54 protein-coding genes are annotated in these 50,553 nt (G+C 37.4%); 34 read left to right on the top strand and 20 right to left on the bottom strand.

The window, feature by feature from the left end; all coding sequences use genetic code 11:
* Window positions 1-199 (top strand): IS1 family transposase (locus tag ACIPUA_RS12365; RefSeq protein ID WP_449059717.1); only part of this gene is annotated, 199 nt, incomplete at its 5' end.
* Between the two features lie 6 nt (window positions 200-205).
* Here the strand turns inward: ACIPUA_RS12365 and ACIPUA_RS12370 are convergent.
* Window positions 206-1,108 carry a M66 family metalloprotease gene (locus ACIPUA_RS12370; RefSeq protein WP_449059719.1) on the bottom strand — a complete coding sequence of 301 codons (903 nt, stop codon included), beginning with the start codon at window positions 1,106-1,108 and terminating at the stop codon, window positions 206-208.
* Between the two features lie 988 nt (window positions 1,109-2,096).
* Here ACIPUA_RS12370 and ACIPUA_RS12375 point away from each other — a divergent pair.
* The 12 genes from ACIPUA_RS12375 to ACIPUA_RS12430 all read left to right on the top strand — a co-directional run bounded on the left by ACIPUA_RS12375 (window position 2,097) and on the right by ACIPUA_RS12430 (window position 13,744).
* Window positions 2,097-2,285 carry a DUF4762 family protein gene (locus tag ACIPUA_RS12375; protein WP_042843756.1) on the top strand — a complete coding sequence of 63 codons (189 nt, stop codon included), beginning with the start codon at window positions 2,097-2,099 and terminating at the stop codon, window positions 2,283-2,285.
* An 83-nt stretch (window positions 2,286-2,368) separates the two neighbouring features.
* Window positions 2,369-3,049, top strand: a complete 681-nt coding sequence (locus ACIPUA_RS12380; protein ID WP_042844330.1) for a DsbA family protein — start codon at window positions 2,369-2,371, stop codon at window positions 3,047-3,049.
* A gap of 2 nt (window positions 3,050-3,051) precedes the next feature.
* Window positions 3,052-4,008, top strand: coding sequence for an ABC transporter (locus ACIPUA_RS12385; RefSeq protein WP_042843755.1), 957 nt, complete (start codon window positions 3,052-3,054; stop codon window positions 4,006-4,008).
* 6 nt (window positions 4,009-4,014) lie between these two features.
* A complete protein-coding gene (locus tag ACIPUA_RS12390) occupies window positions 4,015-6,195 on the top strand; it encodes a peptidase domain-containing ABC transporter (protein ID WP_449059720.1) in 2,181 nt (726 codons plus the stop codon).
* On the top strand, window positions 6,192-7,364 hold the full coding sequence (locus ACIPUA_RS12395) for an efflux RND transporter periplasmic adaptor subunit (protein WP_042843754.1): 1,173 nt from the start codon (window positions 6,192-6,194) through the stop codon (window positions 7,362-7,364). Before ACIPUA_RS12390 ends, ACIPUA_RS12395 begins: the two co-directional genes overlap by 4 nt.
* The gene (locus ACIPUA_RS12400) at window positions 7,364-9,307 is read left to right on the top strand and encodes an ATP-binding cassette domain-containing protein (protein WP_449059721.1); all 1,944 of its coding nucleotides are present in this window, start codon (window positions 7,364-7,366) and stop codon (window positions 9,305-9,307) included. The genes ACIPUA_RS12395 and ACIPUA_RS12400 overlap by 1 nt, the downstream gene beginning before the upstream one ends.
* Window positions 9,304-10,140 carry a TolC family protein gene (locus ACIPUA_RS12405; protein ID WP_449059722.1) on the top strand — a complete coding sequence of 279 codons (837 nt, stop codon included), beginning with the start codon at window positions 9,304-9,306 and terminating at the stop codon, window positions 10,138-10,140. The genes ACIPUA_RS12400 and ACIPUA_RS12405 overlap by 4 nt, the downstream gene beginning before the upstream one ends.
* Before the next feature lie 53 nt (window positions 10,141-10,193).
* Window positions 10,194-10,688, top strand: coding sequence for a TolC family protein (locus ACIPUA_RS12410; protein WP_336298286.1), 495 nt, complete (start codon window positions 10,194-10,196; stop codon window positions 10,686-10,688).
* Window positions 10,689-10,708: 20 nt separating this feature from the next.
* Window positions 10,709-11,947, top strand: coding sequence for a beta-ketoacyl-[acyl-carrier-protein] synthase family protein (locus ACIPUA_RS12415; RefSeq protein WP_449059723.1), 1,239 nt, complete (start codon window positions 10,709-10,711; stop codon window positions 11,945-11,947).
* A 1-nt stretch (window position 11,948) separates the two neighbouring features.
* Complete coding sequence (locus ACIPUA_RS12420) at window positions 11,949-12,764, top strand: protein dehydratase (RefSeq protein WP_449059724.1); 816 nt, start codon at window positions 11,949-11,951, stop codon at window positions 12,762-12,764.
* The gene (locus ACIPUA_RS12425) at window positions 12,757-13,005 is read left to right on the top strand and encodes an acyl carrier protein (RefSeq protein WP_042843749.1); all 249 of its coding nucleotides are present in this window, start codon (window positions 12,757-12,759) and stop codon (window positions 13,003-13,005) included. The genes ACIPUA_RS12420 and ACIPUA_RS12425 overlap by 8 nt, the downstream gene beginning before the upstream one ends.
* A 1-nt stretch (window position 13,006) precedes the next feature.
* A complete protein-coding gene (locus tag ACIPUA_RS12430; protein WP_042843747.1) occupies window positions 13,007-13,744 on the top strand; it encodes an SDR family oxidoreductase in 738 nt (245 codons plus the stop codon).
* A 166-nt stretch (window positions 13,745-13,910) separates the two neighbouring features.
* Here the strand turns inward: ACIPUA_RS12430 and ACIPUA_RS12435 are convergent, their stop codons facing one another.
* Window positions 13,911-14,639 carry a GntR family transcriptional regulator gene (locus ACIPUA_RS12435; protein ID WP_052219276.1) on the bottom strand — a complete coding sequence of 243 codons (729 nt, stop codon included), beginning with the start codon at window positions 14,637-14,639 and terminating at the stop codon, window positions 13,911-13,913.
* Window positions 14,640-14,879: 240 nt separating this feature from the next.
* On the opposite strand from ACIPUA_RS12435, the gene ACIPUA_RS12440 reads away from it, so the two are divergent.
* From ACIPUA_RS12440 to ACIPUA_RS12450, 3 genes are all read left to right on the top strand, one after another.
* Window positions 14,880-16,040 (top strand): mandelate racemase/muconate lactonizing enzyme family protein, encoded by a 1,161-nt coding sequence (locus ACIPUA_RS12440; RefSeq protein ID WP_042843745.1) that lies wholly within the window; start codon window positions 14,880-14,882, stop codon window positions 16,038-16,040.
* Window positions 16,041-16,109: 69 nt separating this feature from the next.
* The gene (locus tag ACIPUA_RS12445) at window positions 16,110-17,408 is read left to right on the top strand and encodes an MFS transporter (protein WP_042843744.1); all 1,299 of its coding nucleotides are present in this window, start codon (window positions 16,110-16,112) and stop codon (window positions 17,406-17,408) included.
* A gap of 35 nt (window positions 17,409-17,443) precedes the next feature.
* Window positions 17,444-17,767, top strand: coding sequence for a cupin domain-containing protein (locus tag ACIPUA_RS12450; protein ID WP_042843743.1), 324 nt, complete (start codon window positions 17,444-17,446; stop codon window positions 17,765-17,767).
* A 570-nt stretch (window positions 17,768-18,337) separates the two neighbouring features.
* Here the strand turns inward: ACIPUA_RS12450 and ACIPUA_RS12455 are convergent.
* Window positions 18,338-18,949 carry an FMN-dependent NADH-azoreductase gene (locus ACIPUA_RS12455; RefSeq protein ID WP_449059725.1) on the bottom strand — a complete coding sequence of 204 codons (612 nt, stop codon included), beginning with the start codon at window positions 18,947-18,949 and terminating at the stop codon, window positions 18,338-18,340.
* A gap of 13 nt (window positions 18,950-18,962) precedes the next feature.
* Window positions 18,963-19,574, bottom strand: a complete 612-nt coding sequence (locus ACIPUA_RS12460; RefSeq protein WP_449059726.1) for a GrpB family protein — start codon at window positions 19,572-19,574, stop codon at window positions 18,963-18,965.
* Window positions 19,575-19,685: 111 nt separating this feature from the next.
* Here ACIPUA_RS12460 and ACIPUA_RS12465 point away from each other — a divergent pair, with 111 nt between their 5' ends.
* A complete protein-coding gene (locus ACIPUA_RS12465) occupies window positions 19,686-20,549 on the top strand; it encodes a LysR family transcriptional regulator (protein ID WP_042843741.1) in 864 nt (287 codons plus the stop codon).
* Window positions 20,550-20,623: 74 nt separating this feature from the next.
* Here the strand turns inward: ACIPUA_RS12465 and ACIPUA_RS12470 are convergent, their stop codons facing one another.
* Together ACIPUA_RS12470 and ACIPUA_RS12475 are read right to left on the bottom strand one after the other, a co-directional pair.
* Entirely contained in the window at window positions 20,624-21,502 is an 879-nt protein-coding gene (locus ACIPUA_RS12470; protein WP_129465933.1) for a DMT family transporter, read from the bottom strand.
* Window positions 21,503-21,788: 286 nt separating this feature from the next.
* Complete coding sequence (locus ACIPUA_RS12475) at window positions 21,789-22,328, bottom strand: TetR/AcrR family transcriptional regulator (protein ID WP_071548109.1); 540 nt, start codon at window positions 22,326-22,328, stop codon at window positions 21,789-21,791.
* Between the two features lie 81 nt (window positions 22,329-22,409).
* Here ACIPUA_RS12475 and ACIPUA_RS12480 point away from each other — a divergent pair, with 81 nt between their 5' ends.
* Both ACIPUA_RS12480 and ACIPUA_RS12485 read left to right on the top strand, forming a co-directional pair.
* Window positions 22,410-23,012, top strand: coding sequence for a DJ-1/PfpI family protein (locus tag ACIPUA_RS12480; protein ID WP_042843738.1), 603 nt, complete (start codon window positions 22,410-22,412; stop codon window positions 23,010-23,012).
* 86 nt (window positions 23,013-23,098) lie between these two features.
* On the top strand, window positions 23,099-23,506 hold the full coding sequence (locus ACIPUA_RS12485; RefSeq protein WP_105881029.1) for a DUF1801 domain-containing protein: 408 nt from the start codon (window positions 23,099-23,101) through the stop codon (window positions 23,504-23,506).
* Window positions 23,507-23,537: 31 nt separating this feature from the next.
* Here the strand turns inward: ACIPUA_RS12485 and ACIPUA_RS12490 are convergent, their stop codons facing one another.
* The 7 genes from ACIPUA_RS12490 to ACIPUA_RS12520 form a co-directional block, all read right to left on the bottom strand.
* Window positions 23,538-23,816, bottom strand: coding sequence for a VF530 family protein (locus ACIPUA_RS12490; RefSeq protein ID WP_042843736.1), 279 nt, complete (start codon window positions 23,814-23,816; stop codon window positions 23,538-23,540).
* 244 nt (window positions 23,817-24,060) lie between these two features.
* Window positions 24,061-24,405, bottom strand: a complete 345-nt coding sequence (locus ACIPUA_RS12495; RefSeq protein ID WP_048607213.1) for an ASCH domain-containing protein — start codon at window positions 24,403-24,405, stop codon at window positions 24,061-24,063.
* A 44-nt stretch (window positions 24,406-24,449) separates the two neighbouring features.
* A complete protein-coding gene (locus ACIPUA_RS12500) occupies window positions 24,450-25,046 on the bottom strand; it encodes a glutathione S-transferase family protein (protein ID WP_048607215.1) in 597 nt (198 codons plus the stop codon).
* Window positions 25,047-25,203: 157 nt separating this feature from the next.
* Window positions 25,204-25,851: a glutathione S-transferase family protein gene (locus tag ACIPUA_RS12505; RefSeq protein WP_042843723.1), complete on the bottom strand. Its 648-nt coding sequence runs from the start codon at window positions 25,849-25,851 to the stop codon at window positions 25,204-25,206.
* 113 nt (window positions 25,852-25,964) lie between these two features.
* Entirely contained in the window at window positions 25,965-26,315 is a 351-nt protein-coding gene (locus ACIPUA_RS12510; protein ID WP_042843722.1) for a hypothetical protein, read from the bottom strand.
* Window positions 26,316-26,368: 53 nt separating this feature from the next.
* Entirely contained in the window at window positions 26,369-27,301 is a 933-nt protein-coding gene (locus ACIPUA_RS12515; RefSeq protein WP_048607217.1) for a ChuX/HutX family heme-like substrate-binding protein, read from the bottom strand.
* Between the two features lie 20 nt (window positions 27,302-27,321).
* Complete coding sequence (locus ACIPUA_RS12520) at window positions 27,322-28,119, bottom strand: hypothetical protein (RefSeq protein ID WP_449059727.1); 798 nt, start codon at window positions 28,117-28,119, stop codon at window positions 27,322-27,324.
* Window positions 28,120-28,373: 254 nt separating this feature from the next.
* Here ACIPUA_RS12520 and ACIPUA_RS12525 point away from each other — a divergent pair, with 254 nt between their 5' ends.
* From ACIPUA_RS12525 to ACIPUA_RS12540, 4 genes are all read left to right on the top strand, one after another.
* Entirely contained in the window at window positions 28,374-30,002 is a 1,629-nt protein-coding gene (locus ACIPUA_RS12525) for a DUF4139 domain-containing protein (protein ID WP_449059728.1), read from the top strand.
* 74 nt (window positions 30,003-30,076) lie between these two features.
* Window positions 30,077-30,826, top strand: coding sequence for a bifunctional NADP-dependent 3-hydroxy acid dehydrogenase/3-hydroxypropionate dehydrogenase YdfG (gene ydfG, locus ACIPUA_RS12530; protein ID WP_042843718.1), 750 nt, complete (start codon window positions 30,077-30,079; stop codon window positions 30,824-30,826).
* Window positions 30,827-30,911: 85 nt separating this feature from the next.
* Window positions 30,912-31,280, top strand: a complete 369-nt coding sequence (locus tag ACIPUA_RS12535) for a DUF1283 family protein (RefSeq protein WP_042843717.1) — start codon at window positions 30,912-30,914, stop codon at window positions 31,278-31,280.
* Window positions 31,281-31,323: 43 nt separating this feature from the next.
* Window positions 31,324-31,557, top strand: coding sequence for a DUF1161 domain-containing protein (locus tag ACIPUA_RS12540; RefSeq protein ID WP_042843716.1), 234 nt, complete (start codon window positions 31,324-31,326; stop codon window positions 31,555-31,557).
* 64 nt (window positions 31,558-31,621) lie between these two features.
* Here ACIPUA_RS12540 and bioD read toward each other — a convergent pair whose 3' ends face one another.
* The 3 genes from bioD to ACIPUA_RS12555 form a co-directional block, all read right to left on the bottom strand.
* A complete protein-coding gene (gene bioD, locus ACIPUA_RS12545) occupies window positions 31,622-32,296 on the bottom strand; it encodes a dethiobiotin synthase (RefSeq protein ID WP_048607224.1) in 675 nt (224 codons plus the stop codon).
* Between the two features lie 142 nt (window positions 32,297-32,438).
* Window positions 32,439-33,650, bottom strand: coding sequence for an ROK family protein (locus tag ACIPUA_RS12550; protein WP_181468495.1), 1,212 nt, complete (start codon window positions 33,648-33,650; stop codon window positions 32,439-32,441).
* Between the two features lie 97 nt (window positions 33,651-33,747).
* Complete coding sequence (locus ACIPUA_RS12555; RefSeq protein ID WP_042843713.1) at window positions 33,748-34,653, bottom strand: LysR family transcriptional regulator; 906 nt, start codon at window positions 34,651-34,653, stop codon at window positions 33,748-33,750.
* A 115-nt stretch (window positions 34,654-34,768) separates the two neighbouring features.
* Here ACIPUA_RS12555 and ACIPUA_RS12560 point away from each other — a divergent pair, with 115 nt between their 5' ends.
* On the top strand, window positions 34,769-36,037 hold the full coding sequence (locus ACIPUA_RS12560; RefSeq protein WP_042843712.1) for an MFS transporter: 1,269 nt from the start codon (window positions 34,769-34,771) through the stop codon (window positions 36,035-36,037).
* An 86-nt stretch (window positions 36,038-36,123) separates the two neighbouring features.
* Window positions 36,124-36,690, top strand: coding sequence for a lytic polysaccharide monooxygenase (locus ACIPUA_RS12565; protein ID WP_071548114.1), 567 nt, complete (start codon window positions 36,124-36,126; stop codon window positions 36,688-36,690).
* A gap of 68 nt (window positions 36,691-36,758) precedes the next feature.
* Here ACIPUA_RS12565 and ACIPUA_RS12570 read toward each other — a convergent pair whose 3' ends face one another.
* Window positions 36,759-37,547, bottom strand: coding sequence for a hypothetical protein (locus ACIPUA_RS12570; protein ID WP_449059729.1), 789 nt, complete (start codon window positions 37,545-37,547; stop codon window positions 36,759-36,761).
* Between the two features lie 117 nt (window positions 37,548-37,664).
* On the opposite strand from ACIPUA_RS12570, the gene ACIPUA_RS12575 reads away from it, so the two are divergent.
* Both ACIPUA_RS12575 and tus read left to right on the top strand, forming a co-directional pair.
* A complete protein-coding gene (locus ACIPUA_RS12575; protein ID WP_048607231.1) occupies window positions 37,665-37,886 on the top strand; it encodes a hypothetical protein in 222 nt (73 codons plus the stop codon).
* A 2-nt stretch (window positions 37,887-37,888) separates the two neighbouring features.
* Window positions 37,889-38,806, top strand: coding sequence for a DNA replication terminus site-binding protein (gene tus / locus ACIPUA_RS12580; RefSeq protein ID WP_071548117.1), 918 nt, complete (start codon window positions 37,889-37,891; stop codon window positions 38,804-38,806).
* A gap of 69 nt (window positions 38,807-38,875) precedes the next feature.
* On the opposite strand, the gene fumC is transcribed toward tus, so the two are convergent.
* Window positions 38,876-40,273, bottom strand: coding sequence for a class II fumarate hydratase (gene fumC, locus ACIPUA_RS12585; RefSeq protein ID WP_449059730.1), 1,398 nt, complete (start codon window positions 40,271-40,273; stop codon window positions 38,876-38,878).
* A 179-nt stretch (window positions 40,274-40,452) separates the two neighbouring features.
* Here fumC and manA point away from each other — a divergent pair, with 179 nt between their 5' ends.
* From manA to add, 3 genes are all read left to right on the top strand, one after another.
* A complete protein-coding gene (gene manA / locus ACIPUA_RS12590) occupies window positions 40,453-41,628 on the top strand; it encodes a mannose-6-phosphate isomerase (RefSeq protein ID WP_042843705.1) in 1,176 nt (391 codons plus the stop codon).
* 106 nt (window positions 41,629-41,734) lie between these two features.
* Entirely contained in the window at window positions 41,735-43,381 is a 1,647-nt protein-coding gene (locus ACIPUA_RS12595) for a YdgA family protein (protein ID WP_449059731.1), read from the top strand.
* A gap of 190 nt (window positions 43,382-43,571) precedes the next feature.
* Window positions 43,572-44,573, top strand: coding sequence for an adenosine deaminase (gene add / locus ACIPUA_RS12600; protein WP_131680024.1), 1,002 nt, complete (start codon window positions 43,572-43,574; stop codon window positions 44,571-44,573).
* A 205-nt stretch (window positions 44,574-44,778) separates the two neighbouring features.
* On the opposite strand, the gene ACIPUA_RS12605 is transcribed toward add, so the two are convergent.
* Together ACIPUA_RS12605 and ACIPUA_RS12610 are read right to left on the bottom strand one after the other, a co-directional pair.
* A complete protein-coding gene (locus ACIPUA_RS12605) occupies window positions 44,779-45,756 on the bottom strand; it encodes a bile acid:sodium symporter family protein (RefSeq protein WP_042843702.1) in 978 nt (325 codons plus the stop codon).
* Between the two features lie 57 nt (window positions 45,757-45,813).
* Window positions 45,814-46,857 carry an oxidoreductase gene (locus ACIPUA_RS12610; RefSeq protein WP_449059732.1) on the bottom strand — a complete coding sequence of 348 codons (1,044 nt, stop codon included), beginning with the start codon at window positions 46,855-46,857 and terminating at the stop codon, window positions 45,814-45,816.
* 139 nt (window positions 46,858-46,996) lie between these two features.
* Here ACIPUA_RS12610 and ACIPUA_RS12615 point away from each other — a divergent pair, with 139 nt between their 5' ends.
* The 4 genes from ACIPUA_RS12615 to rsxC all read left to right on the top strand — a co-directional run.
* Window positions 46,997-47,437 carry a DUF2569 domain-containing protein gene (locus tag ACIPUA_RS12615; RefSeq protein WP_042843700.1) on the top strand — a complete coding sequence of 147 codons (441 nt, stop codon included), beginning with the start codon at window positions 46,997-46,999 and terminating at the stop codon, window positions 47,435-47,437.
* An 84-nt stretch (window positions 47,438-47,521) separates the two neighbouring features.
* Window positions 47,522-48,103, top strand: a complete 582-nt coding sequence (gene rsxA / locus ACIPUA_RS12620) for an electron transport complex subunit RsxA (protein WP_042843698.1) — start codon at window positions 47,522-47,524, stop codon at window positions 48,101-48,103.
* The gene (rsxB, locus tag ACIPUA_RS12625; protein WP_071548120.1) at window positions 48,103-48,717 is read left to right on the top strand and encodes an electron transport complex subunit RsxB; all 615 of its coding nucleotides are present in this window, start codon (window positions 48,103-48,105) and stop codon (window positions 48,715-48,717) included. Before rsxA ends, rsxB begins: the two co-directional genes overlap by 1 nt.
* Window positions 48,710-50,553, top strand: a 1,844-nt coding sequence (gene rsxC, locus ACIPUA_RS12630) for an electron transport complex subunit RsxC (RefSeq protein ID WP_449059733.1), incomplete at its 3' end; no start/stop codon positions are given. The genes rsxB and rsxC, both read left to right, overlap by 8 nt.

The raw sequence follows: 50,553 nt of genomic DNA on the forward strand, positions 1-50,553 counted from the left end.
GTTCAGTGCTTATGAGATATTACCTAAACAAAAACACGTAGCAAGTAAGTTTTATACCCAACGAATAGAAAGAGAGAATTTGAATTTAAGAAATCGCTTAAAGCGTCTTAACCGTAAGACGTTAGGTTATTCGAAGTCGCCTGAAATGCATGATAAAATCATCGGCACATTCATAGAGCGGGAGTATTACCTATTGTGATGATCTCTATATTGAATACACGACCCCAATAGCAATAGTATGGAGAAGTAACTCATTAGGTGCACCAATATCTATATATTCAATATCTCCTTTTTTATCTTGATGTGTAAATTGTAAGGTAATATTAGGCTTAATAAATTGGCTTGGCACTATAATTGACCAACAATTACCAATATAGTCTATTTTTGATAGGAATTGGTCACAGTTATTTTCTGTATTTATTTCGAACCAAGTGCCATCTACATTAACGAGTGTAAGTTCGTCACCTGTAGCTAACTCAACATTTCTACCATTGAAAAATACTGAAAATCGATAAGTTGATTTACATTGAAATATGATTTTTTTTCGCGAATATTTTTCATCTGACTCAACTTTGAATGATGAATTGTAGTGACCATCGCTGGTGATTATTTTAACCGTATCATGATTAAGAATAATATCATTAAAATAATCGGGGTCATCTAACTGATGCAATTGTTTATCATTACTAACAATGATAGTAACTTCATTAGGGTGGGGTTGGGGAGGACTAATATTGGCATAGATTGGTTCACAAGTTGACGTTAGCTCATTTGGATTTTTCATCTTAGCTTCAAATATAATACGTTTTTGTTTATCAAAAACAAATAACTTGACGTCATCATTATGCGCTATGAATTCTCTAGGTTGGAATAGAAACATAGTTTTTCGATTAGATATTATTCTTGGTTGAATATCATCAGGAATATGCTTTCCCGCTGGGATTATACAATTCTGTACATAATGAACTGAACCTGCCAATGTACCGCTTGTATCACTTTTATATTTGTTATTATTAAAATGAGAGTTATTTCCTTTAGAAACAATAAGTTTATTGAAGTAACCTAATGATTTATTATTTTGTAATATTATAGTTTTGTCATGTGCCATTTTAGTTTTCTCATTTATAAAGCATGATTTTATTTCATGCGAGGTTGTTTGGGGTGTTTTAATAATAGATATATAACCAAAATTGAATCTATATTATTATGATTTTTTGTGTATATGTATATGATATATTTAAGTATATAATTAATTTTTTTAGTTAATAAATAAAATTCAAGTGACATTGTTTTAAATGAAGATGTGGTAAATTAATTATTGTTATGTTTATTCTGTTAAGCTATATTTATTAGGTAAGTAAAGTTTAACTTTCATTTTCATGATTCGCTAATTAGGAGGCAGTTTATTGCCTCCATTTTTTTACTATTTCAACATTAGCCTTTATGGCTCCCTCATATTAATTTTCAGTGTATTATTATTTATACACATTAGAAAATAATGAACCCAATTACCTTTATAATTAATGTTGTTAATGCAAGTTAATATTATTAAGGTTATGTTTATCAATATGACAACTTGGTGAAAAGTATCTGATAGTATATAAGTGAAATTTTAACTGGTGTTTTTATTAACCCTTAGAATACTCCTTTTTAAATTATTACTCTTATGAGGAGTAATAGATTGTATTGACCTAAATATTTAAATTTTTAGATGTGTTAAATCAGTAAAATAATATTTCTAATTGTTAATATTTATATGTATCACTCATGAAATTAGTGAAAAATAAAAATAAATACAATTATCTGATTTTACTCCAATGCTGTCATCATTCCAATATTTAACCTGTGATAAATGATGGGGTGGAGTTAAGTAATAACCAAAAAACTGGTTAATCCCTAATAAGGATAATTATAACATGAATATAGGCAGGGTTTAGGATTGAATAGCTACCCATTAAATTGAACTTATATTATTGTTATGCATATAATCCAAACCGCCTTATTGGCTACTTAGTCAAAGTTATTAAGGCGAAATATTTAAATTGATTTTATCTAATAGCTAATAGTTAATAGCTAAAAATAAATAAGGAAATTATATGAAATTGTTAAATACAGTAGATGCATCAAAAGTTATTGGTGGAACAGCGCCAGTGTGTGAAACATCATTTGATACTGTAAAAGTAGGTGCTGGCCTGACAACCTGCCAACAGATCACAAAATGTACTGATAAGCACGGTGAAGTAAGTTATAAAGCACAACCTGCAACAGGTAAATGCCCTTTATAATCTAGTTGTTATGTAATAATTATAAAGCATGCTGAGGAGGGATTCTTTGCATGCTTTGCTTTCAATCCAATGGTAAAACTGTAATGAATAATAGAAAAATATCTAAATTAACGATTATCATATATACCTTGTTTGTCATTATGATTTCTGTGCTTACAACAGTCATGTTTTATCATGTTTTTATTTTTGAGACCTTTAAAGATAATAGTCAAAGTCAGCAAACATTTTTTGAAATTTCAGCCGAAAAAGTATTGTCGAGCCCAATAAAAGAAAATAACAGTATTATTGAGGTTATGTCATATGGATGTTATTACTGCGGTATAAATAATGATGCCATCATGAAGTTTGCAGAAGAACTGCCTGATGATGATAATTTCAAAGCAATACACTTAGCAAGTAAGTATACTCCACTAGCGGCCTATGCACCTATTTTTGCGACTTTAGAAGAAATGAATATTGAGCCTAGTTTACGCTCAGCCATTTTTAATTCTGTTTTAAATGATAATGTTGATTTTAAAAATCAAGTCGAACTATTGGCATGGTTGAAAAAGCATAATGTTGATACTGAAAAGTACCTTGAAATTAGCAATACCCCAGCTGTAGCTGAAAAACTTGATTATATGGAGAGCATTGCTGAATTCTACAATATTACGGCAACACCCGCTTTCATTATCAATAAGCGCTATGTTGTTTATCAAGACCGTGATTTTCCTGAATTTACTAAGTATATGGCAGAACTTTTAGAAAAGAGTAAGCAGGAGTAATTGTGGGCCGCTTTATTATTGTATGGCTAATTTTTGGTATTAGAAGTGTCGTTGACGCAGCACTTGTAGGTATTGTGAAATTAAATACCTGTGCGGTGACTCTATTTAGGTGGTTACTGCGTTATATATCTACACCACTATTATTAATAGTTAGTTATACATTATGCCGCCTTGGGGTTATCGGTAGGAATTATCGTAATAGAACTAAGGTCGCTACTCAAAATTACCAGTGTTTAATGGATAAACCAGGGCGTATTGATACCGCATGGATCGCGGTACGTCGGTATATTTTAGAAGAGGGCGCAACTTGGGGGCAAAACAGACAAATCATGTCACAAATAGAAGCGTGTACACACAAACTTAATCAAATTGTTGAGCCTCTGCATGAACAACAAGTCCCCGTTATTCTAGCGCCATTGCATATGGTTTCTGATGTATTAGCTACTATCGTAGGGGCAGGAACATCACCTAAAAATGCGACGGTTATTGTGTCTTCAAGTGCTGAGCAAACTAAATTTGATGATACCGCCCGTATTCTTGGGGGAATTAATTTATCTTATTGCTCAATACATCAAGAGGATAAGTCATTAGCAAAAAATTTAATGACATTAATGACTGAAACGGCATCAGGACAGAAAAATATGATTATTTTCCCTGATATTACCCCAGATTATACGATTCATACGGGGGAAGGGATAAATAATAAATTAGCTTGCCGTTTATTTAATCGTCCAGCGAAATTACATAGTGGTGTTGTTCGGTTATCCAAAGTGATTTCAGCGCAAGTCGTTTTCTATAACTTATATTGCAAAAATGGAATACAAATCAATATTTATCCTCCTGTGCACGCAACAGATATTGCTAAGCAATTGCCAATCATTATTGAAAAAACGATTCGAGATTACCCTAATGATTGGCTTTTGTGGCATAGCCATTCACTTTATTTTATTAATCATTGACCTCTTATGAACAAGATTATCCCTAATACTGTTTATCAAGAAGAAACGAATGAATGTGGTTTAGCATGTATTTCTATGTTAGCCCATACGCAAGGTGTTACTGTTTCACTTGATACTCTGCGTGAACGCTATCCTGCGACAGATCATGGCACTTCTTTGTTAGAACTTTCGACAATACTTAAAGACTTCGGTATTGCAACTGCTCCCGTTCTTTTTGAACATGATGAGCTAAAAAGTATTCCGCTTCCCGCAATTTTGCATTATGGCGCTAACCATTTTGTTATTTTAGCTTATCGGAAAGGGAATAATGTCTGTGTGATCAATCCAGCGATTGGTCAGCAATGGTTACCGTATTCAGCGTTAAAGCTAGAAATTAGTGGTTATGCACTTATTTTAGACCCAAATAACCAAAGCCAATCAGATGAGGCAAATACGGTAGGCCGCAAAGAGCAACAAACAATTCAAAAACGCCCTTTGGGGATAATGAGTTTAAAAGAAACTAGTGCTATTTCGGGAATTTATTGGTTAATGCTACTGACTTTTTTAGTTGGTTTAACATTATTTATTATGCCAATAATGGTAAGTAATGCTGTTAATAAAGCATTTTCTGATATTGAAAATGCGGATTTCCCCTATGGGTTATTTATTGTTGCTTTTGTACTTGCCTCTTTACTGGCTCTTGGTGTTAGAGCGATAACTGAACGGTTTATTAAGCACTTTGTATTAGTCAATAGTGGAGTGGGTTTCTCTAAATTACTGAGTAATTCATTACGCTTTTTTGAAAAGCGTGCACCAGGCGATGTTTTTAGTCGTTTTATGGCTTGGCAATCGGCAATGGCACAGAAAATAGAGCTTGATAACCAATTACGTACAGATTGGGTTATTGGCATTATTGCGCTGGCAATTATGTTTTGGATAGCGCCTGTGTTAGCTGCAATTTCATCTGTTGGTGTAACTGTGATGGGGTTAATCAGTGTTTGGGCTATTATTCGTGACCGCTGGTATACCCAACAATTGCAATTAAAAACAGCTTCATTGAATGATTTTTTCATGGAAACCCTTCAAGGGATACTGACTATAAAAGCAGGGGGATTGGAAGAGCAACGTAAAATACAATTTGCATGGTTAAGTCAGGATTTATTCACTTGTATTCAAAAAAGAAATGTTTATGAGCAAGTTAAAGGGACTCTTTACCAATTGACCGGTAGCCTAGAAATGGTGGTATTTATGTTAGTCATACTCCCAATGGTCGCCAGTAAAATGATATCCCTTGGTGATTTTTTTGCTTATAGCTTTATTCGCCAAATTTTTACTTCCTATATTACCCGAATTTTTTATTCGATTATTCATAAATCTCAATTACATATTATTGATACACGTGCGAATAGCTTATTTCCAGAGCGAATTGAACCTGCGGTAGCGAATTTCCACGCTAAGTCGCACCTTGGTGGCGCTCCGCATTTAACATTTGAACATATTGATTTTAGTTATGATCCGGCCAAGCAAATTTTAAAAAATGTTTCTTTGGATTTACCTACAGGCGCTCAAATAGCTATCGTCGGGGAGTCTGGCGCCGGGAAAAGTACACTATTGCGTGTGATTGCAGGGTTAATTCCATATCAACATGGCCTTTGTCATTCTGATGGGGATACGATTGTGTATCAACAATTGGCGCAGTTAGTGTGTTTACAAAGCCAAGAAGACATTTTATTTAATACCTCAGTTTGGGAAAACATCACACTGTTTGCACCGAATATTCAGGAAAAAGAACAAAAATTCATTAATAAACTGTTAAAAAGCCTAGTATTAGATTCAGTGGTTAATAACCTCCCTGGGGGAATAAATGCCCTTATTCGCGAGAGCCATAGCGCTTTATCTTTAGGCCAACGGCAGCGTTTATTATTAGCTCGCTCTATGTATAGCACTAGGCCGATATTATTACTTGATGAGCCAACCGCTAATCTAGATGAAGAAACCGCCGCTAAAGTTATTCAAACTATTCAAAAGCATTGCCATGAAATGGGCAAGACGTTAGTTGTCGTGACACATAGTGATAAGATAACTTCAAGGTTTGATGTGGTTTATCAAATCATTGATGGTGAGCTAACAAAGACTATTGATAACAACCGTGGTCAGCAGGAAGCTCAGTTGAACAATCCACTTTCATTCGCTGAGTCAGTGCCATGAAACAGTGGGCTCAGCGATTTAAATTACGGGGTTCCAACCTACTGATCGTGCTCGGTATTACCGCTGCACTATTTGCTATCGTGTATTTCGCTACAACACGCACTGAGTCGAATATTGCTCAAGAAATGACGGTGATAACAGCCGACCGTGGTGATATCGAAAAAATCATTATGGTAACCGGGACGTTAAAGCCTTCTGTACAGGTGAATGTAGGTGCTCAGGTTAATGGGCAGATAAAGTATTTGTATGCTAAACAGGGAGATAAAGTCTTCAAAGGACAAATACTTGCTGAGATTGACCCCGCCATTCAAAAATCTGATTTACGTAATGCAATAGCCAAGTTATCGAGTGTTAGAGCCCAAAAAGCGTCTTCAGAAGCTATATTAGTTCAATATCGAAAAGCCTTTGAACGACAAAAAAAATTACGTAAAGACGGTTCTGGCATCGACAGTGATTATGAACAAGCACAAGCACAATATGAAGCGCAGCAGTATCAAGTCAAAATGAATGAAGCATTAATTGTTCAATCAGAAATGGAAGTTGAAACAGCAAATGCAAATTTAAGTTACACACAAATTTTAGCGCCAATTGCTGGGGAAGTATTAGGGATTGTCGCAAATGAAGGGCAAACGATAGTATCTTCCCAAACGGCTCCAACGATTTTGGTATTAGCTAATCTGGATAAAATGCAAATTCAAACGCGTATTTCAGAAGCGGATATTCAATCCGTACATTCAGGTCAACCGTTATATTTTTATGTGCTTGCAGACCCAGATAAACGTTATGAGGGAACGATGGGGTATGTTCAACCAGTGCCTCAAGAAGCTTTAGAAGAACGGAATATGGCAAGCTCAAATAACCAACAGAATAATGCCGTATATTACTCAGGGACCTTTGAAGTTGATAATAAAAATCGCGAATTAAAAACGTCTATGACAGCACAAGTATTTATTCGTGTTGCTCAGGTTAAAGGGGTTGTGCGTATACCGGTTAATGCTTTAGGTCGTTCAATTGCCGCCAATGAATATGAAATCACGGTACTTAATGGTAATCAACCCGAGACTAAAACGGTTGTTGTTGGGATCACCGATCGCCATTTTGTTCAAATTATTCAGGGTCTTGAAGAGGGTGAGCAGGTTATTGTTTCAAATAATATAGGAGTAAGCTAATGGCTCCTATGATCACTGTAAAAAATATTTATCGTGAGTTTCTTGCCGGCACTCAGAGAATTCAGGTACTGAAGGATATATCGTTTTCTATTAACCAAGGCGAAATGTTAGCGATTGTTGGTGCGTCAGGTTCCGGAAAGTCCACACTAATGAATATTCTCGGCTGTTTGGATAAACCAACACGCGGGGAAATTTATATTAATGGTATTGCAGTGCACTCGGCGGATAGCGAAAAGCTCGCTGAACTGCGTAGTCAATATTTAGGCTTTATATTTCAGCGCTATCATTTGATGCCGTATTTAACGGCTGAAGAGAATATTGCTATTCCTGCATTATATACTGCGATGCCAGAACAAGAACGCCAATCACGCATACAGTTATTAGCCCAGCAACTGGGAATAGAAACGCGGTTAGCGCATAAACCGTTTCAATTGTCGGGGGGGCAACAACAACGCGTAAGTGTTTGTCGAGCACTGGTCAATGGCGCAAAAGTCATTTTGGCGGATGAACCCACAGGGGCTTTAGATAGTACTAGTGGTAAAGCGTTGATGAGTGTACTTCATCAGCTTCATCAAGCGGGACATACCGTTATTATTGTCACACACGACCGAAATATAGCCCAACAGACTCAGCGGATCATCGAAATTAGCGATGGGGAAATTATTTCTGACAATGCGAATAATGTGCTGAAAGATGAGGCAATTTCCCCGTGTTTACCGGTTGTTAACAGCAATGGGCGCGCTTCATTATGGCGTAGAGGTTTAGAGTCAGTACGCATGGCTTTTCGTGCCTTATTAGGGCATAGGATGCGGGCATTTTTGTCTATGTTAGGCATTATTATCGGCATATCCTCGGTCGTTTCTTCTGTTGCTGTTGGCGAAGGCGCTAAACGTACCATTATAGAAGAAATTGGTAAGTTGGGTAAAACGACGTTAGAGATCCGCCCTGGCTTAGGATGGGGGAGTAAACGCCCTGATTTAGAAAGGGCGCTTTCTTTAGATGATGTCAACAGTCTTGCGACACTTCCATGGGTTACTACGGTCTCACCCGTTATTACAAGTGTCCCTGCTATTATTTATAAAGGGATAGATTCATCTATTATGTTAAATGGAGTATCCGATTCCTATATAACCGGACAAGGGATCACCATTATACAAGGGGATAGCTTCCATCAGTTAGACATCGTCAATAAAGAACCTGTTTTTATTTTAGATGATAATAGCCGTCATATTTTGTTCGGTCCAAATGAGGAACCATTAAACCAATTGGTTCAAATTAATGGGACACCTTGGCGTATCATCGGTATAGCGAAAAAAGCAGGCCCAAAAATGACCAATAATTTTATGATTGGCTGGGCACCTTATACCGCCGTTTCACAACGAATAACCGGTGATAAGCCCTTCGAAGCCATTTCGGTTAATTTTGTGGATACGCTAGATCTTAAACAAGCGACCTCTCTAGTTGAATCCCATTTAATGAAAACCCACGGCACAAAAGATTTTTTCATTGAGTCGGACGACCAAATTGCGATGACCTTGCAAAAAACATCAGATTCAATGTCATTGTTGATCACCTCGATTGCAGCGATATCTCTTTTAGTTGGAGGCGTCGGTGTGATGAACATTATGCTGGTTTCAGTTACCGAGCGTACACATGAAATTGGCATCCGTTTATCCGTTGGTGCGAGACCTTCCGACATTATGACTCAATTCTTAATTGAAGCTGTCATGATTTGTTTGTTAGGGGGAGTAATTGGTATTGCTGGAGCATTAGCGAGTGGTGCGGTTTTTGCTTATTTAGCAGTTGAATTTCGGATGGTTTTTACGCTCACGCCAATCTTATTTGCTTGCGGTTTTTCCGTTTTAATCGGTTTTATGTTTGGATATTTTCCCGCATACAGAGCCGCGAAGCTTAACCCAACTGAGGCATTGGCCAGAGAATGAAAATAATCAAGGCTATTGGCTATGGCGTAATATTTCTACTGACAGGATGCGGTAGCTTAATGCGGACTGAATATCAGCGTCCTCAATTGGACCTGCCAGACCAGTGGCAACAAAATGTACGGATAATTAGCTCGCAAAAGCCTCTTAATAGCCAGACTCAATTACTTAATTTTCATGACCCAGCATTAATGAAACTTATTACGTTAGTATTGGAAAGTAATAATGATTTGGCATTAGCAGGCATTAAATTGAAATTGGCGCGTGCCAGTGCAGGGTTAACAAATACCAATCTTACCCCTGATTTTTCATTTACAGGCAGTGCTTCAAATACCAAATCTATTAAGCATGGTAGCCGCCCACAAGAAAATTATAGCTCAGGGCTTTCATTGAATTATGAATTAGATTTGTGGGGGAAGCTTGCACGTATACGTGAAAAGGATGAATGGGAAGCCGTTGCTAGTGAATATGATTACCAAGCGACAAGACTAACGCTAATCAATACCACCTCTCAACTTTATTGGCGTATCGCCTTACTCAACCGGCAAATTGATAACCAAATAGCGGGAAAGGTGATTGCTGAAAAAATATTAGCACAAACAGAATCTTGGTACCACGCTGGGAAAGTCGGACAGTTGGATGTATTGCATGCGAAACAAACTGTGATTAACCGGCAAAATGAGTTAGAGCAACTTATAAATCAACAACAGAATACAAAGAATTCATTGACCTTATTGCTTAACAGTACGGTATTGCCTGAATCTATTGATATTAAACCGATTAATCTTCGTCTAATCTTCGTCAAAATGTGCTTGTTGAGTATTCAGCACCGTTAAGTGTGATCTCGACCCGACCGGATGTGCGTGCCATCGAATCAAGGTTACGTTCTATGCTCGCCAACTCAGATGTGGCTAGGCTCAGTTTTTATCCAACCTTATCACTGCAAGCTGCACTGAATGCAGGGAGCCAATTGTTTAGCCAATGGTTCAGCGACCCAACTCGGGTAGTTGGTAGTGCCGTTTCATTACCTTTTATTCAATGGAATACCGTGCGGTTGACAATCGAGCAATCAGATTTGCAAGTGCAGCAAACGGCAATCGAATTTCGTAATAGCGCCTATAACGCCATTATGGAGGTTAATAATGCCATTAATGCTCGAACAATGGCTGAGACTCAAAAATCACAGCTTTTCGAGGCATTATCACTCGGCCAGCAGCGCTTAGCACTGACCACAAACCGCTATCAAGCAGGCGCTGTTAATTACCAAACTTTGTTAACGGCTCAAGATGATTTGTTGTCCATCGAAAATTCATTAGCACAAAACCAATACGATTATTTATATGCCACGTTACAGCTTTGGTTAGCCCAGGGTGGTGAGAATTAATATGAGAGGATATCAAGCCAATGTCACAATTTAAGCGTGTTGTCGTTACGGGATATGGCGCTGTTACACCATTAGGTGAGACGGTAACTGAATGTTGGCAAGCCATAATGGATAAGAAAATAGGCTATCAGTATGTTGATAAAACAGAAAGTAATATTTCTAGTCATTTCTTAGGCTTAATTGATAAAGAGCCTAGTATGAAAGGTATACCCGCTGCTATTCGTCGGCGCCTGCCTCGCTATGCGCGTTTAACAATGGCAGCAGCACGCGAAGCCATGCAAATGGCTTTTGGTCAGAGTGAACCTAGTGAGCACTATGACCCGTTATCCTGCGGTGTCATTATGGGGACGGGATGGGCTGGGTTAGATGAAAGTTACCTGTCCATTGATGAGTTTAATAAGACAGGCATGACATCCCCATTTAACTGTTTTTTTTCAATGCCTAATGTAACGACGGCAGCTTGTAGCCAATATTGGAATTTACGAGGCTATCAAAATACCTCTATTGCCGCTTGTGCTACAGGAACGATTGCCATTGGTGATGCATTTGAAGTTATTCGAAGTGGTAAGGCTTCTATGATGCTAGCAGGCGCAGGAGAGTCACTACGCAGTAATTGTGCTGTGTGGAATATTGATATCTTAGGCGCACTATCCCATGAATCAGAAAATATCGAACGAGCTAGTTGCCCATTTAGTGCAGACCGTAGTGGGTTTGTGCTTTCAGAAGGCGCGGCAGTACTATGCCTTGAAGAGCGGGAAAGTGCTTTGGCTCGGGGTGCAACCATTCTCGGCGAAATTACGGGCTATGCGAATTTTTCTGATGCTTTTGATTTTACGTCACCCGCGGATGACTGTGTTGCGCGTACTCAAACGATTCAAACAGCGTTAAAACAAGCCAATATTACCCCAGAACAGCTCGATTATATTAATGCCCATGGTACATCAACTCAGCTTAATGATTTAAATGAAACTGAATCATTGAAGAGGGCTCTAGGATCTGCAGTATATAAAATCCCTATTTCAAGTACCAAATCCTATTCAGGGCATTTGATTGCTGCGGCAGGCAGTTTTGAAGCCATTGTTTGCTTGAAAAGCATGCAAACAGGGGTGATGCCGGCAACAATTAATTTAAATAACCCAGATCCCCATTGTGACCTTGATTATATCCCGAATGAACATCGTGAAGGGACAGTATCAACAACGTTGAATCTAAGTTTTGGATTTGGTGGCGCAAATGCCGCACTTGTTTTGGAAAAATAAAATGAAAACCTTGTGTTATAGCCTACAAGACGCCCACAGTTGGGCAGAATTTTCAGGGGATTATAACCCGGTCCACTTTGATTTACCTTGGGTTCAAGCTAACGGAGGGGAGCGTCTTAGTGTACATGGCATGCGTGCATTATTAGATATAAAGCATTTTTCAAGCCAACAAGTTTCTGTCAGTGAGATTGATGCGAATAGTGATGTTAAGTGTGTGGTCCGAATTCGCCAACCATTATGGAACAATATTGAATACTCGTTAGTTGCAGGGAGTAAAGTGGGGACTTCAGCGATTTTAACGGCAGATGACCAAAAATGCATAACCTGTAATTTATCAATCACAGAAAAAACTGAGGTTTATTCAATTAAAAATGCAAAGAAAATCAATGCAATTGAACTGGTAAAAAAGCAGGAGTTGTTTGATACCTATTTTCAACAGCTGCCATTGTGGATGTTTTTAGATGCGGTACTTTTTCAATACCTTATTGAGGACCAAACACTTTTTCAACAGGAGAATATTGCGGTTTGGTTACCTAAAGACACCACATTTAAAACCCTTTTTTCTGATTACTTCGTTGTGCAAACACACCAAGAGCTGCGGTTTGATCCTACGCTTTTACAACCACAAATGCTGGAAGACAAGACTGTGGCTCTTAATATTGATATTCAGCCAGCGATTGTAACAGGGACTATTGATTCTGGTCTGTTGGTTTGTCTATCGCTGGTGGCTGAATACCAACGTAAATTTATAACGAGTACGATTACATTGAAAATAAGTTCAACCAATAACTTAAATGAAGGGATGACTAATGAGTGATTATCAAACAATTTATCTTAAAATTAATGAAATGATCTGTGATGCAAAAGATTTAGATGAAGACATTGACGCTAACCAAACACTCGATCAAATTAAATTTGATAGTTTAGATTATGTTGAGTTGATGGTTTTAGTTAAACGTGAATATAACGTTGCACTCACTGCCGATTTTTTCATCGAAAATTCAACGATGACCATCAAGGAATTAATTGAGTATATTAGCAAGGAGTCTAGCTCATAATATGTCTACTAAATGGATTTTAATTACAGGTGGTAGCCGTGGGATAGGCCAATCACTCGTAATAGAGTTACATAAAAATTGGAATATTGTATTTACAGGCCGAAGTGAAGAAGGCTTGGCTGAGACGTTGAACATCGTAGAGAATAACCCTTCAGATTTATGGGTTAAAGGTTACGCCTGCGATGGGAAAAATGAACAACAAGTTCAAGAACTTGCGCTAATGTTACTTGAGTCACTAGGCCCTCCAAGCGCCATCATTCATAATGCTGGTATTACTAAGGATGCTCTTCATATTCATCAAGATGCCGCTATTTGGCAAGATGTTATGGATAATAACCTTATTTCAATCATTAACTGGAACCGGCACCTTGTTCCTGCCATGTTACTTGATGGGCATGGCTCTATTGTGTTGATGTCTTCTGTGACTGGGCTAAAAGGTAATATCGGGCAAACGGCTTATGCGGCTAGTAAGGCCGCAATGTTTGGTATTGCGCGTTCTTTAGCACATGAGGTAGGCCGGTTTGGGGTCCGGGTAAATTGTGTAGCACCAGGTTTGATTGAAAGTGATATGACTAACGCGATCCCTGATGCAAAACTGAAAGCAATCCTAAAGAACATTCCATTACGTCGCCTTGGTCAACCAGACGAAGTGGCTAAAGCGGTTGAGTTTTTAATCAGTGATAATAGCCAATACCTTACAGGGCAAACCCTTGTATTGGACGGTGGTTTTACGGCTTAAAATTTGAAATTTATTTCACTTATAATTAATTTACCGCCTTTGGGATCGTATATATGGCAGCATTCAATGTAGGCAAGTTAACTTATTGCCTACATTGTTTAAAAAGATGGTAATTTATAACCCTATATTTGGATTAAAAAAATATTCTAATATATTTTTATTAAAATTATTTATCTCTTTTTTTATCAACGGCCAAATTAAAGTTAATCTTTTTGTTTTGGTTACGAATATGTTCTTTGATTTCTTTTTCTAAAACAGGCAAATCACCCGCACATATTTTATCCAGCAAGACTTTATGTTCCTGGATGATTTCTTCCATTGGTTTAGTAAAAGTTGATATTCCAATGATAATCGTTAATTGTTTTGATACGTTTTCCCATAACGAGGTGAGTGTTTTATTGCCACTCAATTCACAAAGAGTACGGTGAAAATTGACATCACTAAGGGAAAATAAATAACTATCTTCTAATTTTGCCGCCATTGTCATTTTATCAATGCACTCTTTTAGTTTTTCAATGCATTGATTATCGAGATGCTTTTTCCCAGTAATGAATTTTCTTATGACGTGTAATTCGAGTAAAACACGAACTTCAATAAGTTCATCAAGGCGTTCCTCAGAAACTGGAGCCATGCGAATGCCTTTAAATGGTTCATTGATAACGATGCATTGGCTTTCGAGAATGCGTAGAGCTTCCCTTACAGGGACCCGGCTAACATTCATTTTTTCTGCGATTTCTTTTTCGACAATTCGATCGCCGGGGAGAATATAACCTCGAGTTGCTGCCTCAACAATTTTATCTACAACATCATCGGTTAGTGTTCTTGCTTTAATCGGTTGCCAATAATCGTCTTTTGAAGGCGTATCAAAAGGGCGATTTTTGTTTTCGTCAATCATAGTGAAAGCCTATAAAATTTTTATTAATCAAAAGATTAATTATCTTCTTTATGTTAAATCCTATCCAACAAAATTACCACATCATCAAATAATAGACCACTAAAAAACAAAAAATTACCTATGTGCTGGTGGGTTTACAAACCAGATTTAGATCACAATTCACTCTATTGAATATTGTATACAATTATACAATCATGTTTAATGCATTGAAAATCAGTTCTGCTTAAAGAAGGAAAAACCATGTTAAATCTGTTGGAAGATATAAAAATTACCGAAATTGTTGCTGTGCCATTATTTGGCGAGAGCCCTAAAGGGGGGTGGTCGAATGAAATAAAACCTGAAGATCCTATTCATGCCATTGTGGCAATACATACGGACGCAGGTATTACAGGGTACGGCAGCGTGTTTACCGATGGACGACTTGTAGAGGCAGCCATTCCCATTTTGGCATCATTATGTATTGGTGAAAGCGCACTGCAACCAGAGCGTGTCTCTGAAAAATTAAGACAAAATACTTTTTGGATGGGGCGTGGGGGAACATTAACGCACACCATCAGTGGGATTGATATTGCCCTATGGGATATTTTAGGGAAAGCAACTGGGCTACCTGTAAGCACATTGTTAGGCGGGAACTACCGTACCAAGGTACAACCATACTGCTCTTTGCTTATGGAAGAGCCAGAGACCATGCATCAGGTTATTTCTGAGTATAAAGCACTTGGATTTAAGGCATTTAAAATTGGTTGGGGTCCATTTGGTCGTCGTAATGATCATCAATTAGACCGTGCAATAGTAGAGTCTGCAAGGGATGCGGCAGGGCAAGATTCCCAGCTATTTATTGATGCAGGAGCAAGTGATGCTTATTGGCCAAATGGGTTGAAATGGGCTATTCAAACAGCTCATATGTTAGCTGAATATCAAGTGGGTTGGTTTGAGGAAGCCTTGCGACCTGATGATATCGAAGATTTTAAAGTGTTACGTAAAGAAAGCCCAGTACCAATAGCCGGTGGTGAAGTGCTAACTCGTCGCCAAGCATTTTTACCTTGGTTATCCCAAGGCGCTTTTGACATTGTACAACCCGATGTGACAAAAGTTGGCGGTATTTCTGAGCAGCGCCGGATTGCATGGTTAGCCGATGAATTTGGCGTTAAATATGTTGGGCATGGATGGAATACAGCGATGGGGCTGGCTGCCGACCTGCAAATGGCGGCCGCTTTCCCTCAAGTTGATTTTGTTGAGTTTATTGGCGGTAGCCAATATATCGATGGCATTGTTAAAACTCCATTTAAAGTTGACGAGGAGGGGTATCTCACTATTCCGAATAAACCAGGGCTTGGTATTGAGCTTGATGTAGATAAATTAGCTAAGTTTACAATAAATCCAGAACGTTTATTTAAATAACTTATATTATAAGCCAGGTAGTCATAATATTTGCCTGGCTTTCCATTCTTTTAAAAAGGTTTGGTTATTATGGCATATAAGAATAAGGGTACTAAAGTCAGATTTTCGATAGCGATATTAATGACTCTTGCTATTGTCATTAATTATCTAGACAGAACAGTAATGTCGGCAGCTGCGCCAACTATTTCAGAAGAGTTACAGATTTCGCCTGAAATGATGGGCTGGATTATGTCTGCATTCTTTCTTAGCTATGCACTTTGCCAAATACCTGCGGGGTTTATTGCAGATAAATATGGCCAAAGAAAAACGTTAGCAGGGTCAGTCTTGTGGTGGTCTCTAGCTACAGCTGCAACTGCGTTAGCAAAAACACCGCTGAGTTTTATTTCTACTCGTATTTTAATGGGGATGGGGGAAGCAGGGGCTTACCCATGTAATAGCGGTATTGCGGCAAAATGGTTTCCAGACAGAGAACGTGGCCGCATTACAGCATTATTCGATAGTGGTTCAAAATTCGGAACAGCTTTTGCCATGCCGTTAGTTGTTTGGATCATTGCAAAATGGGGCTGGGAAGCTGCATTTATTATTTGTGGTGCGCTTGGTGTACTTTGGGTATTTGCTTGGCTTAAAGTTTATCACGACCCAGAACAACATCCTAAGATTAGCCCTGAAGAACTTGCTTATATTCGCGAAGGTCAGGTAAAAAAAGAAGGCATTGATAATATTCAGCCAATGAAATGGTACCACTTAATCCGCTATCGCAATGTACAAGCAATGTGTATTGGGTTTTTTATGTTGGACTATGCCATTTATTTCTTTATTACATGGTTCCCTGCTTATTTAATGATGGAAAGGGGAATGAGTTTAGAAGAAATGGGCTTTGCCGCGATGTTGCCACCTCTTTGTGGTATCGCTGGGCAATGGTTAGGTGGGTGGACAACAGATTATTTATTTATTAAATATAATAACGTCAGTCTTGCACGTAAAATACCTATTGTCGGCGGAATGTTAATTGCAACCAGTATTGCATTCTCCGGTCTCGTAGAGTCTACAACACTGATGATGGCATTATTATGTTTATCTTATGCAGCCCTTGCATTTGCTGCATCCGCGATTTGGTCACTACCAGGGGATGTTGCACCTCGTAATATGACTTCGGTACTCGGTGGAATGCAAAGTGCGGTATCAAATTGTGGTGGAATATTAGGGCCTATCGTAACGGGTTATATTATTGCTGCTACAGGGTCATTTATTTGGGCATTAATCGTATCAGGGATTGCTTGCGCTATCGGTGCTTTAGTCTATTTGGTTATGTTAAGAGATATTAAGCCAATTGTGCCAGCAGATCATGAAATCGAACAAACTAATTAACTCTAAATTATAATTATTATTTGGATATATAAAACATGTTTATTTTTGATAAAGACATCATGGCGAAAAATATTGCTCCGGGTACGTTAAGGAAAATATTTTTAGGTAGTAAAAATATGATGATAGCAAAAATATCCTTAACAACAGGAACATTAGGTGAGTTACACCAACATCAACATGAGCAAATGAGTTATATTTTATCTGGCTCCTTTAACTATCGCGTAGGGGCAATAGTTAAAACAGTAAGCTGTGGTGATGTTATATATATACCTTCAAATGAAGAACACCAATGTGAATGTTTATTGGATGGTGAGATATTAGATATCTTTGTTCCTATGAGAGAAGATTTTATCAATTAATTAGCTAAATATCTTTTTATATTATATCACCGATAAATAAAGCGGCCGCATTATGCTGGCCGTTTTATTATAAAAACATTATTAAATTTTTTGTATTATAGTAAGCATATGGTGTTTGAGGTGAATTTTACCAACCACTTGTTTTTTCTTAACCCCAGTTTTTTATATTACAGAGGAAATTATAATAATATCCCAGAGCTTAATTGCTATGCACAGGTTAGATATAACTATTTGAAAGCCTAGCTAATAAATATATGTATAGTTATACAAGAGAAAAAGGTGGTTGGTTTAATATAAATGTAAAACCAAATGGGGGGAATGGTTACATTATGTATACACCAACAATACCTCAGTTTTTTTGCAAAAACATATAAATAGAAAGTGGCCTAAATTTAAATTAGAGTATTTTTCTTTAACAACCTTAAGGTAAATAAAAGTTTTTACGTAAGGTTTATTCATGAGTTATGAAAAATAGACTCTAATTTAATTAAGTTAATTATGATTTTTTAGTGTTATTTATATCTCATTTTATACCATTAAGCACAGTTCTTCTTACTCAAGACTAGCTATTTAGTAATTGTTAATGAAATTTTTCATTTGAGTTTCAGCATTAATATGCTCTAACTCAATACGGCTTGTGTCCATAGCAATACCTTCAACACCAATAAAAGTGGTGTGCTCAATTCCAACAAAACTGAGTATATCCCTTAGATAATCAACAAAACAATCAGATTTATTAGCATTTTTTAATCCACCTTGACTTGTTAAAATTAAAGCTTTCTTATTTTTAAGTAAACCAATGCGTTCGTTATTTACATAATTAAACGTTAAACCTGCTCTGATAATAAGGTCAAAGTAGTTTTTTAGTTGACTAGGAATTGATAAATTATACATCGGAGCTGCGATTACGATTAGTTCCGAAATTTTAAGTTCTTCAATAAGCTTATCTGATATAGCTAGAGCTTCTTTTTGTTTTTCACTTTGTTGCTGCTCTGGTACCGAATAGTACGCAGAAAAAATATCTTCATCCATAATTGGTAGAGGAGATGCTATTAAATCTCGTTGAATAATGGTGGTATTCTTATGATTTTCAGTCCATGAGTGCTCAAAAGAATCAAGCATACGTTTAGTATGGGATTGCATTCCCATAACCGATGATTTAATGAGTATAATTTTTTTCATTATATTGTTCTGCTTATTCACTTATTATTTTAATAATCTTGTCGTATATTTCTTTAATTACGTTTTCTTTATTTTGGTTGTATACCTGTACATTGGTTACTTTAACCGAGGCCATTTTTTTCGCCTCTTCGTATAATCTTCTATCATCGGCATGTGTACGTAACCAATCTCTAAATAAGATATGACGTAGGTGCTCAGGGCAGTCAGGCCCGAATACATGTAAATTAACTCTTGGTTGTTCAAGGCGAAACATGCGATGTTGGTACCACGAAGGTTCTCTTACAGTTAGTAAAAAACCAAACTCTTCTAATATAGGAGCATAATTAAGTTCTTGTTCCGGATTTTTGACAATTAAATCAATGTCAATTACTGGCTTTGCTGATAGATCTGAGACTGCGGTAGAGCCCACATGCTCGATAGCAAGCGCCTTATGACCTAACTTATTTTGTATATTTTGTTTAATCTGTTTAAATTGCGCCTGCCAGTTTGGGTCATAATCAACCACATCAATTATTTCTGTTTTGGGTTTTCCTAGTACCCATGGGTTTTCATTTGGATTACTCGTTTGAAAAGAAGTAATTTGTTCTAAGTGTTTTTTATAATATTGTCGTTTTGAGTTATCCATATATGACCTTATAATGTAATTTCATCTTCGATAAGAATAATATCGTCTATGGTTTTTTTATTAAAATGAATAATTCGAAATTTATAAATTCGATTTACGAATGGATTGGTTATGAAATATACAGACTTACAAATTGACTGGTTAAAATGTTTTGTCGCTGTAGTAAATACAGGGTCTGTCTCTGCTGCTGCTTTGGAGATTCATCGCTCACAATCTGCAGTCAGTATGCAACTAAAAAAGCTTGAGTCATCACTCGGTTGTCAATTGTTAGTACGTAATCCTCGGCAACATCAATTAACCTACGAAGGTCAAAAATTATTGGGTTATGCAAGGCGGATACTGGATATACATAATGAAGCTATTATTGCATTTCATGGTGGTGAGCTAGAAGGGCGAATCAGACTTGGTGTTCCAGATGATTATGCTGAAAAATATCTGACCCCTGTATTAAAACGTTTTGCCGCATACCATAGCTCCGTTGAAATAGAGCTTAACTGTGAGCAATCTACCTCATTGATACCAAAGGTAGAAAAGGGTGAAATAGACTTAGCTTTAGTCTCAAGAGAAAATAATACTCAGGGAGCATTATTATTTTATGAGCCTATGGTATGGGTCGGTTCTTCACAATTTGAAATTTGGCGACGTGACCCATTACCGATCGCGGTATATGAGCACACCAGCTTGGCAAAACGAAGCGCCATCAATGCGCTCTCATTACAGGGGCGTAGATATAAAATTGTTTATAATAGTTCGAGCTTGCCAGGGCAGGTTGCTGCTGTTGAAAGTGGGCTGGCCGTTGCTGTACTGACTCAATGTAGTGTTCCCCCCAATCTGGAAATATTAGGCGCATTGCATGGGTTAGGGCCTTTGGAACCAATGGGTGTCGCAGCATATAGAAGTAATCAGTCTCTTGGAGATCAAGCTGTTGATAGCCTCTATAATCTCCTAATCCAAACTCTAAGAGTAGCTAAATGAGTTTGAAAGATAAAACACGTATACTTGGTTAGTTAAAGGGAGCCTCCATTTTTTATGTTTTACTACTTTTTTAACTAACTGCTAACATGGCTAAGGGCCCCCTTTTTAGGCTTATAGAAAACCAATATAATCCCCAGTATAATTGCAGCCATGCCAAAGATGCCAAATAATGAAGGTTTATTCCCAAGAATACAATAGTCAAGCAATGACGTAACAATCGGAACAAAATAAAATAAGCTAGTTACATTCACTACATTCCCCTTACTTAATAAATAATAAAGTAATATTTGAGCGATAACGGAAATAAATATACCTAGAAATAGGATGGATATCAGAAAATTCAAGTTAAAATTAAAATGTACAGTTTGCATTGGAATGAATAACAAACATAGTACCAAACTGACAGCGTATTGAATCGGTAACACTCTATATGGAGATTGCTTAATTTTTTGCTGTGAAATAGCTCCGATAGTCATAAATAACAGTGCCATTAGCGAAAGTACAATGCCCATAATAGGTAACTGGGAAGTTATTAAACTATGCCATACAAGCACAATTAGGCCGGATAACGCCATAATTAACCCAACTAACCTGTAGCCATAAATTTTTCGTTCTGTAATACAGAGTGAAAGTATTGGTTGTACTCCCATAATAGTGGCGATAAGACCAGGAGTAACACCATTTTCCATTGATAAAAAATAACAAATAGAGTAGCCACCGATTAAAATAATTCCTACCAATGCCGTTTGTAATATCATTCCTTTTTCAGGTAAATATTGTTGTTTATATCTGCAAAATATCAAAATGACAATTAGTGCGATACTAAATCTAAATACTAATAAAATCATAGAAGAAGCATTATCGATTCCTAGCTTAGTAAAAATTGCAGCACTGCCCCAAAGTAAAACAAAAGCACCAGTGATAACTAATGATTTTAGTTTGTCTACTCCCATATATTCCTCTTTATTGCTTATAATATTTTTTCATATACTGAAATTCATTCACTTGCCGGTATTTTTAGATCTTAAAAATAGTCAGCAATATTTTTAATATTCAGAGTGATATCATGCTATTGAACTTAACTTACTGAACTTGATTATAAAATCAAATAAATCAGTGTGATGACATTCGAAAATCGAATAATTCAATAATATCAATAGAGTTCTATGGTTTTAATCAACATTTATCTGTAGATAGGTGGAGTAGGAGGGGTAGTAAATGCCATTAACAACGGGTTATTTAAAATAAAAATTTTTTAAGTTTTACGCCATTTAAAATTAATTTATTGAAGTTTAGATTATTTAACCTCTCTCCAGATATGGTGCCACCAATTAAACTAAGATGTACTAATTTACCAATTGTTTGAGCATGTTGAGCCGGAATAGGTAGGCTTCCTAATTTATTAATAACAAAATTTAAACGCTTCTCATCAACAATCGTTTGATACTCTGCAACGATAGGGTCATGTAATGCCCAAGCTCTGATGGAAATTTCTCTTGCTGTTTTTTTTCTTGATGTGAAATTAATATACTCTGTAAGCACCTTATTGATACTCGTTTCTTGTTCTAGTTCATTTAATATTTTATCAGTATATTCAACAACCCAACAAGAAAGCATTGAACGGATAAAATCTTCACGGTCATTAAAATGATGATAAAAGGAGCCTCGGGTAACATCTAGTTTCCTAGCAACTCTCTCAACAGAACAACGTGTATATCCTTCATTATCCAAAATATTAAAACCTGCGTTAATCCAAGATGTTCTCGTTAATTTTTTCATTTTCAATACAGTCTGTGTATGGTGATTCAAGTTCTGATACGTTAAAGCTTAATTTGTATTTCCGCTAAAAGGAATAAATTTATGAAAAAAATTGTGATTGTTGCATTTGATGATTTTACGGATATAGACCTTTTTTTTATGTGGGATATTCTTGGCCGTAACCATATAGATTGGCAAGTCAAAATATTAGGGAACAAATCAAGCTTACGATCAGCACATGGCTTAAACATACATGTTCAAGGGGCATTATCTGAAGCGAATTCAGCTGATGCGGTATTATTTAGTAGTGGTAAAAATGGCGTACCAAAGGCGATTGAAAATGCAGATTTTTTATCCGAATTTAAATTAAACCCTGAAAAACAGTATATCGGTTCTATTTGTGCAGGCACTTTAATTCTTAATGCATTAAACCTATTACCTGAACGAAGAGCCACCACTCATCCAGATGCTAGGAATGCATTATTAGCATCACAACTTGAGCCAGTAGGGCAACCTCTTGTATGTCATGGAAGGGTAGCTACAGCAGGTGGTTGCCTTTCCGCCCTTTATCTAGTTGGATGGCTAATAGAATCGCTATACGACAAAGAAAAAAGAAGGGAAACATTATTACCAGTCTTACCAACTGGACAACAAAGTGTGCTCGAATCTTTGATTGAATTTAGTATACAACAGGGCAGAATGTAACGAATATATTATGTAAATAATCAGCTAGGAAGATTAAAGTACATAGGTATGACAAGGATGTCTTAAAATAAATTAGCGGTAGTTATATGAAAACCATTTCGGATGATAGAGTGAATTTGGTATTTGGCAGTTATCCTATTCAATACCAAAAAGTGTTATTAATGATTAGAGAGCTGATTTTTAGAACAGCAGCAGAAAATAAAAAAGTAGGAACAATCACTGAGACTCTGAAATGGGGGCAACCAAGTTATCAAACAATTGAAACGGGCTCAGGAACAACGATACGAATAGGCCGGTTCAATCAGAGCTCCGTTGCTCTTTTTGTTCACTGTCAAACCACCTTAATTGATTCATTTAGAACGCTTTTTCCTGAACTTAATTACTCAAAGAACCGAGCAATTATCTTAGATATCAATGAAGCGCTGCCAATAAAAGAATTGGCCATATGCATTGAGATGGCTCTTACTTATAAGCTAAGAAATAAAACAGCTTAAGTTTCAGTAGCCAGTTAATTACAGTTTATTTTTAATGTCGTGAATTACACCAAGGGTCATCAGAACCTAAGTCAGTATTATCAATCGAATTATTTTCTATCATATCCAAATAGAGTAATTCGACTTGAGTTCTTGCCCAAGGTGTTCGGCGCAGAAACTTTAAGCTGGATTTAATACTTGGATCTTTGTTAAAGCAGTTTATTTTTATAGTACGCCCAAGTTGGTTCCAACCGTATCTGTCAACCAATGCATTAACTTGCATTTCTAGTGTAACTCCATGTAAAGGGGATTTCGATTTAAATTCACTCATTACGGCATATCCGAAGTTATAGGTTAGGTTATCATTGAGCGCATATAAATAAGCTGAACACGGCTCTAAGTCAATAGGGAACTAACAATGCTTGATCTATCAAGACCGATTCTTAATTCAATATCCTATTTAACATAATATGTATTATGCGAACCCAAGTATGAAATGAAGAAATCCAGCGTTTTGGCTGGTTAATCATGTTGGCTTTTTTATCGCTGAATTGGTTAATCGTAAGGATTGAATCTTAGCTCAACTCAACTTCATAAATCTTACGTTTTGCTATCATTTTTACTGGCGTTTCAATAGCTCGGATATCAGTTAGTTCCCAAGCTAGCCAACCTGCTTCATAGTAAGATGCACAGGCTGCATCAATATCACTTTCAACGAATGGCCTCACATTTTTCACTTTAACAATTGCGACTGCTTTCCCCATTTCTTCATCGCCATCTTTTAAAAGATAATGGTGATTTTCAACAATTAGTAAGTCTTCATTACAATCGATGTTTGGTGCCCATTTTCTTATTTCTAACGTTTTTATTCCTAACGCAATATTTTTACCTGCTGGAAAAACTATAGATATGGCTTTCATTGGTGTGATTTTTCCTGTTAATCAAAATGTTATTGTTTGTTGTTTTATAAATTATTTTTTTCCTGGGCTTGTATGTATGACCGCCGGCTAATAGCCCTATCAATGTAATCATTAACTATAGGACTGAGGTTAACATGGCATAACCTAGCCCACAAAAGCGTATGAGATAGAAAAATATCAGCTAAAGTGAAGTTGTCACCAGCGACCCACTCGTTATCTTTATCAAGCTTAAATTGCCTTGTTACATTTTCAGATTCTATTTTAAAGTAATCAACTAACGATAAAGAACGCTTCTCTTCAGGAATAAAAACAAGTTGCTTTAGTAGATTCCAGATAGGAGATTCTAAATCTGTTAAAGCAAAGCTTATATAAGAATAAATAACTGATTGTTCTTTTATATCAGATGGATAGAACGTTTCCTTTGGGTGTTTATTACACAAATAATGACATATCGCAAATGTCTCTTCTATTGAAACATCCCCATCTACCATTAACGGAACCTTACCTCGTGAATGAGGTGATTTAACTTTAGGTTTATCGCTGAACATATCAACTCTAACTGTTTCATAGTCAACACCAAGTTCTTCTAATGTCCATAAAACCCTCAGAGAACGACTTCTAGGAAAAGTATATATTTTCATAAAAAATAACCTATGTAGTTAAATGCCCGCTGCATATTTAATACGAACAAAACTAAATCAACACTATGGTGTTGATTCTTTAAGCTGTAGATATACCCATCATTTTATCGATGAATAAGTGACAGCGTCACATAAAGTGCTATTTATACATCTAAGATTAAGGTTTTGCTGGCCGGAGTTCATCATACGAAATAGCAACATGCTCGCGATATGCAGGCCTATCAAGAAGACGCTTATAGTAAGCCTCAATGTAAGGAAGCGATTTTCTTTTTATATCAATATCATAATAACGATACAACACATGCCCGAATTGGATGTCAGCCAGTGAAAAATCATCACTGGCCAAGTAGTTTCTGGATGCTAATATCTCTTCTGCAATCATTAAATTATTTTCAAATTTGTCGATAGCAAGTTTGATGGAATTAATATCTTGGGATTCCTTTGGAGTGCGTGCTACTTGCCAAAAGATAGGCGCCGTAAATGCCAATGCTACATTCAACTTTGACCATTCCATCCAGCGATCAACCTCGGTTCTTGCTAATATTTCATCAGGCCAAAAATTCCCTTTTGCATATCGGTTAGCAAGATACCTAAGTATTGCCCCAGTTTCCCATAATGGAGGGTTGCAACCATCCTGAATAACAGGAACAGTACGATTAGGATTTAAGCGGTAAAATTCGTCAGTATCAGTACCGCCATAGCGATGCCCAAAATCAAGCCTCTTATAAGGTAATTCTAACTCACCAATACACCACATTAGTGCTTGGACGTTAGATGAAGTTTTACGACCCCAAACTGTTAGCATGAATTCTCCATAAAGGCTTTCTTAATGTTCTTCTAATACTACATGCTTAAAATAGGATATTTCAATCTTAGTTTGAGGTTTTGACGTTTAGCCTTCTATTGCTAATATTATCACTACCCGGTCCATATACCATCTAATTGGTCGTCATAGCGCTGATTAAGGTTACCATAGAGCACTGATTTATAATCTTCTCTTAATTGGCCAGTACAGTTGTTATTTTTTAAACTCGCAAGCATATAACGAAAAGACGGTAAATCATCTGTCATTTCCTTTGATGCATTGCGAAAGTTTTCATAACTTGAAGCATCAAGCCTAAATGCAATATTTTGTTTTAGCTCAAGTGGGAGATTGCTGATATGGTTAATTTTTTGGTGTATGTTTGGTTCGTGCTCCGAGAGTGCAGATTCTGCATCTGTACCTTGATGTGATGAAAATGTTTTAATATCAAAAATGTTATTTATCATTTGATTATCCACCATTTTTCTATTTTATAATTCTATTAATAATGATCAATGAGTTAGTGATTCGGTAATTTCCTCATTAAATCCCCCCAGTATTCATCTTGCTTTTGCCCTTCTCTCCTAACTCCATAAAATTGGGCTATATGCTCTTCATTTTTATTAAATAACTCTAGGCTTGTAATAAATCCATCACGAGAGTTTTTATTAACAACCCAAGCTTCCCCAACCTCATCTTTTGCTATTCTTATTACTGATTTCCCTCCTTCTTCAGTTGTACCGTGGATGACTATTTTTTTGCCATTCATTATTTCAGTAATTTTATCTATTGGGCCTGTATAGATCTGGATTGCAGAATCATTACCCACAAAAATCATCATTTTTTTATTGTCGTTATGTATCTTATTTAAAGTTGTCAATAAACTTTCTGTACTTACTTTTCTTGCCAAGTCATTTGGTACTTTTTGGAATGCTTCAAGCTTGCTTATTCCAAGTTGTTGTAACATTGGATAAAAATGGTGTACATCAGCCATGTTTCTCCATAAGTTTTCAATATCATTACTTTTATTTATTGTTTTCATTGTTGATTTTAGAGAGGAGATTTCACTTGAGCTTATGTTTAAATCTTCTTTTGAATAAAAACTTAATGACAATACTTTATTTCCATCATGAGACATTAAATTAGCTTTATATCTATTATCACTAATTTTTTCGTAATTAACGTTTTTAATTTTCCCAGGGATAACTCGTAGGTCAATCCCACTTGGATTAAGTATTAAATGACCATTTGCTGCAGGTTGCTTTATCTCACCATTTGTATAGATTATTGAATGCCCTGATGGCCCACTAGTGCTCATTTCTACATTGTTATTTGATATGTTTTTTATGTTTTCTAGAATATGTTTTAATGATGAATATTTGGTATTTTCTTCAAGATTAATACCATATTGACTACTGGTATCCTTTACTGAATAAAGCCTAGAACTGAGCATTTCTTCTTCCTTAATACTATTTAATTAATACCAAATTTTTCTTTTATTTCAAAAGGTAAGTGAACTGACAAGTTTTTGACTAAAAAAAATGCATCAGACCTTATGTCATCATTTAAATCAGCGGAAGGCGTATTTATATAATCATGATAGAACTTATTGAGTCTTAATGTTGTATTCATTAATATATCAGATGATTTCTGTTGCTCAGTTAATGAGGATTTACATAAATTTTCTGCACACTTTGCATTTGCTGCTGCGATTGCAATATCGTTAGAAATATTACTTCGGCTACATTGTTCAAAATGATGATGAAAATCATTCTGTGTTAGATCACTTGGTGCAGACATTCCTTCATAAACAATGTTATAAGCAAAATTATATTGACAGGTATTCCAGTACGTAAGTCTTTTTTCTATATCTATCTTTTGTTTTAATTGTTCACTGGTACTAAGTAAACAATCTGTAGAGTTAAAGAATTTCTCATTATTTTCAAAAACCTCTTTGGATAACCCAAAGCTCTCCCACTCCGTATCTCCACTTTTCATTGCTGCCATACCATACATAACGTTTAATTCTTGTAACCTTTTGATTGATGTGATATTTATCTCTTCCTTATTCTTTAAGATATCTTCTATTATATTGATATTTTCAAATGCCTTACTGTTCAGTTCATTTTTTCTTTCGGGGCTAGGCTCGTATTGATTGTAAAGCTCCTTTTCAATTTTTAATAATTCACTATTTAGCGTCTTTATAACTGTAGTGGCATCATTGTGATCAGCTTTGTAATAAAATGTGGAGCTAGTCGGGGCTATATTCATAAAATACACCTATTCTCAATTTAAAAAGATTTGATGTATTATTTTTCCACAAAAGGAAAAAACATCTTTCAATATTTACCTTAATCTTTTTTATTTTCCTTTAGCTATTTTCTGTTTATGGATATTTTTAGGTTTAATAACTTAATTTTTATAATCAACTTTTCGGTTTTATCTGCTATCGCTGAAAAGATCAGTTAAATAGGATGGTTACATAATTTCGTGTGTAATAACTTTATCATTATTGGAGTTCACATATGACCGTATCTACTCGACTGGCAAGTAGTTTGATATTGACGGCACTTTTTACGTCTCAATATGCGTTTGCTGAAGCTAAAAACAATTTAAATCAACCAGTTAAATTAAATCATGCCACTGTATTTCTACACGGGGCTGAATTAGATAATGATGTGACGCTGTCACTTAATAAGGGGCAAAATAAGGTAATTTTAACGAATATAGCCCATAACGTTGACCCACGTACGTTATCAGTTAACCTAAATGATAAAAATGTAATAATTCGTTCTGTTAATATTCAAACTGTCCCTACTGAAGTTGTTTATCCCGAAAATATCAAGGCACTTCAAACTCAACAGAAACAATTAATGCAGCAAATAGAAGATGCTATTATTGCGATTAAAGTCGGAGAAGAACAATTAAGCTTATTGAAAGACCAACGCTTTTTTGGGGAAAATAATGCTCAATCTTTAGAGCAATCATCCCAAAAGCTAGACTTTATACGTCAGCAAATGACGAAAATTTTACAAGAACAACAAAAATATCAACTCACTATCGATGAGCTTGAAGAAAAATCAGCACTGCTACAAGCTCAAATTGACCAAAATATGCCGGCTTCCCTTGCCAAACAAACACAGGTTGTTATGTCGATAGACGCACCTGAAGCCACAACAGCAAAACTACAGCTTTCTTATTTAACACAGGATGCCGCTTGGTCACCTAGCTATGATATACGCAGTGAGAACACAGAATCACCTATAGTTTTAACTTATAAAGCGGATGTCATTCAAAATACAGGTATTGATTGGGAAAATATTGACCTAACCTTATCGACCATTAATCCATCAAAGAATATCACCCCTTTTGATTTACAGCCTTGGCGTCTGTCAATTTATGATGAAAATAAACAGTTGGAACGTCAAGTCCGTATGAAACCAATGCCAGCTGCACCTGTTGCTATGTATGAAGAAAGTATGACTGCTAGCAAAAAAAAGGTTGGGTCAGGTATTGCTGATTTTGTGACCACCGCAAATAACGGTATTAGCCTAAACTATCAAATCACCCTTCCTTTCACACTGAAAAGTACATCCAAGCCAAGTTCATTGACGATTAAACAAGAAGATATTGCGGCTAAGTATAAGTACACTGCAACACCAAAACTTGCAGAGGATGTCTTCTTACAAGCAGATATTGAAAATTGGCAAGCTCTAAACTTATTGAACGGAAATGCCAATATTTACTATGGAAATACGTATATTGGAAACGTTAAAATCGATGCAAATCGACTGACTGATACTTTACAAGTTCCTTTTGGTATCGATAAAAATATTCAGATTTCACGTGAAAACAATGAAAAAATGAAGAAAAAACCAAGCTTCATTGGTTCAACGGTAGAGCAAAAAGAGAGTTATCTCATCAAAGCTAAAAACATACATCCAACCCCTGTTAAATTAACTATTTATGACCAACTGCCTATTAGTGAAGACAGTGATATAAAAGTGTCAGATGTAGATAATAAAGACGCTGTGATCAACAAAAAAACAGGGAAAATAACTTGGAATGTTGGGCTAAAACCGAATGAAGAGATTCAGATCCCATTTAGTTACACATTAAGTTACCCTAAGGATAAACATATCCTAGGATTATAACAGCTTTTGTAGTTCACATTAGAAAGCGTTAAAATCGCTACATGCTGACACAACAATAACAATTTGAGGTTCTCATGATTATATTAGTAACAGGTGCTTCATCGGGCTTTGGTGAGTCTATAGCTCGCAAATTTATTCAACATAATTATACCGTTATTGGAACGGGCCGTAGAACAGAACGTTTAGAAGCGCTACATCAGGAACTAGGTGAAAAATTTTACCCATTAACTTTGGATGTCCAAGATAGAAAAGCAATTCAATCAGCTGTTGCAAGTTTGCCTGCTCATCTCAAAAATATTGATGTACTAGTTAACAATGCTGGTTTAGCGCTCGGTTTAGAACCTGCTTTTGATGCTAACCCTGATGATTGGGAAATTATGATTAATACCAATACTAAAGGTTTAGTTAATATGACTTATGAGGTACTACAAGGTATGGTCGCTAATAATCATGGTCATATCATTAACATCGGTTCAACGGCTGCGAGCTGGCCTTATAAAGGCGGTAATGTATACGGCGCAACTAAAGCCTTCGTAAAACAATTTTCTTTAGGTCTACGTGCTGACCTTCAAGGCAAAAAGATCCGGGTTACTGATATAGAACCAGGCTTAGTGGGTGGAACAGAGTTTTCCAATATTCGTTTTAAAGGTGATGATGATAAAGCCGCTAATACGTACCAAGGTGCAGAAGCCTTGACGCCTGAAGATATCGCTGAAACGGTTTATTGGGTGGCAACATTACCTGCACATATGAATGTGAATACACTTGAATTGATGCCAGTATGCCAAACCTTTGCAGGTTTAACCGTACATAAACAACTTTGATTTTTAGTACTATTCTATACTGACGCAATCATATACTTTTGGCTATACTTTGGTTATTGCCCCTACTCAAGTAAGGAATTTTTACATGAGCCCACATAAAACTTTGAAAACTGGCTTAACTGCGTTTTGTTTTTGTCTCCCTTTATTTTGGGTAACATCCTCTTTGGCAGCACAAGCAACCACATCCTGTACCGCCGGAAGCACATGTGTTTCTGTTGGTAAAGGTGATGATTCCCTTAACAAAGAGCAAGCGCGTCAGGAAAAAGAGCAATGGGATAATACCCGTATGCTACGTAATAAAGTCAATACTCGTACTGAAAAAGAATTTGATAAGATAGATGCCGCTTTTGATGCAAAAGATAAATGTGAAAAAAGCCTTAATCTGAATGCTTATTGGGAACCTAGCACCAAGCGCTGTCTTGATGTCAGTACAGGCCGTCCAATCAATCCATAATTTCTAGCTTGCTGTTTTATGGATTGATTACCAAGGAGGTATAATGCAAAAGAAATTATTAGTTCCATTATTAGTATTAACGCTAGCACCGGTTTTTGCACAAGCTTCATGTGAAAGCGTAATTGAAGAGATCAAGCAGAAAATCATCAATAACGGCGTACCTGCTGACAATTTTAGTTTAGTCGCAGTCCCTAATGATGAGGTCGATTCATCTAAAGGGCAAGTTGTTGGGCACTGCCAAAATGATTCGTATAAAATTATTTATACACGTCATTGATTGATTTCTAATGGCTAAAATAAAGGGCGCGATATTTTTACGCGCCCTTTATTTATTTTGCGAGTTAGGCGGGTATAGCAATAAATTGTTGAAGTTTTTCCACATCTAGATAATGCCCAAGTTCTTTCTCTTCAGGGCGCAATAGATAGGGTATCTCACCAATTAGTGGGGCCTTAATGTGGTGTTGTAATCTTTCAATGATTTGAGCGTAATGTGCGAGCCCAGGGTTAATGCGATTTGCCATCCAACCAACCAAAGGTAGTCCGTCAGCTCTAATCGCTTCCGCAGTTAACAAGGCATGGTTAACACAGCCATGTTGAATACCTACAACAAGAATAACACCTACTGGTTGCCCTTTTAGCCAATCTGCATAAAACGTATTATCATCAAGAAGATATCGCCATCCTCCATTACCTTCAATGACAACCATGTCACATTGGCTGTGTAAATGCTCTAAGCCTTGTTTGATTTGATTGAAATCAATACTGTTTTCGTGACTATAATTATCGCTGATCCGCACTGGATTGACTTCATCATAGGAAACAAGGTCTTTAGATACACTTTGGATTAATAATGCATCTTTGTTTCTTATCCCCTCTGGCGTATCAATGCATTGATCCGCGATGGGTTTATATCCGACGGCTTTAATTCCCTGGCCATTTAGTGCCTGCAATATGGCAAGCGTCGATACTGTCTTCCCGACATCTGTATCTGTCCCGGTAATAAATAGATTGATCATGGTCTTTTTCTATCCTGAAGTGACAGACTTACACAGCAATAAGCTGCAAAAATGATATGGATTCAGTTTATTGGAATGGGAAAGTGATAAGTTTGCGTTAGCTCAATTTTGTGTGGGATAATGTAAAGATTATCGAATTAATTTAACCTTGTAATAACTGCATCAATAGCGAACCATCATATAAAGCACGTTGTATTAATGATGATTCACTATCACTAACACTTAACGTGGATTTTTCTATTGTTATTTTTGATGAGTAAAGAGGAATTGACTGCTGGTCGATGTAATGATGAAGTTTATCAAAAAATAATTCTGAGATTTGATTAATAGGCGAATTGATTAAGATTAATTCGGTTCCGAGTACATTGACCATTAAAGCTAATGGTTTTGCCAATAATTGCGCAATATTGTCGATAAGTTGAATGCAAAGAGTATCGCCTAATTTTACGCCGCTACAAATGCTATCAATAGAAATAATATTATGTTGTAAGTAAGAGTCAGAATAATTACAGAGTAAGTTATTTGCTTGTTGCAATATTGCAGGTAGGGATGTGTGTGTTTCTAAGCAACCAACACCTCCACAATAACAGGGGATGTTTTGCGTTTTTTTATACTGGGTATGAGCAAATAAATTGGGGCGCTGAGTATTAGCATCTAACGTTATACCATGGTTTAGAACTGTAATATTGACAACATCTTGTAGTTGAAGATAAATAATGTTTTTTGCTTTTCGTTTTGCCAAATGGGAAAAATAATCTTTTAATGCCAAAGCATCCACTGATGGATGTAAATAAATAGGTAGCCCTGTATGTTCAGTTAAGTATTCGCCAATAGCTAATTGGTTAATATTAAAGTGAGCATGGTGATGGATAACGCCGGTATAAGGATCTAAGACGCCATCAGACAGAATGCTTATTGCTGTAACTCTTTCTAATATACTCTGGTGACTAGCAAAAAAATGACTAATTAATTCAGATAATTTATTTATAAATTGTTCATTATTAATAGGTTTAAAAGGATATTCTGTTTGAGCTAATGTTGTAGCGTTAATTTCCTTTAGTGAAATAGTGATTTTCTTGTCTTGTATGCGGATTGCTAAAAACTGCCACCCTTCACTTTCAACGACTAAGCCTACTGCTGGGCGACCACGCAACCCGAGAACAGGAAACTCTAACTCTTTTATTATATGAGCATCCATGAGTTCACGCGTGATTTTAGTGATACTGGCTGGGGCAAGTTGTGATTGTTTGGATAATGCAATACGCGAAATAGGACCATGTTGATCAATTATTCGATATACGATCCCCGTATTTAATTGTTTTATCTGGTCAATATGACCTGTTTGATTCACCATGGCAATAATTGAAATCCTTTATAAAGCAATTAGTTATTATGCCTTAATCTGCATATTAATGATTTCGCATACAGCATAAGTGTGATGTTAATCACACTTATTCACCAACAATATTAGACATTAACAGGTTGGTTAACTTTTTAGCCGCAGCAGGTAAGGTTCTACGCGTATTGTAAACTAACCAAACCTCAGATGAAGCATTAATATTAGCGAGTTTTATATATTTCACACCATCAACTTTCATACGTGTAAACGACTCAGTAATAATTGAAATCCCCATCCCTGCGGAGACGAGGCCTAAAATAGTCATTGCCTCACCTGCTTCTTGAGAAATTTTTGGTACGACACCAGCAGAAGTCAATAGCTGGTTTATCTCATCGTATAATGCAGTCCCGACATCGCGCTCGAAAAAAACTAATGGGTAATTAGCAAGTTGTTCTATATCAATGCCGACATCAGCATATTCGAGCAATGGGTGTCCTTCATAAACCGCCACCATAAAAGGTTCCTTGAATAATAATTTGTAATCTAATTGCTCTGGTAACCCTGTATTTCGCATAATACCGAAATCGATACGGCCAGTAATTAAAGGAGCTATCTGCTGCTTAGTATTCATCTGATGCATATGAATAGAAACTTCAGGATAAGACTCCCGATACTGACGTAAACTCATTGTAACCTTATGCATAAAGGGTGTGGTGGAAGTAAACCCAATAGATAATTCGCCAAGTTCGCCTTTTTCCATTCGCGCTGCTTTAGTCGCCGCAGCATTAACCTGAGCCAAAATTTGATAGGCTTCTTTCAAGAACATCGTTCCCGCAGGTGTTAATGCGACGTTACGATTATTTCTTTCTAATAATTTCGCATGGATTTTTTCTTCAAGTATTTGTATTTGTTGGCTTAAAGGTGGTTGTGACATATGCAACCGCTCTGCTGCTCGGCCAAAGTGTAGTTCCTCGGCGACAGCAATAAAGTATCTAAGGTGTCGAAGTTCTATGCTCATAGTTCATTTGATATCTTTAAAGTATTATTGTGTATAATTAATATATTAGACAAAAAACTGAAAAATTTCTATTCTTTGATCGAAATCAAACCAGTTGGTATGACAAGGAATACATATGGAACATTCATCAAATAGTCTGACTTCTGAGCAACCAGCCAAAGGGAAAAAAACGGACGCCCCTGCCCATACCGAACCTAAAAAGCATTATATTCAAAGAGATGATGCTCTATATTTACGTGTCACTTTATCTTTCTTTACCGTTGGGTTCGCTACATTCGCGCTGTTATATTTTGTTCAACCTATCTTACCAATGTTGTCTGAGGATTTTAATGTTTCTCCTGCAACTGCGAGTTTGTCGCTATCACTCAGTACAGGTTTAATGGCTCTAGGTCTATTAATTACAGGGCCAATTTCAGATGCCATTGGTAGAAAAAACGTCATGGTCATTGCACTGATGTGTGCTGCGCTATTTACCTTATTAAGCTCTGTAATGCAAAGCTGGAATGGTATTTTGATAGCTAGAGCATTGGTTGGGCTATCACTTAGCGGAGTCGCAGCCGTTGCAATGACTTATTTAAGTGAAGAAATTCACCCGAGTTATGTTGCGCTCTCCATGGGGTTATACATTAGCGGTAACTCTATTGGCGGTATGAGTGGGCGGTTAATGACTGGGGTAATTTCAGATTATTATTCATGGCGGGTCGCTGTTGTTCTTTTAGGGACATTAGCGTTGATCGCTGCAATTGGCTTTTGGCGGTTATTACCTCCATCTCAACATTTCCGTGCAAGCTCATTAAAACCTAAAAATTTATGGGTAAACTTACACCTACACTTTAGGGACCGGGGTTTGCCTTGGCTCTTTGTAGAAGGCTTTGTACTGATGGGTGGTTTTGTGACAATGTACAACTATATTGGTTACCGCTTGCTTGACGCCCCCTACTATTTCTCACAATCCACTGTAGGCCTTCTTTCTGTCATTTATTTAACGGGAACATATAGCGCAACTAAAACTGGTAGTCTCACACAAAAATATGGTTTAGGTAGTGTACTAATCTCTGCAATTTGTATGATGTTAGTGGGTATATTGTTAACATTACACCCAAATATTTGGGTGATCCTATCTGGTATGACGGTATTAACGGCAGGCTTTTTTGCAGCACATTCAGTTGCAAGCAGTTGGGTTGGGCGAAGAGCGAAACGGGCTCGCGGCCAAGCATCATCGATGTATCTTTTTAGTTATTATGCCGGTTCAAGTATTGCAGGCACCTTAGGTGGAGTATTTTGGACTTATTTTGGATGGAACGGTGTTGCTTTATTTATTGCTGGAATATTACTTATCGGTATTATCATCGCCTATCGTTTGAAATTAGGATGTTATGATTAATTATCTTAGTATTTAATAAAGGTTGAAATTTCGATCCTCCTCGTTGTTAGTGATGATAGTTATTCTATTAATGACGAGGAAATTCTATGAAACAACAATTACTACTTGTACCTATCCTTTTTTTCTGCAGTTTTTTGGCCTACCCCCACGGATATGTAAAGTCTCCAGAAAGCCGTTCGTATTTGTGTCGCAAAGAAGTAAACACCAATTGTGGTCAAATTCAATATGAACCTCAGTCACTAGAAGGTCCAAAAGGTTTCCCACAACAAGGCCCTGCTGATGGTGAAATTGCTAGCGCTGGCCTTTCTCAGTTTTCACCGCTCGATGTACAAACAACGGAGCGATGGAAGACTGTTCCCCTGAAGACCCGTAATGTAGAATTTGAATGGTATTTAACTGCAAAACATAAAACGACCAAATGGGAATATTTTATGACTAAACCCGATTGGGAGCCCAATATTCCCTTATCTCGTGCTCAATTTGAATTAACCCCTTTTTGCGAATTTCACCGTATAGAAACCCCCGATAACACAGTCAAACACAACTGTGTGTTGCCTCAAGAACAAACAGGATATCAGGTTGTTCTTGCTGTTTGGACGATAGACGATACGTCAAAGGCATTCTATCAAGTTATTGATTTATCATTGGATTAATGTTTTTCATATAACAAAAATTGAGTAATAGGCTAAACTGTATATTTATATCTAAAACCATTTCAATACTATATGTTATGTATATTGAAATGGTATTTATTAACATCATCCACCGTTACCTTGCTACTCCTTGTACCTTCAGTAAATGTTAATCCACTTTCTCTTTCACTTATTGCGGGTAATCGAAAACGTTCCATAAAGTCTTTGGCTCGACGTACTTCTGGTCTCAAATAACTATTAAAATTATTAGCATGCTCAGCTTCTGCTAATAACGGATTAATAAATTGCATAACTGAGTGAATTGGTTGTTCAAAAGCGTTAATACCTCCATCTTGTAAGTTCAATACAACCCCATAGTTATGTGGTATACACGATGAAATCGCCCATTGTTCCCAAGATGAATTTACCCCATGATTGCTTAATACCTTTTTTACCGGCTCACCAATGTTATCCCCACCCATAAGCCAAATTCCTCCCGTAAGCGTTGATACAACATCGCTATTATTCTGAGGAGCTATTTGTGATAAAGTTGCTGTAACTGCTTGGTCTATCAAACTTATTATATTATGGTCAAAATGAATAACGGCTCCAGTCTGATTATTTTTATTGTATAGCGTTGCGACCACACAGGTTTGCGCATTCACAGAACATAAATAATTATTCTCATTATTAGTACTGTAACTAGATAAAACGCCTTCCCCTTGTAAAGCACAACGAAGATGACTTGGTGTTGCCCTTTCGGGTAAAGCATCTTGAATATATTGAATGGTACCAAGGTATTGGTAATTAGCTTGTGTAGTTGTATTTTTTTGAAAAAGGTCAACAAACGGTTGGATCAGCGGTGGGATAGTCAGCATACCTTACCTTTTAAAATTGAGTGAGTATTACATCATTTATAATGTTTAATATTTCCATAATTAAGACATTAACACTTTCAATTTAATATATAATTTACTGAATTTTATTCGAGGATAATGGCGTATTCCAAAGCCTTATATCGAAAAGATATCGATGGTACTGCTATCGGTACAGGGGTGAATACTCATCCTGAAGTACCAATGAAGAGAAAAAGCTACCAGTTCCCCTGCCCGTTAACGTTAAGTTTCGCTAAAATCCCCCGTAGTCTGGCTAAAAAATTGCTAATAATGATTGTTAATGCTACATTTTATTTATCACAAACAGAATGTTGTAACTAAAAATGAACCCTAGACAAAAACTTATCGACACTTTCAATAACTTAGAGATTGAAATAAAACAACTTAGTCATTTATTATTAGAACAAGCTCAACTCGTCCCATTTGTAGCAAGTACGTTTATTTTACCTAATATAATCAAAGGTGAAGAAAATAACGAGATTAGCCATATTCCAGTTCAAAAATTAACTAGTCATAGCGCTATTGAAGCAACAATTAAGTTAATTAACCTACTGTTTATCCATAATAAATCTGAAGAAATTAGCAATAAATCGGCTATCCGTCTACCTGGTGTTATCTGTATCCAAACTGAATTAAAAACATATCGGGAATTTAATGCGTTAATATCAAAGATTAATGAATTAAAAGTACAGATAAAAACAATCGTTACACAAATAAATGAAACTCAACGTTTTGAATTTATTAGAGAAAGCCTTCATGGGTTATTAACATTAAATACCTATCGCACCCTCACCTCACTAGTCGATATTGATACCATTAATTTTGGATGGGCCAATAAAAAAATCATCAATAAAGTGACCAAAGAAACCGTATTAAGCCGTTTACAAGCAAGTTTAGAAAGTGGTCGCTGCCCTTTACATATCCCTAAAGAACATTGGCAATTACAAATAGAAAGCGATATTCAATTGATCTACTCGTTACCCCATGATGCGATTTTAAAAACTCAACGCCCTGTAAAGGTTCAGCCGATAGCGCGAGTCTGGGATAGTTCTCAACAAAAACAAACCCAATTTGCTTGCTCTACCCCCTTATTTGTTTTTGCCCTAGAGAAAACAGTTGCCGAAATAAAAGTTGGTGAATTACACGATTACCATGTAGATAATATCCCACTACGTAACCGGCCAAAAGCTAAGCCAGTAGAATTATTAATCCCACGTTTAAATTTATATATAGAACGTTAAAAAACACCCAATTGTTACCAATATGGGTGTTTCCTCAGTTTATTACATGATATTAGCAAGCCATAAAGTTTATGACTTCATGCTTCCAACCATGTCTTCTGGGCGAACCCATTCATCAAACTGTTCTTCTGTCAGATAATTTAATTTCAATGCTGATTGTTTTAGTGTTAACCCTTCTTTATGAGCTTTCTTAGCAATTTCAGCGGCTTTATCATAACCAATATGGGTATTTAAAGCGGTTACTAACATCAATGATTCATGCAGTAATTTTTCAATGCGCTCACGATTTGGTTCAATACCAATAGCACAATGTTCATTGAAACTACGCATACCATCAGCTAATAAACGGACAGATTGTAAGAAGTTATCAATTACCATTGGGCGAAAAACGTTAAGCTCGAAATTGCCTGATGCGCCACCAATATTAACTGCAACATCATTTCCCATCACTTGCGCACATAGCATTGTTAATGCTTCACACTGTGTAGGGTTAACTTTCCCTGGCATGATTGAACTGCCTGGTTCGTTCTCTGGTATCGCAATTTCACCAATGCCACAACGAGGACCTGATGCTAACCACCTAACATCATTCGCAATTTTCATTAATGAAGCCGCTAAGCCCTTCAGTGCACCATGAGCATGAACTAAGCTGTCACACGTTGCCAAAGCTTCAAATTTATTAGGTGCAGTGATAAATGGCTGACCCGTTAATTCGGCAATTTTTTTCGCAACACGAACTGCGTATTCAGGATGAGTATTCAACCCTGTACCGACAGCAGTACCACCCAGAGCAAGTTCACAAACATGAGGTATTGAATTCTCAATATGTTTTTCATTGTGTGCTAACATTGCAGCCCAGCCAGAAATTTCTTGGCCTAACGTCAATGGGGTTGCATCTTGTAAGTGGGTACGACCAATTTTGACGATATCTTTGAATTCTTTTACTTTTGCATCTAAAGTTTTGTGTAAAACTTTTAGTTCTGGTAGTAGATGTTCGCGAATAGCAACCACCGCAGCGACATGCATGGCTGTTGGGAAAACATCATTTGAACTTTGGCTTTTATTAACATCGTCATTTGGGTGAATAAGGCGATCATTACCACGCTGGCCACCGAGGATTTCGCTACCACGGTTAGCTAATACCTCATTCATGTTCATGTTACTTTGCGTACCAGAACCCGTTTGCCATATAGCCAGTGGGAACTCTGTAGGGTGTTTGCCAGCTAATACTTCATCAGCAGCAGCAATGATTGCATCGCCACGCTCTTTGGCTAATAATCCTAGATCCATATTTACACTAGCGGCGGCTTTTTTTGTGATAGCGAGTGCGTGGATTAACGCGACAGGCATTTTTTCTACAGATATACGGAAATGTTCTAAAGAACGCTGCGTTTGCGCGCCCCACAAGTGGTCAGCAGGTACTTCAATAGGTCCCATTGAGTCTTTTTCAATGCGAGTGGCTGCCATTACTATCTCCTTAGGTACATATACAGAATAATTGATTTTAGAATCATCTGCTTGCAGGTAAGCAAATAACCGAGCAGTATAATGCCACAAATTGAATTTCATTTATGAGACTTAGTCGAGCTTATTGTACTGTAATGAAAAGGAAATGAGTTGATTTTTATAAAAAAGAGAATTTTGCTATGCTTAAAATGATAAACAAAGTCCAAAATTATGATTGGGGTAGTAAAACGGCCCTAACTAAGCTATATGGGCTCCCTAACCCTAACCACCTACCAATGGCTGAGCTTTGGATGGGGGCTCACCCCAAAGCGAGCTCAGAAGTTCTCGATGCGCAAAAAAATCAAACTGTTCCCCTTAACACCTTGATTGAGAGCGCCCCTGAATATTATTTGGGTTCGCATATTGCACAAACTTATCATCGATTACCGTACTTGTTTAAGGTACTGTGCGCTGCTCAACCGCTGTCAGTACAAGTACATCCCAACAAAACCTATGCTGAGGTCGGGTTCGCTAAAGAGAATGCAGCGGGTATTCCAGTAGACTCACCTATTCGCAACTATAAAGATGATAACCATAAACCAGAATTAATTTATGCCTTAACACCTTTTAAAGCAATGAATGCATTTCGTCCATTGAATGAAATAGCACAATTGCTTGATTTTGTTTCAGCGGCTCATCCGGACATCCAACTATTTGTTCAAGACCCAACAGAAGAAAAGCTATCACGCCTATTTGCACAAATTCTTAATTTAACAGGTGAACAAAAAGAGCTCGCACTTGGAGTACTAAAAGCGGCTTTAAATAGTCGCCAAGGTGAACCGTGGAACTCAATAAAGCAAATGGCAAGTTTATACCCTGAAGATAATGGTTTATTTACCCCACTTCTTCTTAATGTTGTTGAACTGCAACCCGGTGAAGCGATGTTTTTATATGCAAGAACACCGCATGCTTATTTAGAAGGGGTTGGATTAGAGGTCATGGCTAATTCAGATAATGTTCTGCGTGCAGGGTTAACAAATAAACACATAGATGTCCCTGAACTGATTGCGAATATTGACTTTAACCCTACGTCAGCAAAGGATTTATTAAGTATCCCCGAAAAATCTGGAAATATCTGGAAATATAATATTCCAGTAGAAGATTTTTCATTTAATATATATTCTATAAACAACTCGGAGGTTACTCTATCTAACGATACAGCCTCAATTTTATTTTGTATTGAAGGTCAGTTAGTTTTCCGTTCAGGTAATGAAGAAATATGCATAGATTCTGGTGAGTCTGTTTTTCTACCTGCTTATGAGAAAAGTATTACCATTAACGGCAATGGTAAGCTTGCCCGAGTTTTTAATAAGTAGTGTCATATTCTGTATTTAACCGTTTATTTTGTTAAAAAACGGTTATTTAAAACTTATATAATTTTATAAGTACGTTTATAACGTACTGAAAGGATGGATGTTTATAATGAAAAAGTCATTAGTCGCGGTTGGTGTTATTGTAGCTCTGGGCGCTGTATGGACGGGTGCATCGTGGTATACAGGTTCAAAAGTAAAAGATGAACTTGACAGAGTGATCCTCAAAACCAACGATTTTTTTGCTGTAAATGTGCCTGAAGCAGGTTTGAATTTCAAAGTAGAAAACTATGAAAAAGGCGTTTTCACTTCTAAAGCTGACATCGTAATTACTTCAGCTGATTCAGTAACACCTGATGATTCTATCATATTTAAGACTAATATTGATCATGGCCCATTCCCATTATCACAAGTTGCTAAGTTTAATTTGTTGCCAAAACTGGCTGCTACTCAAATAGAATTAGCAAATAATGCAACAACTAAAGAGCTTTTTGAAGCAACCAAAGGAAAGCCGTTTGTTAATGGTTCTGCTGTCATTGGTTATAGCAAAAGTATCGATACTAACTTAGAGCTTATCCCAGTTGAATATAGCAAAGATGATATTTCGCTATCGTTTAGCGGCTCTAAATTTGATGTTTCAACTACAGCAGACTTAGAGTCTGTCGATGCATCAATAATCACTGATAACTTTGTGATGGGTAAAGCAGATAAATCAGAAACAATGACCGTTAAAGGGTTAAAATTAGTTTCTAATGTCAAAAAATCACAATATGGTTTCTACACAGGAACACAAGAATTTGTGATTGCAGATACAGACTTCAATATCCCAGAAACAAAATTCTCATTTAAAGATTTTAAAATCGCCAGTGATACTTCTATCAACGGTGAAGATGTTAAAGGTAACATTTCTTACAGTATTGGTGACATTAAAGCATTAGAACAAAATTTAGGTTCAGGCCAAGTCACTGTTGCAATTGAAAAACTAGATGCTAAAGCATTAGGTAAATTTGTAGAACAATACAACAAAGCCTTAGCAGAAGGTTTAGCAACTGGTGACCCATCAGAAGCTACTGAACGTTTAGCCATGGAAATGATGTCAACCACATTGCCTGAGCTAATGAAAAGCAAACCTGTATTCACAGTTAGCCCGCTATATTGGAAAAATGAAGCTGGCCAAAGCTCTGTTGACTTAAATGTCACTTTCAATAAATGGAACCAAGACGAAATCACCGCGTTGGCAATGTCTAATAAAGTTGATGAAGCATTCAAACAATTGATTTCTTCTTTTGATTTTAACCTGAAGCTGAATAAGCCAATGGTAATTGAATCCATGACACAAGCCATGATTTTAGACCAAGGCGTTCCAGTTGATGCTGAAACTAAAAAAGAAATGAAAGGTATGGTGACATCTGAATTTGCAGGTGTACAGCAAATGTTGACTTCGGATATGTTCTCTTCCCCGTTTGAAGAAATGTTTATGACCGATGAAGAACGCGCTGAAAAAGCTAAACAGAAAAAATCACCTTGGATGATTGATAGCGAAAATGATTTAACAATGACGATCAAATTCGCTGGTAACGACCTGACATTCAACAATGATAAGTACACCTTAGCTGAGTTCTTGACTAAGATGAAAATCATGTCTGGACCTGAAGACGAGTTAGAATATGACGCTCAACCAGCTCCAGGTGCGGAAATCGCACCAGAAATTGGTAATGAGCCTGAGTTAGCACCACAAGCTGAAACACCTGCTAACTAATCAAACTCAAGCTAATAGAAAAAACGCTAGTCAATTATGACTGGCGTTTTTTTTACCACCAACATTTCGGTGACGAGCATCACAAATTAAATGTAATTTTTTATTATGTTTCACATTTTGCGTGATTTACAATTGCTTTTAGCTAAATAACGGCCAAAATAAGGAAAGAAAACAGATAAAGGATCATCCCGTGATAAATACCCGTCTCCCTTTAACCGACTTACACCGTCACCTTGATGGTAATATCCGACCGGAAACTATTCTTTCACTAGCTGAACAGCACCATATTCAATTACCCGCAACAGAACTTGAGGCATTACGCCCTCATGTACAAATTATAGGACAGGAAGCTGATTTAGTCGGTTTTTTGTCAAAATTAGATTGGGGGGTTTCAGTACTCGCTGATTTAGATGCCTGCCGCCGTGTTGCATTTGAAAATGTAGAAGATGCGTTTAATGCGGGGATTGATTATGCAGAGCTTCGTTTTTCACCTTACTACATGGCGATGAAGCACCACTTACCTGTCGAAGGTGTCGTGGAAGCGATTATTGATGGTGTACAAGCAGGTTGCAAACAATTTGAAATCAAAATTAATTTGATCGGAATTTTAAGTCGCACGTTTGGGCAGCATGCTTGCTCTACTGAATTACAAGGGCTTTTAGCTCATCGCCATCATTTGTGTGCTTTAGACCTCGCTGGAGATGAACTTGGTTTTCCAGGGGAATTATTTGAGTCTCACTTCATAAAAGCCAGAGATGCAGGTTTAAATATTACCGTTCATGCAGGTGAGGCTGCGGGAGCAGAGAGTATTTGGCATGCAATTAATGTATTAGGTGCGCAACGAATTGGCCATGGTGTAAAAGCAATTGAAGACCCCGCTCTAATTGATTATTTAGTGAAGCACCAAATCGGTATGGAAAGTTGCTTAACTTCCAATATCCAAACTAGCACTGTCTCATCATTAGCTAAACACCCGTTAAAGGCCTTTTTACAGCATGGAGTATTAGCATCAATAAATACTGATGACCCAGCAGTGCAAGGAATTGAGTTACGTTATGAATATGAAGTCGCAGCACCACAAGCAGGCTTGACCGCTGCTGAAATCGAGCAAGCTCAACGTAATGGCCTTGCTATCGCATTTTTATCCACAAATGAGAAAAATGCACTGTTAGAAAAAGCAGCTAAACGATAAAAACTAAAGGGCATCACACTGGGTGCCCTCATTCATTCCACTCACTGCATTTTGACTCGCCCTTTTTCCCTAGTAAGCCATTAATTAGCACAGAGTTAATGTATGTTCTTTATAAAAAAACACCCACAGTATGTTGTAACTAAAATAGAATAAAAGTAAACAGCATTGACTTGAGGTGGTGCCATATCCTCAAGTCAATAATATATTATTTAGTTAATAACCGTTTAGCGTAACGCTGAGCCAATACAGCACTAACCATCAGCTGAATTTGGTGGAAAATCATTAAAGGAAGTAAGATCACCCCTACCGTTGCCGCAGGAAACAATACATTAGCCATTGGAACCCCATTAGCTAAACTTTTTTTAGACCCACAAAATACAATAGTAATCTCATCTTCTTTACTAAAACCAAGCAAGCGTGCGGCTAATGTGTTAACCACTATGACAATAAATAAAATGACACAAGTGACAACCACTATCATCAGTAAAGAAAATGCGTCGATTTTCTGCCATATTCCCTCAACGACAGCTTCACTAAATGCAACATAAACAACTAATAGTATAGAGGAACGGTCAGTTATATTGACTAATTTACGGTGGCGATTAATCCAATTAACAATTAAAGGTCGCGCTAAGTGCCCTACTACAAATGGTAACATTAACTGTAATAATATTGAGCCAATTGCATTAAGCGTATCGACCGCCTGGCTACCATCTGCATCCATTAAAGCACCGACTAAAATAGGAGAAAGGAATACGCCAAGAATACTGGATGCTGAAGCGCTACAAATCGCCGCCGCTATATTACCACCTGCAACGGAAGTAAAGGCAATCGCGGACTGTACCGTCGCAGGTAATGCACAAAGGTACAAAAACCCCATATAGACAGTGGGTGACATCCATTCAGGAACGATGACAGCGAGCCCTAATCCTACAATAGGAAATAAAATAAACGTGCTCGCAAAAACTAACAGGTGCAGACGCCAATGGCCTATACCTGCCACTATTGATTCCCTTGATAACTTTGCACCATGCATAAAGAACAACAATGCGATTGCGGCAGTTGTTAGGTATTGAAAGCCCGTTTTTATTTCCCCTTCACAAGGAAAAAGGCTAGCAATAATTACAACGCCTATCATGATAAGTAAAAATGGGTCTATTCTTAGTTTAGCTAGCAGGTTCATTCTGTTTTCCATAATAAAAGCCAGTTACATAGACTGGCTTTATGATAGGTCGTGGACTCAAAAAATTGATTCAATAGTACGCTTTTCTGTTGCTGAACGTATTCCTGCTTCGATAAGCTTCATGATATCAATGGCTTCACTTGGTGTGACCGGATTGGGTTTATTATGGCGTATCGCATCATAAATAGCTTGGTAATACCCACCATAATTACCTTTTTCGTTAGGCCAAGGTTGTGTGATAAGCGCCTCACCTTGTGACAGGGTCACGATTCCAGTGTTGTCATCTACGCCCCACTTTTCACCTTCTGGTTTCATTCCACTTTTTAGACAATCTTCTTGCGGGTCTAAACCATACTTTACATAGCTACCTTTCATACCATGAATAACATAAATTGGCATAGGTGCGGCTGCTAACGTGGTCGCGTGTAAAACCACCTTTTTAGTTGCATATTGTAATATGACATGAAAGTAGTCTACCGCTTTCGCATTCGGGCGGATCATAGCAAGATCAGCGGTGATCCCCATCGGCTTACCAAAATATTGCAGTACTTGGTCTAATAAGTGGGGTCCTAAATCATACCAAATACCTGAGCCCGGAATATTCTCTTCACGCCATCTTTGCCTTACCATTGGCCGGTAGCGATCAAAGTGTGACTCATAATATTTAATATCACCAAGACAACCATCTTGAAGTATTTTTTTGACAGTTAGAAAGCCAGAGTCCCACCGACGATTATGATAGATAGAAAGCAATTTCCCTGACTGTTCTGCTTGTTGTTTAAGTTGTTCTGCTTGTGCAACGTCTAGAGTAAATGGTTTATCAACAACCACATGTTTGCCCGCGGATAATGCCGCTTTAGCTAAAGGAAAGTGAGTTTCATTTGGCGTTGGGATCACCACTAATTCAATGTCATTATCAGCAAAAATAGCTTCTGGAGATGCAACAACATTGACATTTGGCCAATCCGCCTTAACTTTATTAGGGTCACTCGTTGAAATTGCAGTTAAATCATACTCTTTTAGAAAACCTAAGAAAGGCGCATGAAAGGTTTTACTTGCATAGCCATAACCTATGACCCCTACTTTAATCGGTTTAGACATATTGACCTCATACAAAAACAAACTCAGAAAGATATAAAAAGTACCATCAGAATAAATTAAATGGCAAATATATCTATGATAGGATTATAAAATACCCTAGGATCTTCTACCGCTATTTTGCAAAAATGGATGTTTACTTATGTCTTCAGTTTATAATGCTAACCGTATCACTGGCTGGTTACTGCTGCCAGCTATGTATCTGTTGCTAACGTTTTTAGCCGTATGCAGTATGACAGTCATGTATTGCATTAAATTTTATGAAATTGTGAGCACAGTTGATAATTGGGCAAGCTATATTCCCTTGGCATGGTATCTATCATTTGCTATCGCAATTGCCATGACATTATTTAGTATTCATGTACTGCAACTGATGTTTGCTCATTCAAAACATTTTCCACGTCGTTTTATTATTTGGTTACTTATCTTATTGTTATTAGGTATAAAAACATTTGCATTTTCACCTATTGATGATAATACCGCCTTACAAGTGCTTGCCTGGCCATTACTTGGAGCCGGTTTCTTCGTCCCTTACTTAAAACGTTCACAGCGTGTAAAAATGACTTTCACACAAGATCGATAAGCGCCAGATAAATTGCTTGATATCATAATGATAGTTTAGCTGGCTTAGGTCAGTTTTTGTTCTTTTTTCATTTCAGGCAATAGCATGACTGATTATCTACTACTCTTTATTGGAACGGTGTTGGTTAACAACTTCGTCCTTGTAAAATTTCTTGGTTTATGCCCCTTTATGGGGGTGTCAACTAAGCTTGAACCCGCTATAGGAATGGGGTTAGCAACAACCTTTGTTCTAACACTAGCTTCGATAAGCTCATGGTTGATTGACACCCTGATACTTGTTCCACTCGATCTTATCTATTTACGCACGCTAAGCTTTATTTTGGCGATAGCAGTAGTAGTTCAATTTACTGAAATGGTTGTCAGAAAAACTAGCCCTACGCTTTATCGCTTATTAGGTATTTTCTTACCACTAATTACGACTAACTGCGCGGTTCTTGGCGTTGCATTACTAAATATCAACATGTCCCATACTTTTATGCAATCTGCCGTCTACGGCTTTGGTGCAGCTGTTGGGTTCTCATTAGTAATGGTGTTATTTGCCGCAATCAGAGAGCGGCTAGCTGTTGCCAATGTCCCTGCCCCGTTTCGTGGCTCATCAATTGGCTTAATTACTGCCGGCTTGATGTCACTCGCATTTATGGGCTTTAGTGGTTTGGTGAAATTCTAATGATGTCAGTCTGGATTGCTATCGGTATATTAGCCGTTTTTGGTCTTATATTTGGCCTTATTTTGGGCTATGCCTCTTTGCGTTTTAAAGTTGAAGCCGACCCTATCGTTGAACAAGTCGAAGCGATTTTACCCCAAAGCCAGTGTGGTCAATGTAGCTACCCAGGTTGCCGCCCCTATGCAGAAGCCGTGGCTAACAATGGGGAAATGATCAACAAATGTGCACCTGGTGGTGAGCAAGTTATGTTAAAAATTGCTGAGCTACTAAATGTTGATCCACAACCTATTGATGGTGACGAAGCGGCGCAAAACCCTGTACGTAAAGTGGCTATCATTGATGAACAAAACTGTATTGGTTGTACCAAGTGCATTCAAGCTTGCCCTGTTGATGCTATTGTTGGCGCGACCCGCGCTATGCACACTGTGATTGAAGATTTATGTACGGGCTGTGACCTGTGTGTTGCCCCGTGCCCTACTGATTGTATTGAACTTGTTCCTGTGAAAACGACTACCGCTAACTGGAAATGGGATTTAAACGCCATTCCCGTTAAAAATATTAATGTTGAACCCAATGAACAGCCATTAACGCAAGCGAGAGGTAATACTCATGCTTAAACTGTTTAGTTGGTTAAAAAAAGAGAATATTTGGGATTTTAACGGCGGTATTCATCCGCCTGAAATGAAATTACAATCAAGTCAAACCCCCATGCGTATTGCCTCAGTGCCTAATGAGTTAATTATACCATTACAGCAGCATCTAGGCCCTGAAGGTGAATTAATTGTGCAAGTGGGTGAATATGTCCTAAAAGGCCAGCCCCTCACTAAAGGATTGGGTCGTACAGTACCTGTTCATGCCTCTACATCTGGCGTAATAACAGCCATTGAACCGATGGTAACAGCGCACCCATCAGGTTTGAAAGAGCTATGTGTTCGTATTCAATCGGATGGCAATGATACCTGGTGCACATTGAGTCCTGAAGCAGATTACACACAATTGTCTCAAGCTGAATTACTGCAAAAAATAGAGCAAGCGGGTATTGCGGGTCTTGGTGGTGCTGGCTTCCCTACTGCCTCAAAATTAGCAGGTGGAAAAGAAGCAATTAAAACCTTAATTATTAATGCTGCCGAGTGTGAACCGTATATCACTGCAGATGATAGGTTAATGCAAGAACATGCTCAGGAAGTTATCGAAGGTTGCCGAGTATTACAGCACTTATTAAACCCAGACCAAGTCTTAATTGGGATTGAAGATAATAAACCAGAAGCGATCCGCGCTTTAAAACACGCGCTGAGCAAACAAGATCAACAGATATTCATACGGGTTATACCAACCAAATACCCATCAGGTGGTGCTAAGCAGCTCACAAAAATATTAACCGGTAAGGAAGTCCCTTCTGGTGCCCGTTCATCACAAATTGGCGTATTAATGCAAAATGTAGGCACCGTAGTGGCGATAAAACGCGCGGTTATTGATGGGCAACCATTGATTGAACGTGTAGTGACCGTTACTGGTGATGCTATTAGCAAACCGGGGAATTTTTGGACTCGTTTAGGCACTCCTGTTAAACACCTATTACAACAAGCAGGTTTTAATCCAGAGCCGGAACAAATGGTAATCATGGGCGGGCCATTAATGGGCTTTACCCTACCGGACCTAAATGTACCTGTTGTTAAAATTTGTAATTGCCTGTTGGTTCCAACATCTGAAGAAATGGGGGCTGAATCTCCCGAAGAAGCTTGTATCCGCTGTGGGCTGTGTGTAGAAGCATGCCCAGCTGCTTTGTTACCCCAACAGCTTTATTGGTTTAGCAAAGGCGAAGAACATGAAAAAGCACAAAAGCACAATCTGTTCGACTGTATTGAGTGTGGAGCATGCGCCTATGTTTGTCCTAGTAATATTCCGCTAGTTCAATATTACCGCCAAGAAAAAGCAGAAATTCGTGAAATTGCCCAAGAGGAACGCCGAGCCGCAGAAGCAAAACTTCGTTTTGAAGCTAAGCAATTACGGATGGAACGAGATAAGAAAGCACGTGAAGAGCGGCATAAGAAAGCCGCCGTACAAGTTGATAGCGCAGGTAAAGACGCTGTTAATGCGGCTTTAGCTCGGGTCAAAGCAAAACAAAGTACCGCCTCTGATCCGGTTAAAATCATTTCAGGCGAATTACCAGATAATAGTGCTGTCATTGCAGCCCGTGAAGCACGTAAAGCACAAGCTCGAGCTAAACAAGCTGAGAAATTAGCAGCGGCTCAAGTTGAGCAGAACAATCCAGACACTCACGATGACCCACGCAAAGCGGCGGTAGCGGCTGCCATTGCCCGCGCTAAGGCGAAGAAAGCGGCTCAGCAACCTACTGCGGCTGAACCGGTGGCAGAAACAACTCCCGATACAGATGTCGACCCGCGCAAAGCAGCGGTAGCGGCTGCCATTGCCCGCGCTAAGGCCAAGAAAGC

The organism is Providencia sp. AGC89 (assembly GCF_053543535.1).

Excerpts from the sequence above, each read along its gene's own strand:
- ACIPUA_RS12370 (WP_449059719.1), bottom strand. The coding sequence starts at position 1,108 with ATGGCACATGACAAAACTATAATATTACAAAATAATAAATCATTAGGT.
- ACIPUA_RS12375 (WP_042843756.1), top strand. The coding sequence starts at position 2,097 with ATGAAATTGTTAAATACAGTAGATGCATCAAAAGTTATTGGTGGAACA.
- ACIPUA_RS12380 (WP_042844330.1), top strand. The coding sequence starts at position 2,369 with ATGAATAATAGAAAAATATCTAAATTAACGATTATCATATATACCTTG.
- ACIPUA_RS12390 (WP_449059720.1), top strand. The coding sequence starts at position 4,015 with ATGAACAAGATTATCCCTAATACTGTTTATCAAGAAGAAACGAATGAA.
- ACIPUA_RS12395 (WP_042843754.1), top strand. The coding sequence starts at position 6,192 with ATGAAACAGTGGGCTCAGCGATTTAAATTACGGGGTTCCAACCTACTG.
- ACIPUA_RS12400 (WP_449059721.1), top strand. The coding sequence starts at position 7,364 with ATGGCTCCTATGATCACTGTAAAAAATATTTATCGTGAGTTTCTTGCC.
- ACIPUA_RS12405 (WP_449059722.1), top strand. The coding sequence starts at position 9,304 with ATGAAAATAATCAAGGCTATTGGCTATGGCGTAATATTTCTACTGACA.
- ACIPUA_RS12410 (WP_336298286.1), top strand. The coding sequence starts at position 10,194 with ATGCTCGCCAACTCAGATGTGGCTAGGCTCAGTTTTTATCCAACCTTA.
- ACIPUA_RS12415 (WP_449059723.1), top strand. The coding sequence starts at position 10,709 with ATGTCACAATTTAAGCGTGTTGTCGTTACGGGATATGGCGCTGTTACA.
- ACIPUA_RS12420 (WP_449059724.1), top strand. The coding sequence starts at position 11,949 with ATGAAAACCTTGTGTTATAGCCTACAAGACGCCCACAGTTGGGCAGAA.
- ACIPUA_RS12425 (WP_042843749.1), top strand. The coding sequence starts at position 12,757 with ATGAGTGATTATCAAACAATTTATCTTAAAATTAATGAAATGATCTGT.
- ACIPUA_RS12430 (WP_042843747.1), top strand. The coding sequence starts at position 13,007 with ATGTCTACTAAATGGATTTTAATTACAGGTGGTAGCCGTGGGATAGGC.
- ACIPUA_RS12435 (WP_052219276.1), bottom strand. The coding sequence starts at position 14,639 with ATGATTGACGAAAACAAAAATCGCCCTTTTGATACGCCTTCAAAAGAC.
- ACIPUA_RS12440 (WP_042843745.1), top strand. The coding sequence starts at position 14,880 with ATGTTAAATCTGTTGGAAGATATAAAAATTACCGAAATTGTTGCTGTG.
- ACIPUA_RS12445 (WP_042843744.1), top strand. The coding sequence starts at position 16,110 with ATGGCATATAAGAATAAGGGTACTAAAGTCAGATTTTCGATAGCGATA.
- ACIPUA_RS12450 (WP_042843743.1), top strand. The coding sequence starts at position 17,444 with ATGTTTATTTTTGATAAAGACATCATGGCGAAAAATATTGCTCCGGGT.
- ACIPUA_RS12455 (WP_449059725.1), bottom strand. The coding sequence starts at position 18,949 with ATGAAAAAAATTATACTCATTAAATCATCGGTTATGGGAATGCAATCC.
- ACIPUA_RS12460 (WP_449059726.1), bottom strand. The coding sequence starts at position 19,574 with ATGGATAACTCAAAACGACAATATTATAAAAAACACTTAGAACAAATT.
- ACIPUA_RS12465 (WP_042843741.1), top strand. The coding sequence starts at position 19,686 with ATGAAATATACAGACTTACAAATTGACTGGTTAAAATGTTTTGTCGCT.
- ACIPUA_RS12470 (WP_129465933.1), bottom strand. The coding sequence starts at position 21,502 with ATGGGAGTAGACAAACTAAAATCATTAGTTATCACTGGTGCTTTTGTT.
- ACIPUA_RS12475 (WP_071548109.1), bottom strand. The coding sequence starts at position 22,328 with ATGAAAAAATTAACGAGAACATCTTGGATTAACGCAGGTTTTAATATT.
- ACIPUA_RS12480 (WP_042843738.1), top strand. The coding sequence starts at position 22,410 with ATGAAAAAAATTGTGATTGTTGCATTTGATGATTTTACGGATATAGAC.
- ACIPUA_RS12485 (WP_105881029.1), top strand. The coding sequence starts at position 23,099 with ATGAAAACCATTTCGGATGATAGAGTGAATTTGGTATTTGGCAGTTAT.
- ACIPUA_RS12490 (WP_042843736.1), bottom strand. The coding sequence starts at position 23,816 with ATGAGTGAATTTAAATCGAAATCCCCTTTACATGGAGTTACACTAGAA.
- ACIPUA_RS12495 (WP_048607213.1), bottom strand. The coding sequence starts at position 24,405 with ATGAAAGCCATATCTATAGTTTTTCCAGCAGGTAAAAATATTGCGTTA.
- ACIPUA_RS12500 (WP_048607215.1), bottom strand. The coding sequence starts at position 25,046 with ATGAAAATATATACTTTTCCTAGAAGTCGTTCTCTGAGGGTTTTATGG.
- ACIPUA_RS12505 (WP_042843723.1), bottom strand. The coding sequence starts at position 25,851 with ATGCTAACAGTTTGGGGTCGTAAAACTTCATCTAACGTCCAAGCACTA.
- ACIPUA_RS12510 (WP_042843722.1), bottom strand. The coding sequence starts at position 26,315 with ATGATAAATAACATTTTTGATATTAAAACATTTTCATCACATCAAGGT.
- ACIPUA_RS12515 (WP_048607217.1), bottom strand. The coding sequence starts at position 27,301 with ATGCTCAGTTCTAGGCTTTATTCAGTAAAGGATACCAGTAGTCAATAT.
- ACIPUA_RS12520 (WP_449059727.1), bottom strand. The coding sequence starts at position 28,119 with ATGAATATAGCCCCGACTAGCTCCACATTTTATTACAAAGCTGATCAC.
- ACIPUA_RS12525 (WP_449059728.1), top strand. The coding sequence starts at position 28,374 with ATGACCGTATCTACTCGACTGGCAAGTAGTTTGATATTGACGGCACTT.
- ydfG (WP_042843718.1), top strand. The coding sequence starts at position 30,077 with ATGATTATATTAGTAACAGGTGCTTCATCGGGCTTTGGTGAGTCTATA.
- ACIPUA_RS12535 (WP_042843717.1), top strand. The coding sequence starts at position 30,912 with ATGAGCCCACATAAAACTTTGAAAACTGGCTTAACTGCGTTTTGTTTT.
- ACIPUA_RS12540 (WP_042843716.1), top strand. The coding sequence starts at position 31,324 with ATGCAAAAGAAATTATTAGTTCCATTATTAGTATTAACGCTAGCACCG.
- bioD (WP_048607224.1), bottom strand. The coding sequence starts at position 32,296 with ATGATCAATCTATTTATTACCGGGACAGATACAGATGTCGGGAAGACA.
- ACIPUA_RS12550 (WP_181468495.1), bottom strand. The coding sequence starts at position 33,650 with ATGGTGAATCAAACAGGTCATATTGACCAGATAAAACAATTAAATACG.
- ACIPUA_RS12555 (WP_042843713.1), bottom strand. The coding sequence starts at position 34,653 with ATGAGCATAGAACTTCGACACCTTAGATACTTTATTGCTGTCGCCGAG.
- ACIPUA_RS12560 (WP_042843712.1), top strand. The coding sequence starts at position 34,769 with ATGGAACATTCATCAAATAGTCTGACTTCTGAGCAACCAGCCAAAGGG.
- ACIPUA_RS12565 (WP_071548114.1), top strand. The coding sequence starts at position 36,124 with ATGAAACAACAATTACTACTTGTACCTATCCTTTTTTTCTGCAGTTTT.
- ACIPUA_RS12570 (WP_449059729.1), bottom strand. The coding sequence starts at position 37,547 with ATGCTGACTATCCCACCGCTGATCCAACCGTTTGTTGACCTTTTTCAA.
- ACIPUA_RS12575 (WP_048607231.1), top strand. The coding sequence starts at position 37,665 with ATGGCGTATTCCAAAGCCTTATATCGAAAAGATATCGATGGTACTGCT.
- tus (WP_071548117.1), top strand. The coding sequence starts at position 37,889 with ATGAACCCTAGACAAAAACTTATCGACACTTTCAATAACTTAGAGATT.
- fumC (WP_449059730.1), bottom strand. The coding sequence starts at position 40,273 with ATGGCAGCCACTCGCATTGAAAAAGACTCAATGGGACCTATTGAAGTA.
- manA (WP_042843705.1), top strand. The coding sequence starts at position 40,453 with ATGCTTAAAATGATAAACAAAGTCCAAAATTATGATTGGGGTAGTAAA.
- ACIPUA_RS12595 (WP_449059731.1), top strand. The coding sequence starts at position 41,735 with ATGAAAAAGTCATTAGTCGCGGTTGGTGTTATTGTAGCTCTGGGCGCT.
- ACIPUA_RS12605 (WP_042843702.1), bottom strand. The coding sequence starts at position 45,756 with ATGAACCTGCTAGCTAAACTAAGAATAGACCCATTTTTACTTATCATG.
- ACIPUA_RS12610 (WP_449059732.1), bottom strand. The coding sequence starts at position 46,857 with ATGTCTAAACCGATTAAAGTAGGGGTCATAGGTTATGGCTATGCAAGT.
- ACIPUA_RS12615 (WP_042843700.1), top strand. The coding sequence starts at position 46,997 with ATGTCTTCAGTTTATAATGCTAACCGTATCACTGGCTGGTTACTGCTG.
- rsxA (WP_042843698.1), top strand. The coding sequence starts at position 47,522 with ATGACTGATTATCTACTACTCTTTATTGGAACGGTGTTGGTTAACAAC.
- rsxB (WP_071548120.1), top strand. The coding sequence starts at position 48,103 with ATGATGTCAGTCTGGATTGCTATCGGTATATTAGCCGTTTTTGGTCTT.